We start from the raw sequence: 51,636 nt of genomic DNA on the forward strand, positions 1-51,636 counted from the left end.
TGCGGTTGGATGCCCGGACGGTCGCCCCCGGCAGGGAGCGGCGTCGTGAGGTGGAACGGGAGCGCCACGATGGAGCAACGCCGCAGGTCCGCACGGGTGAAGCTGGCGGTCGCGCTGCTCACCGGGGGCCTCGCCCTCGCCGGGTGCACCGGCGGGAGCCCGTCCGCCCCGCCGCTGTCGTCGTCGGCCCCGGCCCCGTCGTCGGCCGCGCCCGCCGCCCCGGCCACCCCGCTCGGGGCCCCGGCCCAGTTCGTGCCGTGCGACCAGCGCTTCGAGTGCGCGCAGATCACGGTGCCCGTGGACGACACCGTGCCGGCCGGCCCGACGATCACGATCGGCATCGTCCGGCAGCCCGCCGCGGACCAGGCGAACAAGCTCGGCGTGCTGCTGGTCAACCCCGGCGGTCCGGGCGGGTCGGGCATCGAGACCGTCGAGAGCGGCCAGGTCCCGGCGGCAGTGGCGGCGCGCTTCGACGTCATCGGCTTCGATCCCCGCGGGGTCGGACGCAGCGCGGGCCTCGCCTGCCCGGTCGGCCCGGACACCCCGTACTACGGCGACCCCGACCCGGGCGACCCCGCCGACGAGGCGGCCACCGCGCAGGCCGTCGAGCGCTACGACCAGGCGTGCGGCGACGCCTACCGCCAGCTCCTGCCGCACCTCGGCACCCGCGACGTCGCCCGGGACATGGATGCGATCCGCGCCGCGCTGGGCCAGCCGCAGATCTCCTACCTGGGCTACTCCTACGGCACCTCGATCGGCCAGGTCTACGGCGAGATGTTCCCGCAGCGGGTGCGCGCGATGGTGCTCGACGGCGTCGTCGACGTGACCCTGCCCGGGCTCGACCCCAGCCAGGCCGAGAGCTTCGAGAACTCGCTGCGCCAGTTCTCCGCCGACTGCGCCCGCCGTCCCGACTGCGAGGCGGGGCCCGACGCGATCGCGATGCTCGACCGGGTGCGCGCGAAGGTCGAGGCCGCGCCGCTGCCGGTGCCGGGGACCACCCCGCTCTCGCCCGGCCTGCTCGAGCTCGGCGTCGTCCTGCCGCTGTACTCCAAGGGAAACTGGCCGACGCTGGCCAAGGCGCTGCAGGCCGCCGACTCCGGCGACGGCGGGCCGCTGCGGCGGCTGGCGGACCGCTACTTCCAGGGCTCGAACTCCGACACCTACAACGCGGTGACCTGCCTGGACAACTCGTGGCCGCGCCAGCTCGAGGACGTGTACGCCCAGGCCCGGGCCGCCGAGCTGCGCGCGCCGCACTTCAGCGGCAACGTCCTGGTCTCCGGGCTGACCTGCGCCCGCTGGCCGGTGCCACAGGACCCGCTGACGCCGCCGACCGGGGCCGGCCTGCCCCCGACGCTGGTCCTCGGCACCACCAACGACCCGGCCACCCCGTACGCGAACAGCGTGAACCTCGCCCGGCGCCTGCCCGGGTCGGCGTTGCTGACCTACCGCGGCGACGGGCACACCGTGTACGGCAGCGGCGTCGCCTGCGTCGACGACCAGGTCAACCGCTACCTGACGAATCTCACGCTGCCGGGACCGGGCGCGGTCTGTTAGTTAGGCTGGCTCGCGGTGTGCCGGGAAGTCTGGTCGGCGGTCGATGACGCCTGCCAGCTCGAAGGAGCCCCGTGACCAGTACCCCGCGCCGGGACAGGATCCGCCGGACGAAGGTCGGGCGGCTGTTCGTCCCCCCGTCCCCCGGGGAGGCGTCCCGCATCGGGGAGCTGCTGCGCACCGAGACGGTCGGCGGCACCCTGCTCATCGGCGCGGCGGTCATCGCGCTGATCTGGGCGAACTCGCCGTGGCGGGAGGCCTACGCGACGCTCGGCTCGACGACGATCGGCCCGGCGGCGCTGCACCTGGACCTGTCGCTGGCGACCTGGGCGGCCGACGGCCTGCTGGCGATCTTCTTCTTCGTCGCGGGCCTGGAGCTCAAGCGCGAGTTCGTCGCCGGCGACCTGCGGGAGCCCTCGCGGGCGGTGCTGCCGGTCGCGGCCGCGGTCGGCGGCATGGCGGTGCCCGCCCTGCTCTTCGTCCTGATCAACCTGAACCACCCCGAGGGTCTGGTGGGCTGGGCGGTCCCGACGGCGACCGACATCGCCTTCGCGCTCGCGGTGCTCGCCGTGATCGGTCGCGGTCTGCCCACCGCGCTGCGGACGTTCCTGCTGACGCTGGCCGTGGTGGACGACCTGCTCGCCATCACGATCATCGCGATCTTCTACACCGACGACCTCTCGGTCGGCCCGCTGCTGCTCGCACTCGTCCCGATCGCGCTGTTCGGGGTGCTGGTGCAGCGGCGGGTGCGGTCCTGGTGGCTGCTGATGCCGCTCGCGCTGGTGGCGTGGGTGCTGGTCCACGAGTCCGGCGTGCACGCAACCGTCGCGGGCGTGCTGCTCGGCTTCACCGTTCCCGTCGTCCGGCGGGCTCCCGGGGAGGGCCCGGGCCTCTCGGAGCACTTCGAGCACCGGTGGCGCCCGCTCTCAGCCGGCTTCGCGGTCCCCGTGTTCGCGTTCTTCGCGGCCGGGGTGACCGTGTTCGGTCAGGACGACGTCGGGGCCGCGTTCCTCAACCCGATCACCATCGGCGTCGTCGTCGGGCTCGTCGTCGGGAAGACCGTGGGTGTCACCGGCGCCGCGTGGCTCGTGCAGCGGTTCACCCGTGCGCAGCTCGACGAGTCGCTGCGCTGGATCGACGTCGTCGGGCTGGCCCTGCTGGCGGGGATCGGCTTCACGGTCTCCCTGCTCGTCGGGGAGCTGGCGTTCGGGGGCGGCACCGAGGCGGACGACCACGTGAAGGTCGGGATCGTCCTCGCGTCGGTCCTGGCGGCCGTGCTCGCCACGATCGTGCTGCGCGCCGCCGCACGGCACCGCGTTCCAGCGGGTACACCGGAGGCATGACCGCAGCGACGCCGCCGCCCCCGCCCCTCACCGACCCGACCGGGGTCACCGGCTCGACGGAGGTGCTGCCCGCCGTCGTCCAGAAGGTGGTCGCCTTCGCGACGCGCGAGATCCCCGGGATCGCCGGTCTCGGCGGCACCACGGCCCGCGCCGTCGGGGCGGTGCGCCAGACGCTGACCGGGGCGAGCGACAACGTCGCGGGCGTGCGGGTGGAGATGGACGGCGAGCGCGCGACGGTCGGGCTCGACGTGGCCATCGAGTACGGCGCGGGCGCGCGGGAACTCACGCGCGCGCTGCGCCGGCACGTGCCGGAGGCGGTCGACCAGATCGCGGGCGTGCAGGTGACGGAGCTGAACATCGTCATCACCGACGTCGTGCTGCCCGGGGCCGAGGAGGACCCGGTGGCACCGCCGACCGCGGCGGTGTGAGCGACTAGCTCGGCGCGATCTGGCGCAGGAAGCTGATCAGCGACGTACCGGCCGACGCGAGGCCGTCGAGGATCCCGTTCACGGTCCCGGCGGCCGTGCCGGGCGAACTGATGATCCAGAAGACGACGAGGATCGCGACGAGGACGCCCACGACCTTCTGCACGTTCACAGCGTCACCGTACCCTCACGTTCGGTACGTCACACAGGGGTGTGACCGCACCATCACGCGGATGGTGCAGGACATGCCGAACGTCGGGCGACGGGCGGGGGGCGAGTGGCGCACCGCTATCGTCCTTCCATCAGCACCACAGCCGACCCGACCCGTTCGGCGCCCCGAGGTGGCCCGGGCGCGCGGCGTCTCGTCAGCTCCGCCGGCGTCGGCGTGGTCGTGTCGGGGCTGCTGGTCAACGTCTACCTGGCGGTCGTCGCCCGCGGGCTGACGCCCGCGGAGTACGCCACCTTCGGCGCCTTCTGGGCGCTCGCCCTCGTGCTCGGCTTCGGCCCGTTCCTGCCGCTCGAGCAGGAGCTGGCCCGTCGGCTGGCGATGCGGGAATCCCGACGCCGGGTGCTGGTCGCCGGCCTCGGGACGGCCGCGATCCTCGGCGGTCTCGCCCTCGCCGTCCTGGGCGCGGCCTCGCCGCTGGTGTGGAGCTCGCTGGACGGACACGTGGGCGCGTTCGCGGCGCTGATCGCCCTGTGCGTGGTGTCGGCCGGCCAGTTCCTCCTGCGCGGGGTGCTGATCGGCACCGACCGGCTCGTGCGCCACGGGGCGGTCATGGTGCTGGACGCGCTCCTGCGACTGGGGTCCGCCGTGGCCCTGCTCCTGTTCGGCGCCGACCAGGCGGCCCTGTACTGCTGGGCGCTCGTCGCCGCGATCGCGCTGGCGCACCTGCCGCTGGTCCCGGCGGCGTGGGCCCGGGCCGAGCGCGAGTACCCCGACCCCGGCCACACGGAGCACTCCGTCCGCGCCCTCGGTGCCTCGGCGGTGCCGCTGCTGGTCGGGTCGGTGTGCGCGCAGCTGCTGCTCAACGGGCTCCCGGTGGTGGTGGTCGCCCTCGCCGACGGCGGGGCGCAGGCGGCCGCGGGCGTCTTCGTGGCGGCATTCACGATCGCGAAGGCGCCGCTGTCGATGGTGGTGCCCCTGCAGTCCGCGGTCGTCCCGACGCTCACCCGCCTGCTCGCGGCCGGCCGCCGTCGGGAGGTCTTCCGCCTGTTCGCGCGCGGGACGGCGGGGCTGGCCGCGCTGGCCGTCGTCGGGGTGCCGCTCGCGTGGTGGATCGGCCCGCCGATCGTCACCCTGATCTTCGGCTCGGAGTACCGCATCGCCGGCTTCGAGCTCGCCGTGATCGTGGCGGGCGTGCTTGCCCACGTGGCCCTCGTCGTGGTGACGCAGGTCCACGTCGCCCGCAACCGGCACACCGACGTCGCCCTGAGCTGGCTGACCGGGCTCGTCGCGGCCGGCCTGACGTTCTGGCTGGTCCCGGGCGTCGTCGTCGCCGGGGAGATCGCCTTCGGGGTGGGGTCGCTCGTGGGGGCGCTGGCGAGCACGGCACTGTTGGCCCGCGACCGCGAGAGGACGACCACGTGAGCTTCGAGCCGCGACAGGGGGAGGCGGAGCACTACGACGCCGCCTACTACGACGCGAACGGGCAGGCCGGCGACCGGCCGGCGCTGGGGTACTACACCCGGCTCGTCGGGCGGTACTGCGACGGCGGGCCCTACCTCGACTTCGGCTGCGGCACCGGGCACCTGGTCCGCCGGCTGTCGGCCCTCGGCCCGGCGGCGGGCTTCGAGCTCTCCGAGTGGTCCGCGGCGGCGGCGCGGCGCAACGCCCCCGGCGCCACCATCACCACGGCGGCCGAGGACCTTCCCGACGACGGGTTCGGGGCCCTGACCGCGATCCACGTCCTGGAGCACCTCACCGACGAGGTGGTCGACGACGTGCTCGCCACGTGGCGGCGCATCCTGCGCCCGGGCGGGCAGGCGCTGGTCGTCATGCCCGACCCGGCGGGCCGGGGCCGCGCGCTGGCCGGCGCGGACTGGATGGGCTACGCCGACCCCACCCACATCAACCTCAAGCCGCACGCCGAGTGGCGCTCCGTCCTCACCGACCACGGGTTCACCGTCGAGCGCGAGGGCACCGACGGCCTGTGGAACGTGCCGTACTCGCGGCTCCCGAAGCTCCTGGACGCCGCGCGCTACGCGGTCCCGGCGTTCGCGCAGTTCCTGTCGGGCCGGATGGTCCTGCGGCCGGGCAACGGCGAGTCGTCGGTGTTCGTGCTGCGATGCTCCTGAACGACGCGGTCGCCGGCGACGCGCCGACCCTCGCGCTGGACGGTCGAGCGGCTCGTCGCGCCGCTCGTCTGCGGACCGCGGTCGACGTGCTGCTCCCACTGGCCCTGTTCGCGGGCGCTCTCGCGTGGAACCTGTGGTTCGCGGCCGGAGCCTCGGCCCAGGGGGTGATCACGGGCGAGGAAGCGTCGATCGACCACCGTGACCCGCTCGCGCTGAGCCTGGGGTGGCAACCCTCGATCTGGTCGACCAACGCCGGGTCCCAGCTGTACTACCTGGTCGCCTCGCACCTCACGCCCGAGTACGGCCTGTTCTGGGCCCGCCCCGTCAAGGCCGCCACCATGGCCGTCCTCCCCGCCCTGCTGTACCTCGTCGCGCGCCGACGGCTGCGGTGCTCGCCGGTCACGGCGACGGTCGGCGCGGCCGTGGCTGCGCTGCTGCCCGGAGTCACCACGATCGCCTGGGTCGGCACTGAGAACGGCTTCGAGGCGATCTGGGGCGTGCTGGCGCTGTACCTCGCGACGTCCCGCCGCGCGTGGTGGCCGCTCGCACTCCTCCCGGCGGCCTACGCGGTGTCGAACTACACGGCGGGCCTCGCCTGGGCGGCGGTGGTCGCGCTGGTCTGTCTCGTCCGTGTCCGCTCGTTCCGCGACGCGGTGTTCGTCCTGCTCGGTGGCGCGGTCGGGACCGGGCTGGTCCTGGCGCCCCTGCTGTGGTGGCGCAACGGAGGCATCGTCGTCACGGGCGGGGGGCGTTCCGGAGCGGACCTCGACGAGTGGCGGATCCGGCTCGTCGAGACGCTCCATCTGCTCGTCGACGACGGCAGCGGCTACTACTGGTTCTCCGACCAGCCGATGTTGACCTCCCGCGTCGTGGCGGGTGTTCTCGCTGCCTGCGCGCTCGTGGCCGTCCTCCGTCGGTTCCGCCTGGTCTGGCCCTGGTTCACCGTCGCCCTCGCCTCTGCGGGCCTCTACGCGGTCTCCAGCGGAGTGCCGGGTTCGCGACGGATCGCCGCCGTCGCTGTCGTCGCCGGCTTGCTGGTGGCGCCCGCACTCGACGAACTGGTGAGGGTGGTGCGCCGCCCTCGGTGGGTGGCCGTTCCGGTCGCGACCCTGCTCGTCGTCCTCGTGACCGCCGTGGCCGTCGTGCCCTCGGTGCAGGGAGGCCTCAGCACGCGCGCCGAACTCGCGAGCGGGACGCGTCCCCTGCCGATCGACTGGCCCTTCCCGGTCGACCTCGGCGGCACCCAGTCCTCGACCCTCGTCCGGCTCGACGCCGACCTCCGGGCCGGAACCGTGACTCCGGCGGACGTGGGCGACGGCTGGGGAGGCACGCGCACCCTGGCCATGCTGATCGTGCTCGCCGAGCGCAACGGCCGCACCCCTCCGCTGTCCACCGACGATCTCCTCGGCTACTACCGCACGACGGAGGACTGCCGCCTGCTCGACGGCCGACCATCGTGCGGGTAGGGCCTCACGGCGTGATGCCCGACACCACCCGGCTCGTGCGATCGAGCGTGTATCGCTCGCTCGGGTAGGGATTGTCGAAGAGCATGAGGTAGACGTTGTCGTCGGTGTCCGGGAAGTCGCGGAAGCGGGTCGGGAGCTCCGTCACGTCCGCCTCTCGATAGGCGTTGCCGACGATTCCGCCGCTGTTGGTGCGGGCCTGGAAATCGGAGAGGGCCTCGCGGCGCTCCTCGCCGTAACCCAGGAATCCGTCCATCGTCTCGGTGACGCCGTTCTGCTGGACCGGCTGGCGGATGCAGGGGAAGACGAACGAGTTCTCCCAGTTCACGCTGTACGTGCCGGAGCGGTCGAGCGCGGTCGTCATCGGGGCCCAACGCTGTGCGAGGGGAGCGGTGAAAGCCAGCCATCCACCCACGTCAGAGGTCGTGTCGGTCGCGACGATGCGTATGAGGTTGGTGTCGGCCGGCGGGTTGCCGGACTCGGTCATGTTGACGGCCCGCCACGCGGTGTCGTCGCTCTTCTCGTCGACATCGACACCGCCGAGCTCCCGGATCGGGCCGGCCGGGCCGTCCTGCCGTGCGAACTCCAGCCGCAGCGAATTGCCCTCCCCGACCCGACCCGAGACGACTGTGGTGAACGCCAGGTCGCTCGGTGACCCGCCGGGCAGGCGGAACCAGTTGGTGGTGAACGTTCCCGTCCGGGCGTCGGGCGAGCGTCCCTCGGACGGTTCGAGGAAGCTTCCCCACACCGGGAGGCCGCGTGGCAGGTCGACGGGAGGCTGACTGGTGGGCAGGTAGGCGTCGCGGAGGAACGCCTGGTCCGGCGCCTCGTCCTCCACCGGGGCCACCGGATCGCGCGGCGGCAGTGGAATCCGCTGTGGAGTGAGCACATCGATGGCTTGTTCCGCCCCGCAGCGGGTGGCCGAAGGGTCTTGCCACGAGTCGGCTGCCGGTGAGTAGGTCGACGCCGTCCGATCGGCGGCGAGCGCGAAATCAGCGACGAAGCGCGTGGTGGTCGCGAACATCGAGGCCACGCAGAGCAGGGGGATCGCGACGAGCAACGACCATGGCCGCCAACCACGCCACCGCCAGGACGTCACGAGCGCGACCACGACGGCGAGGACGACGAGGATCGCCGCCCAGTACTGCGGCTCGTCGAAGTAGAAGCCCTTTACGGACGGATAGTCGAGCCAGGACGGGAGACCCAACCCCCACATGAAGGCCCAACGGTTCCGGCCGTGGCCCGCCAACGCGATCACTCCCACGGCGGCGACCGCAGCCGCGATGATGGCGGGCATCGGGACGGCGCCACCCCGCGATCGGACCGCGTCCCGCACCAGCCGTGGTCCCGCGACCAGCATCAGGGCCAGGAACGGTGCCCCGACGCCCGCGATCGCACCGAAGTGATGCGAAGGCTTGCTGGGCGTCGGCAGTAACAGGGCGAAGGCGAGGATCACGGTCCAGCCGACGAGCATCAGCCGGGTGGGCACCGGTAGGTCCCGAACTCGGGCGACCACGGCGGTGACCAGGAACCACACGACGCCGAGGAGGCAGAGCAGCACGGCGGTGCGTTTGGCGTAGGCGCCGAATCGGCTCGTCTCGTCGAGCAGGTAGGCGTACCGCCCGAACTCGAGATACCAGGTCTGCGCGCGTTGGATGGGGGCGAAGATCGCCTGCGACCGGACGAAATCCCCGTACGTGCCGTCGGCGAACCCGGCCACGGCGCCGAGGGCTCCGGGCGCGATGACGACGAGCCAGCGAGGTGGGATCTCCCACCAGTGCGCCGAGCGACGTCGGATGACCCGCCATGCCGTGGGAGCAGCGGCGAGGAGAGGGGCAAGGCAGATGAAGCCGGTCGGGGCCGTCATCAGTCCGATGCCGCCGACACCGACCGCGACAGCGAGGACGTCCAGCCGTTCCCGCTCCACCCCCTCGGCGACGAGCGCGAGCGCCACCGCGGCGAAGGCGGCCGTGAACGGCTCGGGCCGGGTGGTGATGCCGTAGGGCAACCACCACGCGAGGAAGGCAGCAGCGAGCGCGACCCGGGTGGCGAAAGCGGCCCAACGGTGCTCCTGCCACGGGTGGGTCAAGCCCGAGCAGCGGGCGACGAAGGCGCGGACGGCGACCCAGGTCAGCAGAGCGAGGAGCAACGACGGAACCCGCAGAGCAACGGGCGCCATACCAACCCGTTGCTCCCACCAGGAGAGGAGATAGTAGGGCCATGAGAACGGGGTGAAGCCCTGGTTGTAGAGCTGGAAGTAGTTCGGCACGTACCCCGAGAAGGGGACGTTCGCCGCCATCTGTGCGTAGTAGCCGTCATCGTCGGACAACGGCGTCAAGTACAACCAGGAGAACAGGACGAGGACGACGACGACGTCGACGACGCGAGGTCGCCACGTGCCGATCCGCTTCAGCACGATGCGATCCAGCCGCGCCCACCAGGGTGTGGGACGGAGCTGAGATTCCGCGGTGCGGCGACGACGGCGACGTCCGAGCACGATCGCGCCGGTCGCGGCGAGGCACCCGACGATCACCGCGATCACCGTCGCGGTGGTCAAGCCCTGCTTGAGGGAGGTCGGGGTGCTCGCGTAGCGGTCGTCAGCCGTGATGCTCACCGAGAGGTCCTCGGGCGATGCTCCGGGCAACTCGCCGAGGGAGGTCGTCAGAGCGTCCACGTCGGGCAGCGCGCTGATGGGCTTCGAGGCTGGTTCGGAGTCCGGGGGCACGTCCCGGACCTCGTCCGGGTCGGGCGTACCCAGCCGTGGCGCGAGCTGGCCGAGCTCGCGTCCGTCGAGGAGGACGCGAACTCCTGCGGCATCGCCCGACACGCGGTAGGAGCACTCCCCGGGAGGGAGCGGTTGAGCGACGACATCGCGAGCACCGGTCCGGATCGTGACGACGTCGCCACGCACCCGCACCGACATGGCCTTGTCGTCGAAGTCGCCCGACGTCGGCGACATCGTCGCCATGACCAACCCGTCCGGAGTCGCCCCTGCCGCTCGCGCCGCGCGGCAGCTGAAGCGGACGTCGAGCGACTCCGGTTGGTACGCCGTGAGCATGAGCATGGTCGACTCGGGACGTTGGACGTCGAGCGGCCACGAGATCTGCGGAACGTTCTGCACCACCGGCGCGAACGGCAGCAACACGCCGCACACCACGGCGACCAGCGCCGACGTCACGGCAACCACCCGGGCCACGAGCAGGCCGTCGAGGCCCCAGTCGTCCGGCCCCCAGCGGTCCGGCCGCTCGTCGTCGGGGGTGAACGCATCGGTGCGCTGCTCGAGCTCCACCGTCTCCCGTGGCGCCGCTCGGGAGACCAGCCGTACCGGCGCGAGGCGGCGCAGGAGGGCGAGCCGTGTGCCTGCCGTGGTGCTATCCGCTCCAGTCCCGTTCGAGTCCGAGCCGTCCTCGTCGGAACGGGTCGTGTCGACACCCCGATCGGTGTCCTCGGCCAAGGCCACGCTCCCGTCCTGCTCGTCGAGCTCCCGGCAGACGCTAACAACCGCGTCAGGCACCTCCGGGTGAGGCGGTCCTCGATCGCGCCGCCGTCCGCGCCACCGGACGGGCGGAGCGCCGAACACCCCCTGGACACGGGCACGCAGCATCGGTCGGGCAGGCTTCGTCCATGACGCTGGCCAGGGGGGCCGCGGCGCCGTCGGCGCCCGCACATGAGAACTCGGAGCGCGGATCGTGGCGCTTGCCGAAGAGCTGCTGGTTCGCCGTGTACGGGGCGTTCCTCGGCGTGGCCTTGTTCGTCCTCGCGTGGCGGACGATGCCCGACGATGCGCTGATCACCTTGTCGTTCGCTCGAAACCTCGCCCAGCACGGCTGCTGGTGTCTCGCCTCGGGGGTCGAGTCGAACACGGCTACGAGTCCGTTGAACGTCTGGCTGCTCGCGGCGGTGGTCTTGACCACCGGCAAGGCATTCTGGGCTGCCGCCGTCGTGCTGTCGCTGTCGCTCGCGCTGCTCGCCCTGTGGTGCCACCGTCTGGGAGGGGCGGCGGCCGCGGTGCTCGGGCCTCTGGCGATCGCGACCGCGCCGGTCTTCGCCTCGGCGGTCGGGATGGAGACCGTGCTGGTTGCCGCGGTCCTGGTAGGTCTCGCGGTCTACGCGCTCGAGGGTCGGCCGGTCGCAACGGGCGTCATGGTGGGAGCCGCCTGGCTCGCGCGTCCTGACATCCTGGTACCGGCCGTCGTCCTCGTTGTCGGAGCGACGGTCGTGCTGCGGACGCCGCGGCTGCTCGCCTCCCTACCGCTGGGAGCGCTCCTGGTCTCCCCATGGGTGCTCTTCTCGTGGTGGCACTTCGGGTCAGCCTGGCCCAACAGCGTCGCGGTGAAGTGGGCCAATGGGACGTGGGGCGGTCGCTCCATCACCGACGTCAGCTTCTTCTGGGAGCAGTGGCCGCTGGTCACCGCCGTGACCGTCGCGACGATGGCCTGCGGAGCGGTCGCCACCGTGCTGGCGGGCGCCCTGCGCGCATGGCCATCACTGCTGACCGGGCTCGCCGGCATCGCCCACCTCGCGGCCCTCGCTACTCAGGAAACCCCGCCCATCTTCTACTACGCGGGCCCGTCGCTGGCCGGGCTGACACTGGCGACGGTGCTGCTGTGCTCCCGGGCGCGGACCGCCGTCGTGGTGGCCTCGCTCCTGGTGGCGGCGTCAGTGGTGGTGCTGATCGCGAACGGCTCCTGGTGGCTGCGTGGGATCGGGCCGATCCGTGAGAACTGGGCGACCAACGAGCAGTACGCGGCGATCGCCCGTGATCTGCCGACGGATGCCGTCGTGCTCGGCGGTGAGATCGGTGGGCTGGCCTTCTACTGCGCGGACCGCTGCCGCGTGGTCGATCCCGTGCTCTCCGACCCGGGCCGCACCGACGTGCTGATCGCCAAGTTCCGCCGTGAGCACCCGAGGCTCTCGGCGCTCAACTACGTGCACTACGACCCACCGCCGATCATCCCAGTGGTTTACCGGGTGCGCGCCGGGGTGGCCGCGCCGGGCCCCGGCCCGTCCTGGCCGATCACCCGCAACCCGGGCTGGTACCAGTGGGCCATACTGGAGAGAGTGGAGAACCCTCTACAGGTGGCGAACTAGCCGAGTGTGCGCGGCACTATCCCGTGGTGCTGAGCACGACGGTGTCGGCGCCGCGGTGCGGTGAGTCGATCGGCCACGTCCGCACGACCCGTCCCCCAGGTGGGCCGGACGACCCGAAGCTCAGTCTCCAGACGGTGGGGATTCTGGGCGCGGTCTCGCGATGTGCCGTGCTCCACCGCATGAGCTCCGCGCGGAGGCCGCCCTCCGCGGCCCGGCTCGCCATCACCTCGTCGGTCTGGGCGGGCTCACTGAGGAAGTCGAGCACGGGGACCGCGCTGTGGAAGGCCAGAGCGCCGAGCTCACCCGGGCCCTCCACCGGTCGGCCGCCGGTGAGCGGTCCGAGTTCGCGGGCGATGGCCGCGTACTGCTCGGTGCTGGCGAAGTTCGCGACGAGCGGGGCCGAGGTCCACGGCAGTGCACCAGAGGTGAGGACGCCCGCGACCGCGAGCGCGACGACGCCGAGGGTCGCGCCCGCGCTGGTCCGGGCGCCGACCGCGCCGGCCGCGATGCCCAGGGCGGCTGCCGAGCAGACGACGACCGGGCCGTAGTACCACCCGGCGCCCTGTGCGTGGATCGCCTCGAGGGCGAGCAGGTGCGCCCAGCCCGCGGCGACCAGGATCAGGACGGCCCGAGCCCAGGCCTCGTCGCGGTGCCGGATCGCCCATGCCGCGCAGCCGATCGCGAGGAGAACCGGGAGCACGCTGCCGAGCGTCGCCGCCGGATAGAGGCGGAGCCACACCTCGACCGCGGGAAGGATGGTCGGGCCGCTGCGGTCACCGGTCCGGACCCACGTGGTGTCCGGGACCGCGTCGCCGAGCGCGTACCAGGAGAAGACGTGCCAGGGCAGTGCGACCAGCGCGGCGACCCCGACGACGACGGCCAGGTCGCGCAGGAACCGACGCGGCCGGCCCGACACGATGACGATTCCGAGGGCCAGCACCGCGGCCGGCACGGCCAGGTCCGGTCGGGTCAGGACGGCGGCGCCGCACAGCAGTCCGGTGAGTACGACCCGACCGGAGGTCGCGGCGACCGCGATGCCGAGCAGGACGACCGCGCCCAGGCAGGCCTCGAGCCCCACCGTCGCGACCAGGACCGGCGAGGTCGCGACGACGGCGACCGCGAGCCAGCCCCCCGACGGGCGGACGCCGAGCCTGCTCGCCAGCATCGTGGCGAGCGCGCCGCAGGTCGCCGTGCACGCGCAGTAGAGCGCGCCCGCGACCGCCACCGGGTGTCCGACGAGCAGGACCCCCGCCGCGAGCAGGACGGCGTTCAGCGGGCTGGTCTGGGTGTTCGCGGGGATGCCGGGGAACGCGCCCCAGGTGCCGGACTCGGCGAGGGTCCTCGCGTAGCTCACCGTGATGAGAGCGTCGTCGCCGAGCGCACGGTGCATCAGCAGGACCGCCACGACACCCAACGCCGCTCCGAGCCCCGCCCCGCCGAGGGCGGCGCCGTGACCGCGGGCCTGCGGATCACCGTGGGAACGGGAGCGCGCGGCGGGCGAGAGCAGCGTCATGGAGTCAGGGTGCCGTGTGCCGGAGCCGGGCCGTCCGGCGGGGCCGCCCGGGCGTGTCGCGCGGCCGTCCGCGTGCGGCCGCGGCGCGCCGTCGCAGCCCGTCACCGGCGAGGTCTCCGGGGACCGCTACCGTGGCACTGCATCGAGAAAACGGGCTGAATCGGACCGGCGTCGTCGTCGACGCACCGCCGGGAGTCGTCCGTCGAGACGAGCAGGGAGGGGCGCGACCATCGCTCGCACGGAGACGCCTGCCGAGAACGACCTGGTCATCGTCCTGACCTACTACTCGCCGTACGTGTCGGGGCTGACCAACGTGGCGCGGGACGTGGCCGAGGGCCTCGCCGCCCGCGGGTGGCGGGTGTGCGTCGTCGCGAGCAAACACGATCCGTCGTTGTCGAACACCGAGGTGATCAACGGCGTCCGCGTCGTCCGCGCGCCGGTTCTCGCGAAGGTCGGCAAGGGCACGATCGGCGTCAACCTGACGCGGCTCGCCCTGCGCGAGATGCGCCGATCGCGGGTCGCGAACCTGCACCTCCCCCTCATCGAGGCCGGCCTGCTCAGCCGCTTCGCGCCGATCCCGGTCGTCTCGACCTACCACTGCGACGTCAGCCTGCCCCCGGGCGTGGTCAACGTCGCCCAGCGCGAGGCGGTCGACCACTCGAACCGCGGCGGCCTCCGGCGTTCGGCGGCGACCGTGGTGACGAGCGAGGACTACGCCCGTGAGAGTCGGCTCTGGCCGGACATCGCGCCGAACATGGTCGCCATCCCGCCGCCCTGCCTCCCGGTCGACGAGGCCGAGCCGACCTACCGCCGTGGCGACGGCTTCCACGTGGGCTTCCTCGGACGGATCGTGGAGGAGAAGGGCGTCGAGTACCTCGTCGACGCCTTCCTCGCCCTGGACGACCCGGACGCGCGCCTGCTCGTCGGGGGGGACCACAGCCGCATCGCCGGGGGGAGCGTCGTCGACCGCGTGCGCGCGCACATCGGGGACGATCCCCGCGTCGAGCTCCTCGGGTTCGTCCCCGACGACCGGATGGGCGAGTTCTACGCGTCGATCGACGCGTTCGCGCTGCCCTCGGTCAACGCCTTCGAGGCCTTCGGCATCGTCCAGGTGGTCGGCATGCTGGCCGGCGTCCCCGCCCTCGTCAGTGACCTGCCCGGGGTCCGGCTGCCGGTGGAGCGCACCGGGTTCGGGCGGATCGTGCCGCCCGCCGACGTCCCGGCTCTCCGCGCCGGGCTCGAGGCCCTCCGCGACACCCCTCCCGACCCCGACGCCGGCCGTGCCGCGGCCGCCGCGAACTTCAGCGTCGACGCCGTGCTCGACGCGTACGAGGCGGTCTTCACCAAGGCCGCAGGCTGACCCCCACCAAACCTCCTGGAGCCACGCCCGTGACCACCGACCGCGACATCGACGACGTCTCCCGCACCTGGACCAAGCTGGGCGGCGAGGACCCGATGTGGGCCGTGCTGACGGACAAGGGCAAGGACCGCAACCGGTGGAGCCCGGACGAGTTCCTCGCCACCGGCGTGTCAGAGGTCGAGGGCGTCCTGGCGCGCCTCGAGGCGCTCGGGCTCCGGCCCGGCCGGGAGCGCGCCCTCGACTTCGGGTGCGGGGCCGGGCGGCTCAGCCACGGTCTCGCTCGAGGAGGGTTCGGCGAGGTCCTCGGGTGCGACATCTCCCCGACCATGCTCGCCAAGGCCCGCGAGATCGTGCCGGACGACGCGTGCCGCTTCGTCCAGGTCGTCGGTACCGACCTCGCCGCGGTGGAGTCCGACTCGGTGGACCTCGTCTACTCCTGCCGCGTGCTGCAGCACATGCCGCCCGCCCTTGCGCACGGCTACATCCGCGAGTTCTGGCGGGTTGCGAAGCCGGGCGGCGTCGTCGTCTTCCAGATGCCCACCCGGCCGTCGGCCTCCCTTGCGGGGCGAGTGTTGTCGGCCCTCCCCGTGCCGATCGCCCGGATGCTCCGCCGCGGGATGGAGATGCACGGGACCCCGGAGCCCGAGGTGCACCGCCTGGTCGAGTCACTGGGTGCGCGCGTCGTCGCTGCCGACCCCGACACCAGTGCCGGACCCCGGTGGGACAGCCGCCTCTACATCACCGCCGGCGCCTGAGCGCAGGTCAGGGTCGGACGACCCGCTCCGGTCCGACGGGCTGGGAGAAGGTCGTGTTCGGGGCGGGGGCCCAGCCCGGGACGACCTCACTCGTGCTCCGCAGGTCGTAGCGTCCGTGCGGCAGGTCGCCGCGCAGCGTGTAGACCTGGATGCCCGGCCGGTCGGGGAAGTGCGCGAGGCGCGCGCTCAACTGCGTGACGACCGACCCGCGATAGCTCGGCACGTACAGCCCGCCCCGTTCGGGCTGGAAGGCGCTGTCCCCGACCCCGTCGAGCGGTTCGTCGCCGCCGGTCACCGCCAGCGTCACGGGCTCGTTCACGCCCAGCGCCTGGACGGGGGTGCGGAGGCAGGGGAAGAGGAACGCGATCGACCAGCCGACCGCCGTCGCCGACCCCGGCCGGACGAGCCGGGCGAGGGGCACCCACCGCTGGACGACCGGAGCCGACACCGCGGTCCATCCCCCGACGCCGTCGGACCGATCGGCCGCGACGAGCCGCACCGCCTCCGCCCCGGCCGGCGGCGCCCACCGGCCGGACAGCGAGACGGAGCGCCACTCGCGGGCGTCGACCGGGGCGCCCTCGCGCCCCTGCCCGACGGCGTCGAACCCCTCGAGCGGGGAGAGGCCCGCCGACGCGTACTCCACCCGCACGTCGTTGTCCTCGCCCGCGCGCCCGGCGAGATAGAAGGAGAGACCCTCGGGGTCGGCAGGCAGCGAGTACCAGGGCGTCGTGATCGTGCCCGAGCCCGCGCCGTCGGGCGGGTCGGCGGCGTCGGGACCGGGGCGGTGGCTCCCCCAGACGGGGACGTCGGCGACCGGTGGCGGGCTCGACGGCGACCAGCCGGCGTTCGCGACGAAGGCGTCCCCCGACGCGGAGCCCTCGCCCGGCGCGGCGAGAGGGAGGGCGCGCGCACTCCCGGGATCGAGCGCCTGGACCTCCTGCTCCGCACCGCAGCGGCGGGCGAGCGGGTCCTCGAGGGCGTCGGCCCAGGGCGAGTAGGTGTCGTGGGTGCGCACGGCGGCCAGTGCGAAGCCACCGACCATGTAGCCGGTGGTCCCGAGGAAGGCGGTGCACACGACGACGGGCACGGCGATCCACGGGGCGAGCGGGACGCGGGCCGGGTCACGTCGTCGGAGGAGGACGGCCGCGACGGCGGTGACCGCGGCGGCCCCGAGGAGCCACCACACCGGCTGACCGAAGGCGACGACGGAGACCTGCGGTGGCGTCCCCGGGTGCGGGATGCCGAGCATCCACGAGTACGGCCAGAGGTTGTCCCCCCGGCCGGCGAGGGCCACGAGGACGGCGAGCAGCAGGAGGGCGGCGACGGCGAGCGGCCCGGTGGGCCGGCGGTCCGCCACGGCCTGCTGCGCGAGCCGGATGCCGTAGACGGTGACCGCGGCGAGCAGGACCGCGCCGATCCCGGCGAGGGCCCCGAAGTGGTGCGTCCACTTGCTCGGGGTGAGCCAGAGCAGCAGCAGGCCGAGCGCGGTGGACACGGCGGTGGTGCGGACACGGTCGGGCCACGCCAGCGCGTGGCCGCGGGTGGCGGCGGCGCCGAGGAGGAAGCCGCCGAGAGCGAGCAGGGTGAGCAGCACCGGGAGCCGCTTCGCGTAGTTGCTCATCGCGCCGGGCGAGTCGAGCAGGTAGTCCCAGCGCACGATCTCCGTGGACCAGCTCTCCGGGTACTGGAGGCCGAGGAAGATCTGCTGGGCGCGGGTGAAGTCGCGCAGCGAGCCGTCCGCGAACGCCAGGAGGCCGACCACCGACCCCGCGGCCACCACCGCGACGAGCGCCGCCCAGCGTGTGGACGGGTACTGCTCGCGCAGCATGCGCCAGAACGCGGGTGCGGTGGCGAGAAGCGGTGCGAGCGCGACGAAGCCCGCGGTCCCGGCCGTGAAGGCGACCCCCGAGGCCAGGACGGCGAGTCCGGCCGGGAGCAGCCGCCCCCGCTCGATCGCCACCGACATCCCGAGCAGGGCCAGGACGGTACCGGCGGCGACCACCGCCTCGGGTCGGACGCCCATGTCGTAGGGCAGCCACCAGCCCAGGAAGCAGACGCCCACCGTGATCCGCAGCGCGCGGGCCGTCCACCCGCCGTCGGGAACGGCCCGCGCGAGGAAGGTGCGCACGGTGAACCAGGTGACGAGCCCGAACAGCAGAGCCGGGATCCGGAGCACCACCGGCGCGGTCCCGAACACGCCCTGCCAGGCCGACAGGGCGTAGTAGATCCAGGTGAACGGCGTGAAGCCCTGGTTGTAGAGCTGGAAGTAGTTGGCGACGTAGCCCGCGTGCGGCACGTTCGAGGCCATCGCCGAGTAGTAGCCGTCGTCGTCGGTCATCGGCGCGAGGAACAGCCACACGAGCATCACGGCCGGGACGACGACGTCGACGAGGGCAGGCCGCCGCCACCGGCGGGGAGCGCGCGGCGCAGCGGCACGGTCGGCGACGGCGAGGGCCACCAGCGACGTGGCGAGGGCCAGCCCGAGCAGCGCCGTGGCGACGACCTTGACCGCGGTCGGGGAGGTCGCTCCCTGGTCGTCGAGAGCGAGGCGGACCTCCACTCCTGCCGGAGCGGGGGCAGCGCTGACGAGAGCGTCGACGTCCGGGAGTGCCTCCCCGGGCAGGGTTCCGACCACGGTGCCGTCGATCCGAAGTTCAAGGACACTCAGGTCCCCGTGGACGGTCACGGTGCAGTCCCCGGCGGGGAGCGGCCCCTCGTACAACGGCGTCCCGCGGGAGGTGACGCCGAGGGTCCCGTCGGTGGCGCGGGCGATCAGCGCGGCCCGCTCGGCGTCCGGGAAGCCTGTCGGAGCGGTGGCCAGGACGGGCCCCGTCGTCGCGGCCCGGGCGTCCCGACACCCGAACGCGGCGTCGAGGACGAGAGGACGCTGGGTGGTCAGTCCGAGTGCGGTCGACTCCGGAACACCAGGCACCGGCGGCCACGAGACGACGGGCCGCTCGACCGCGACGGGGAGCAGGGGCAGGAGGACCGCGCAGATCATCGCGACGATCCCCGCCGCGCCCGCGACGAGGAGGGGGCCGGACGGTCGACGACGGCCCGGCAGCGCCGTCCCGTCCTTCACCTGCGCCGAGGCCTCGTCCTCCGACGTGGTGGTCACGCCGGTCAGTCCCGGCCGGTCCCGAAGAGACGACGCCAGTTGTCGGCGCCGGTCAGGGCCGGAGCGGCGACGCGCCAGCGCTGCGCGACCTCGTCGCCCTCCCGCACGAGCCGCACGAGCACCTTTGCGCCGTCCCGGCCCAGGCGCCTGAGCAGCTCGGGGTTCCGTTCACGCACCCGGACACCGGCCTGACCCGCGTCGGTGACCGCGACCCGATCGAACAGCGCGACGTGCCACCAGTGCGCCTCGCCGGCACCGACGAGGCCCTCGTGGAACGGCACCCGACCCGTCACCTGCTGCATGATCCGCTTCGCCCAGACGGCCTTCATCCGGGTGGGCTTGCCGCCGGCCCGCACCACCGGCATCTGCGCGGCGCCGAGATCGGGTGCGTCGGAGACCGGGTGCATCACGGTCTCCGGGTAGTTCGAGCGCTCCTCCCGGATCCGCGCCGTCGCGCTCACGCCTCCGTCGGCGAGGACGTCCGGCCCGGCGAGGAAGTCCTCGACCGCGCGGATGAGGGTCGCGGCCAGGCCGTAGTTCATCGAGAGCAGGTAGCGGGCCAGGAGCTCGCCCAGCGTGGCGGCGACGTGGCGCACCGGGAACCCGCTGTGCAACGCCGAGGTGATCATGGCGTTGCGCAGGTTGAAGTACCGGTGCCAGTCGTCCCAGTCCTTCCACGGGAAGTCGGCGTGCCACAGGCCCGCACCCGGGAGGGTGACCGTCGGGAAGCCGAAGGCGCGGCCGCGGTAGCTGTACTCGACGTCGTCCCACTGGAAGAACAGCGGCAGCGGGTAGCCCATGGTCCGCGTGACCTCGACCGGGATCAGGCACGACCACCAGCCGGTGTAGCCCGCGTCGACCCGCCGGTCCTGGACGTTCTTCGTGCCGTCCGGGAAGTAGGCGGTCACGTCGGACTCGCCCACCGCGCCGTCGGCGACGTGACCGTTGGTCAGGTCCTCGAGCACGGCGTACTCGGCGCCGGCGAGCACCTGCGTCGGGTGGAGCAGGTTGAGCATCTGCGCGCCGACGATCGTCGGGTGGCTCGTGTACTGCGCGAACGACGCGAGCCGGACGACGACCTCGGGCTCGCACCGCACGTCGTCGTCCATGAACAGGGCGTCGGTCGGGGTGTCACCGGCCGCAGTGACCACCTCGTGCAGCCCGCGGGTGAAACCGCCCGAGCCGCCGAGGTTGGGCTGGCGCAGGTACCGGAGCTGGCCTCCGAGCGCCTCGCGGACCTCGTCGAACGCAGGGCGGGTCTCGACGGGGTCGGTGCCCTGGTCGACGACGACGATCTCGTCGACCAGGCGGACCGCCTCGCGGTCGTCGGCCAGCGCCGCGAGCGTCGCCGCGCAGTCGTCGGCGCGGTTGTGGGTGCAGATGACGATGCTGGTGTGCCGCTGCGTCGCGGGCGCCTCGACCGTCCAGCGGGCGTCGTGCAGCAGGAGCTCGGCGTCGTCGGTGACGATCTCGACCCAGAGCCCGCCGCCGTCGAGGAAGCGGTCCAGGCGCGCCTCGAGCCGGACGTTCTCGGTCTGCGCGTCGTGCACGGCCACGGTGCGCGGGACGCCGTTGGTGTCGGACGCCCGCAGCATCACCCGCCCGGAACCACTGATCCTGCCCTCGAAGCGGACCGAGGTCGCCGTCGTCCAGCGCTGCCAGTAGGAGGCGGGGAAGCGACCGAAGTAGGTGTTGGTGGACACGCGGCCGAACGCGCCGACCTTGACGTGGCGGCGACGGCGCTCCGCGTGCCCGGCGAGGACCTCGACGTACATCTCGTCGGGGATGTCCGCGGTCGGGCCGGTGAACAGACCGCGTTGGACGACGGACCGCCCGGGCGGCGTCGCCGGCCCCGAGGGCCGCCTGGTCTCGGTCTGCACGTCCGTCACACGCCCACCCTCTTCCCGACTGTGCTCCCGAGCAGGGTAGGAGACGACCCGGTCAGGCCCGCCCGCCGGTCGCGGAGGCCTCGCGCGCCGCGGGGGTGTCGACGTGGCGCAACCCCGTGACGACCACGACGACCTGCTCGCTGTCGTGGGTGAACGCCTCGTAGACGAACTCGACGTCGGCCGCGGCGACGAACTCCCGCCAGGCGCGGTGCTCGCCGTCCTGCCAGCCGGGGTGGTTGAGGTACTCGTCGAAGACGATCACCGAGCCCGGGTGCAAGCGCGGCCCCACCAGTCCGAGCGCGGTCGCGGTGGAGGAGTAGAGGTCGGCGTCGAGGTGGAGCAGGTCGACCGGGCCGGGATGGGCGTCGAGGAAGGCCGGCAGGGTCTCGGAGAACCAGCCGACGACGAGCTCGGCGCCCTCGACCTCGGGAATCGAGTCGACCGCGAACGTCCCGGCCCGGAACCCGGCCCGCCAGTCCTCCGGCAGGCCCTCGAAGGAGTCGAAGCCGTAGACCTCGGAGCCGCCCCGGGCCCGTGCGATCTGCCGCAGCGTCGTCCCGCTGTAGACGCCGAACTCCAGCGCCATCCCGCCCGTCGGCGCGAGGGACAGGGCGTGGGCGAGGGTCTCCGGCGGGGTCGGGAAGGTCCCCGCGGACGACATCGACTCGCGGACGAACGCCGCGCTCGACTCGACGGCCTCCCGCTCGCCCGCGGCGAGCAGGTCGCGGCGGTCGCGGACCTCGCGGGCGTGCATCGCCTCGCGGAGGTCCTGCACCTGCGCCGAGAGCTCCTCGAAGCGCCGGTTCTGCTCCCGTCGCAGGTCCGCGATCTCCGGGGTCACGGCGTCGCGGAGCGCCTCGATCAGGCGAACGCGGAGGGCGTGCCGGACGCGTCGGTGCAGGGCGGCCATCCACTCATGTAACCGTGGCCGGTTCGGGACTGTCGACGAGGGTGCGCCGTGCGGATGATCGGGCGGGACGACAGGCCCGCGTGCTCTTGAGACATCCGCCGCACCCTGGTCTCATGCGCGCATGCTGGAGGCCCACCGGGTGTCGTCGCTGCGTTCTCGCTGGGAGGTCCGCGAGGACGACGCGCCCCTGCTCGTGCTCGAGGCCAAGGGCTGGCGCTCCGCGGTGCGGTACACGCTCGACGGGATCGCCTACGAGGTCCAGTCCTCCTGGACCGGCACCCAGTACACGCTGACCACGGACGACGGCGCCGAGGTCGCCCGCGCGGAGCGGATCGGGCGCAAGCGGTGGTCGATCGTGACCCCCGAGGGCACCTTCTTCTTCCGTCGACGGTCGATCTGGAAGGCCGACCAGGAGTGGATCGCCGACCCGGACTCGGAGGAGCCGGTCGGCTCCATCCGCCGAACCGGCACCTGGCGCGGCGACGCCGAGGCGGACCTGCCCGGGATGCCGACGCCGCTCGCGGTCTTCACCCTCGCGGTCGTGCTGCTCATGTGGGAGCAGGCTGCCGCCGCCGGCGCGACCGCCGCGGCGACCTGACCGCCGGCGGCACCACGGCCGCCATCGCGGTCCACCCCACCGCGAGCACCACCATCGTCAGGACCCCGACGGGGTAGTAGATGTGGCTCGTCAGGAACGAGTACGCGCCCCCGACGACGAGGACGGTCCCGACGACGGGGAGGGCCCGGCGGGCCCCGGGCGTCACCAGGATCGCGGCGACGCCGCCGATCACCGTGGCGGCCAGGTAGGCGTAGACGCCGGGGACGACCAGCTGGTCCGCGATCCCGAACAGGGCCGCCACCCACGGACCCGGCCCGAGCGCCATCGTCTCGTGGCCACCACCGATCCCGGCGAGCACGTCGAGCGCGGTGTAGAAGCACGCGTAGACCAGGCCGAGGACGATCACGACCCCCTCGAGCAGCCACCCACGTCCCCACACGACCACCCACGGGCCGAGCGCGAGCAGCGGGAAGAGCACCAGGCCGATCACGTGGAGGTCACGCCACCACGGCGCGGACTCCGGGGTCAGCACGGTGGGGTGCGAGAGCCCCAACGCCGCGAGCAGCAACGGAGGGATCGCGGCGGCAGCCAGGGCGACCGGGCGGGGCATCGTCGGGACCTTCCCCTGCTCGTGACCTCGCCGTGATCACCCGGTCGTGTAGCCCGTTCGGACTAATACCGGAGGCCCTCGGAGCGAAGCCCGCAGTGATGGTCACGCACAGAGGGGCGGGATGACGGACAGTGACAGCTGGACGGACGGAGGGGCCCGGGACCGGGCGCCACACCGTCGCACACGAGTCGTGGTGTCCGTGGTGGGTGCTCTCGTCCTGCTCGCCGGGATTCTCGGCGCCGGGTTGACGGCGGGGTCGGCGCAGGCCGCGGTGGTGACCGGGCGGATCGCCAACACCGCGGGCGGCTGCCTGGAGAACTCGAACAACACGGTGTCCACGAACAACCCGCAGTGGCTCAACGTCTGCGGCACGAACGCCGGCCAGCAGTTCTCGCGGTGGGCCGACGGCAGCCTGCGCGTGCAGAACGGCTGCCTCGACACCGCCGGCGGCGCGACGGCGGCCGGCACGCGCGTGGTGCTCGCCGCGTGCTCCACCTCGACGTCGCAGCGCTGGACCTTCTACGCCGCGGGCTACGTGCAGCACCAGAAGTCCGGGCTGTGCCTCGCGCCGCTCGCCAACCGCATCGCGGCGAAGGTCGTCGTCACGATCGCCGCCTGCGCGAACGTCGCGGCGCACAAGTGGGTCGTCCCCGCCCTCTCGACCCCGACGACCACGACGCCCCCGCCGACGACCACCACGACCCCGCGCCCCACCACGACCGTCCCGCCCACGACGACCACGACGCCGCGCCCGACCACCACCGTCCCGCCGACCACCACGACCACGACCACGACGCTGCCGGGTCAGACTCGCCAGGTGTGGGACTCGAGCTTCACCTCGTCGGGATTCGGGCGGTTCGACGACACCCCGTGGAACAACGTCGGGGCGAGCGCGCCGGTGATCGTCAACTCGCCGGTGACCTCCGGGGCGAAGGCGGCCCGCTTCACGATGCCCGGCGGCGGCACGCGCACCGAGATCGTCCCGACGACGGCGTCCTTCACCGAGGGGCAGGACCGCTACTTCCGCTTCTCCTTCTACCTGCCGGCCGGGTTCCCGACGCAGGTGACGAGCTGGCAGCTGCTGACGCAGTGGAAGAACGACGGGACGGGGTCGCCGCCGCTGGAGATCACGGTCGGGAACGGCAACCTGAACCTCTCCGGGGGCTACGGACACCCGACCGGACCGAAGACGTTCAGCAAGGCGTTCGCGCCGGCCACCACCGGTCAGCGCGTCGACCTCGTCGTCCACGTGTTCTTCTCGCGGGACCCGGGCAAGGGGGTCGTCGACATCTGGCGCAACGGCACCCCGGTGCTGTCCGGGTACAAGCCCGCGGGCGGCACGCTCTACCCGACCTCGTCCGGCACCGGAACGGTGAGCTCCTACTGGAAGATGGGGCTCTACCGCGACTCGGCGATCACCCAGCCCGCGCAGTACACGATCGAGAGCGCGAAGATCGGCAACTCCTACGCCGAGGTGGCCTGACGGCCTCGTGTGCAGTGCAGTAATCCGTGTCCAGACACGGATTACTGCACACGAGGCGCAGCCACATCGCGGCCGATGAACGCGAGCATCCGGGTCTGCACGTCGGCCTCCGGACCGACCTCGACCTTCGGGCCGTACTGCCCCGACGCCCGCAGGATCTCGTCCATCGGCTCCAGGCCCGCCAGCAGCGCGGCGCACCGGTCCGGGTCGAGCCGCTCGTCCTGACCTGTGGCCCGCGCCAGGTCCCAGGTGTGCATGAAGACGTCGCCGGCGAAGAACTGCAGCACCGCCTGCGGCAGCGGGACGGTGCCGATGTGCGGGTTCACGAGCTGCCTGTCCGCGGTCGCCGGATCCTCCAGCAGGGCCTGGACGCCGTTGCTCAGGGTCCGCCACGCCGCGACGGGGTCCTCCTTGACGGGCGGTCCCGACGGCAGGTGCACCCCGGCCCCGCCCTCGAGGAACGGCGGGAACCACTCCACGAGGTGGGCGACGACGTCCCGGGCGGTCCACTCGGGCACCGGCGACTGCCGGTTCCACGTGTCCTCGTCGGGCACGCCCTCGACCACCTGCGTGAACCGGTCCGCGATCTCGCGGTACTCCTGTGCGGCGTCCATGACGGGCTCCCTCTCCTCGGTCGGCACTCGGACGTCGAAGCTGCGAGTCGCCCTTCGACACCCGGCGGCTCACGACTTTCCGTCACCGACTGCCACCCATTCAGGTGACACGAGACCGTAATACTGACCGAGATCCACGCGACACGACCACCAGAAGTCAGTTCTGGGGGGCGACATGGTGGGTCGGAACAGGGTGGTCCTGGCGGCCGTCGGGGCGCTGGCGCTACTGGTCGGGTTGATCGTGGGCGGTACCGCGCCGGCGTCCGCGGCCACCGTCACGGGGCCGATCGCGAACGTCGCCGGCGGGTGCATGGAGAACGCCAACAACGCGACGACCACGAACAACGCGCAGTGGCTCAACTACTGCGGCACGAACGCCGGGCAGCAGTGGTCCCGCTGGTCCGACGGCACCATCCGCGTGCAGGGCCGGTGCATCGACACCCTCGGCGGGGCGACCGGCAACGGCACCCGCGTCGTGCTCGTCGTCTGTTCGACCACCTCCACCTCGCAGAAGTGGACGATCCAGGCCTCCGGCGTCGTCCAGAACCAGAAGTCGCGGACGTGCCTGGGGCCGCAGAACAACCGGATCGCAGCACGCGTGGTGATCACCATCGCGACCTGCGTGAACACGAACGCGCAGAAGTGGCGGGTCCCGGCGCTGTCGACGCCGGGCACGACGACCACGGTCCCGCCGACCACGACGACGACGGTCCCGCCGGTCACGACCACCACGACCGTCCCGCCGGTCACCACCACGACGACCACGGTGCCGCCGGTCACCACCACGACGACGACCGTCCCGCCGGTCACGACGACGACCACGGTCCCGCCGGTCACCACCACCACGACCGCGCCGCCGACGACGACCACCACGACCTCGACCAGCCTGCCGCCGCAGACCACCCAGACCTGGGACTCGAACTTCACCTCGTCGGGCTTCGGGCGATTCGACGACACGCCGTGGAACAACGTCGGCGCGAGCGCACCCGTGATCGTGAACTCGCCGGTGACCTCCGGCGCCAGGGCCGCGCAGTTCACGATGCCCGGCGGCGGCACGCGCACCGAGATCGTCCCGACCACGGCGTCGTTCACCGAAGGTCAGGACCGCTGGTTCAAGTTCTCCTTCTTCCTGCCGACCGACTTCCCCACCCAGGTGAACACCTGGCAGCTGCTGACGCAGTGGAAGAACGACGGCACGGGGTCACCGCCCCTGGAGCTCAGCGTCCGCGACGGCAACCTCAACCTCTCCGGGGGCTGGGGCCACCCGACCGGGCCGAAGCTCTTCGGTCAGGTCCTCGGCCCGGCCGTCACCGGTCAGCGGACGGACCTGGTCGTGCACATCTTCTTCTCGCGCGACCCGGCCAAGGGCGTCGTCGACATCTGGAACAACGGCGCCCCGGTGCTGTCGGGCTACAAGCCGGCCGGCGGCACGCTCTACCCGACCTCCTCCGGGACCGCCTCGGTCGGCAGCTACTGGAAGATGGGGATCTACCGCGACTCGGCGATCACGCTGCCGGCGAGGTACACGATCGAGAGCGCCCGGATCGGCAACACCCGCGCAACGGTCGGGGGCTGATCCGCGCCATCGGCGAGTGCGACGTGAGGCAGGCCGAGCGGGCCCGAGACCTGCGCCATGTCGCACTCGGCGGATGCCGGCCGTCCGCGCTACGCGCGAGTGCGACGTCAGGCAGGCCGAGCGGGCCCGAGACCTGCGCCATGTCGCACTCGCCGACGGCGGCTGACCCCGAACGCCGTCAGGACGCCGGGAGCTTCGACAGCGCCGCCTGCAGCGTGCGCTGGGCGTCGTCGCCGAGCTTCTGCAGGGCGGGGACCAGCAGGAACGTCGCCAGCTTGGCCGCGCCGTGGAAGGTGAACGTGGCGGTGTAGCGGACGGTGGTGACGTCGCCGAGGAAGGAGAGGTCCAACTCGTCCTCGCTGGTCACCGTCTTGTTCCGCCCGACGATGCGCAGGCGCTCGGGCTCGTCGGCCTCGAGGGTGTAGGTCAGCGTCGTCTCCCGCCCGCGGAACTCCGAGACGTTCGTCCACTGCTTCCCGATCCCGACCGCCGTGGACGGGTCGACGGGCTCGCACGTGATCGTCCCGGCGTCCCACTCGGTGGCGTTCGAGAAATCGCGCAGGTAGTCCCGCACGGTCTCGAGCGGGGCGTGCGAGGTCGCGGTCCGCGTCACGGTCGGCATGCCCCCGGCATACCCGGCCGGCGCCACGGCTACCGTGACGTCCATGGCCCAGCCTGACCTGGTGATCGTCGGTTCCGGCTTCTTCGGGCTGACGATCGCCGAACGCGCCGCCACCGAACTCGACAAGCGGGTGCTCGTCGTCGAGCGCCGCTCGCACCTCGGCGGCAACGCCTACTCCGAGCCCGACCCGGAGACCGGGATCGAGGTGCACCGCTACGGCGCGCACCTGTTCCACACGTCGAACAAGCGCGTGTGGGACTACGTCAACCGGTTCACCGACTTCACCGGCTACCAGCACCGGGTCTTCACGATCTTCCGCGACCGCGTCTACCCGATGCCGGTCAACCTGGCGACGATCTGCGAGTTCGCCGGCAGGGCCATGACGCCCGACGAGGCCCGGGCGTGGGTCGCCGAGCACGCCGCCGAGATCGACGTCGACGACGCGCAGAACTTCGAGGAGAAGGGCGTCGCGCTCGTCGGCCGCCCGCTCTACGAGGCGTTCTTCGAGGGCTACACGGCCAAGCAGTGGCAGACCGACCCGAAGAACCTGCCGGCGTCGATCGTCAGCCGGCTCCCGGTGCGCTACACCTTCGACAACCGGTACTTCAACGACACCTACGAGGGCCTGCCGGTCGACGGCTACACGGCGTGGCTCGAGCGCATGGCCGACCACCCGAACATCGAGGTCCGGCTCGACACCGACTGGTTCGACGTCCGCGACGAGCTCGGCTGGGACGGCACCGAGGACGTCCCGACCGTCTACACCGGCCCCCTCGACCGCTACTTCGACTTCTGCGAGGGCGAGCTCGGGTGGCGCACGCTGGACTTCGTGCCCGAGGTCGTCGAGACCACCGGTGACTTCCAGGGCACGCCGGTGATGAACTACGCCGACCGCGACGTGCCGTTCACCCGCATCCACGAGTTCCGCCACTTCCACCCGGAGCGGAAGAACTACCCGAGCGACAGGACGGTCATCGTCCGGGAGTACTCGCGCTTCGCGGAGTCCGGCGACGAGCCGTACTACCCCATCAACACCCCGGACGACCGCGCCAAGCTGGAGCGCTATCGCGAGCTCGCCCGCAAGGAGGCGACGAACCGGAAGGTGCTCTTCGGCGGCCGGCTCGGCACCTACAAGTACCTCGACATGCACATGGCGATCGGCTCGGCGCTGACGATGTTCGACAACCGGATCGCCCCCTGGTTCACCTCCGGGGTCGACTTCGACGGCGCGGACCCGCTCGAGGGCTGATGACCGGCCTCGCGGTCGCCCTCGCGCTCCTGGCCGCGCTGCTGCTCGCGGTCGGGTCCGTCGCCCAGCGCCGGGCCGCCTCGGGAGTTCCCGACGACGAGGCGGGTGGCCTCGGGCTGCTGCGTCGCCTGGTCCGCTCGCCGACGTGGTGGGCGGGCACCGTCGGCGACGGCGGCGGGTTCCTGGTCCAGGCCGCCGCCCTCGGGGTCGGCTCGCTGCTGCTGGTCCAGCCGCTGCTGGTGACGACGCTGCTGTTCGCCCTGCCGCTCGAGGCAGCCACGGGCGGGAGGCGGGTGACCCTCCGGGACGGCGGCTGGGCCCTGGTGCTCGCGGCCGCCCTGGCGCTGTTCCTGGTCGTCGGCGAGCCGACGGCGGGCGAGGACCGGGCGCCGTTCGCGGCCTGGGCACCCACCGGGGGTGCGCTCGTCGTCGTGCTGCTGGGCTGCCTCGTCCTGGCGGCCCGCCGCCGCGGTCTGGTCCGCGCCGCGGCGCTCGCCGTCGCGACCGGCATCGCCTACGGAGTGCTCGCGGCCCTGACGAAGTCCGTGGTCGACCTGCTCGCCGACGGCGTCGTGCCGCTGCTGCTCGGCTGGGAGACGTGGGTGCTCATCGCGGCCGCCGTCGGCGGGACGTACCTGCAGCAGGCGGCGTTCCAGGCCGGCGACCTCGCGACCACCCTGCCCGCGATCACCGTCGGCGAGCCGCTCGTGGCCGCGCTCCTCGGCCTGACCGTCCTGGGTGAGCAGGTCCTGGCCGACGGCGCCGAGTGGGTGCTGATCGGGGCCCTGGTCGCGACGGCGGTCGCGGCCTCCGTCGTCCTCGCACGCACCAGTGCGGTCACCGTCCGGTGACGATTGGTACGTCCGGCTGAGCGCTACGGGACCGGAGTCCTGTTTCCTTCCCCATCCCGGTGACAGCGTGTGAAGCTGTCCGGCGTGGAGGGGATCTCACCGCCTGCGCCCTACCGGTTCGAAGTCGACCGCGGCGTCGGGGCGCTGCGGGACGAGTACGGGCACCTCGCGCCGGACACGGCCACCGAGGCCCGGGTCCGCATCGCCGGCCGCCTGGTCGCCCGCCGTCGGCACGGGTACCTGGGCTTCGCCGACCTGCGCGACGGCACCGGCCGGGTCCAGCTGTTCCTCGACACGGCGGTGCTCGGCGCCGACGCCCACCGGGCGGTCGACGCGCTCGGTCTCGGCGACTGGATCGGCGTCACCGGCACCGTGATGACCACCCGGCACGGTGAGCTGTCCGTGCGCGTCGAGACCTGCGAGCTGCTGGCGCCGGCGCGGCGTCGGCTGCCGCTCGGGTACCGCGGCCTCACCGACGTCCAGACGCGCTACCGCCAGCGCTACGTCGACCTGGCCGTGAACGCCCGCACCCGCGAGATCTTCCGCATCCGGCACGCGGCCGTGCGCGCGATCCGCGAACAGTTCGCGGAGCGGGGCTACACCGAGGTCGAGGGCCCGGTGCTGCAGAACATCCAGGGCGGCGCCTCGGCCCGGCCGTTCGTCACCCACCACAACGCCCTCGACCTGGACATGTACCTGCGGATCGCGCTCGAGCTGCACCTCAAGCGGCTCATCGTGGGCGGCATGGGCCGGGTCTTCGAGATCGGCCGGGTGTTCCGCAACGAGGGCGTCGACACCCGCCACAACCCCGAGTTCACGATGCTCGAGGCCTACCAGGCGTTCGCGGACTACCACGACATGATGGACCTGACGGAGGCCCTCGTCGTCGCCGCGGCCCGGGCCGCGCTGGGCGCCGACTCCGACCTCACCGTCCGCTACGCCGGCCGCACCGTCGACCTGACGCCGCCCTGGCCGCGGAAGCGGTTCGCCGACATGATCGCCGAGCGGACCGGCGAGGTCATGCACCCGACGATGCCCGTGGCGGACGCCCGCGCGGCGCTCGACCGCCTCGGCATCGCCTACGAGCTCGGCTGGGGTCCGGGCCGGCTGATGACCGAGGTCTACGACGAGCGTGTGCAGCACGACGTCGACGGTCCGGTCTTCTGCCTCGACTACCCGCGCGAGGTGTCGCCCCTGGCCCGCGCCCACCGGGACGACCCCGCGTACAGCGAACGCTTCGAGCTGATCGTCGCGGGCTTCGAGCTCTGCAACGCCTACTCCGAGCAGAACGACCCCGCCGCCCAGATGGCCGCCTTCGTCGAGGAGGCCGAGGCCAAGCGCAACGGCGACCCCGAGGCCGGGGACATCGACGAGGACTACGTCCGCGCCCTCGAGTACGGGATGCCGCCGACCGGCGGGCTCGGCATCGGCATCGACCGCCTCGTCATGCTGCTCGCCAGCGTCGACTCGATCCGCGAGGTCGTCCTGTTCCCGACGCTGCGCCCGGAGTTCGCGCCGCCGCCCGGTGCCGGTCCCGGGGGTGCGCACCGCCCGGTGCTGCCGCCGACCGGGCTGCCGGCGGTCACGCTGCCCCCGCCCGTGCCGGCCGTACCGTCGCCCTCCCCGGTCCCGACACCGACGGCGGGCGGCGTCCTCGCCCCGCGGCTGATCGCGGGGCTCACCGCGCTCGCCGGCTTCCTCCACCTGCTCGTGCACCTCCCGGTGATGCACGGCCGCCTGGACGGACGGGTGGCGCTCGACGTCGTCCCGCCGTGGTTCGTCGTCTCCGGCCACGTGCTCTCCGCCGTGATCGGCCTGGTCCTGCTCCTGCTCGCCGACCAGCTCGCCAAGCGCAAGCGCTCGGCCTGGCGCGTGGCGGTCGGCCTGTTCGGCCTGGGGCTCGTCGCGCACCTGGTGAAGGGCCCGCACGAGCTCGGGATGCTGCTCTGCCTGGTGATGCTCGCGCTGCTGGTCGTGTACCGCGGCCGGTTCCGAGCGCCGGCCGACCCGCCGTCGTTGCTGCGGCTGCTGCGCTTCGTGCCGATCTACGTCGTCGCCGTCCTGGTGTTCGGGTTCGTCGGGCTGGCCCTGCAGAGCGGGCGCATGACGCCGGAGCTGACCCTGCTCGGCGGCCTCGAGACGATCGCCGCCGGGCTCGTGGGCCTGGACGGCCCGTACACGTTCTCCCGCCCGCTGTTCGCGGCGTTCTTCCCGGACGCGCTGCTCGCGCTCGGCATCGCGGGCCTCGTCGTCGCGCTGGTGCTGGTCTTCCGGCCGCTCGTGGCGCGCTCGCCGCACACGCCGGACGACTGGGCCCGCGCGGAGGCGATCGTGCGCACCTACGGGTGGGACACGCTCGCCGCGTTCTCCCTGCGCGACGACAAGAGCTTCTTCTTCTCCTCCGACGGCCGGGCCCTGATCGCGTACACCTACCTGCGCGGGTACGCCCTGGCCTCCGGCGACCCGGTGGGCGACCCCGACTCGCTGCCGCGGGTCGTCGACGAGTTCCTCGCGATGTGCGCCCAGCGCGCGTGGACCCCGGCGTTCCTGGCCGCGCGGGAGGACACGGTCGGACGGGACGGCCTGCTCGGCGCCCGCGGGTTCCGCAGCTTCTACCTCGGCGACGAGGCCATCCTCGACTGCACGACGTTCTCGCTGGAGGGACGGAGCCACAAGAGCCTGCGCGCGGCCGTCCGGCGGGTCGCGAAGACCTACCGGTTCCAGCTCGTCACCGAGGCGAACGCCTCGCCGGCCCTGGTGGCCGGGCTGAACGCCATCAGCGACCAGTGGCGCGGCAAGGCCCCGGAGCGCGGCTTCACGATGGCGCTGAGCCAGGACGTCGCGGGGGCGGGCCGCAACCCGGACTTCCTGCTCTGCGTCGCGCTCGACGACGACGGCGTCCCGGGCGGCTTCCTGCGCCTGGTCCCCGCCTACGGCGGGCCGCAGACCGGCACCACGTTCGGCTACACCCTCGACCTCATGCGCCACGATCCCGGCGCGCCCAACGGGATGACCGAGTTCCTCATCGCCCGCACCGCGGAGGCGCTGGGCGAGCGCGGCGTGACCCGGCTGTCGATGAACTTCGCGCTGTGGGGCCGGCTGTTCGCCGACGACGTGCCCTTCACCCCGGTGCAGCGCGTCGCCCGGCGCGCCGTCGGGGTGCTCAACCCGTTCTTCCAGGTCCGGTCGCTGCACGACTTCAACGCCAAGTTCGACCCGCAGTGGCTGCCGCGGGTCCTCGCCTACCGCAACCCGGCGGACCTGCCGCGGGTCGGGCTGCTCTACGCGGGCGCCGAGGGCTTCCTGGCCGTCCCCGGCCTCGGCCCGCTGTTCGTGCCGGCCGCGGTCGGCGGCGCGCCCTCGCCGTCGGCACCCCTGTCGTGAGCACCCGCGCGTTCGTCGCCGCGGGCGGGGTCGCCGCCCTCGTCCTGGTGGGCGTGCTGGCCCTGGTCGCGGGCTGGGCCGGGGGCGGACGCGCCGACTTCGCGTCGCTCGGGGTGGACGCCGTGCCTCCCGCCCTCGCCGCCGACGGGCTGGTCGTGTGCTCGCGGGTCGACCGGCCCGGCCCCGCCGCGGTCCTGGAGGTGGCGGCCGACCCGGCGGGCTGCGCGGCCGGCGCCGTCGCGCGCGTCGGAGTCGAGCGGTTCGCGACGACGGCGGCCCGCGACGCGGCCGCGCGCGCCGAGGAGGTCCGCGTCCGGCCCCGCGGCAGCGCGGTGGTGCACACGTGGGGCGACCTGCTCGTCACGGTGCCCGGCACCGCGGACGACGCCGTCACCGACCGCGTCGGCGACGCCCTGCGCGCGGCGGGTGCGCAGTGAGAGGCGCCCGCCTCGGCGTCCTGGCCCTCGCGATGATCAACGTCGCGGCCATCGTCAGTGCCCGGAACCTGCCGGTCATGGCCGAGTACGGCTGGTCGATGCTGGCGCTGTTCGCCCTCTCGATCCTCGTGTTCCTGGTGCCGATCGCGATGGCGGCCGCCGAGCTCGGCACGGCCTGGCCCCGCGACGGCGGGGTGTACGCGTGGGTCAAGGAGGCCTTCGGCGAGCGCACCGGCTTCCTCGCGGTGTGGTGCGACTACTCCGAGAACGTGGCGTGGTTCCCGACGGTGCTCTCCTTCATCGCCGCGAGCCTCGCCTACGCGATCGACCCGGCGCTCGCGACGGACACCGTCTACCTCGTCGTCATCATGCTCACGGTCTTCTGGGCCACCACCGCGCTGAGCCTGCGCGGGGTCGGGGCGTCGGCCCGCCTCGGGGCCATCGGGACGATCGTCGGCTCGATCGTGCCCGCGGTGCTCGTCGTCGTGCTCGGCGTGGCGTTCCTGGCCGGCGGGCGCCCGTCGGCGATCCCGTTCTCGCCCGAGGCGCTCGTCCCCGACCTGCAGATCGACAACCTGGCGTTCCTCGGCGGCATCGTGCTGCTGTTCACCGGGATGGAGATGGCGGGCTTCCACGCCCGGCACACCGTCGACCCCGGCCGGGTGGTGCCGCGGGCGATCGCGCTGTGCGTCGGGATCACCGTGGTGTTCTCGGTGGTCGGGTCGCTCTTCCTGGCGTTCGTCGTGCCCGCCGCCGAGCTCAGCCTGGTGTCCGGGACGATGGAGCTGTTCTCGCGGGTCCTCGACCTGCTCGGCGTCGGATGGCTCGTCGTCCCGCTCGCCCTGCTCGTCGCGTTCGGCGGCATCGCCCACCTGACGCCGTGGATCCTCGGGCCGGCGACCGGCGTCGCCGCCGTCGCCCGGGAGGGCTCGGCGCCGCGGCGGCTCGGGCGGACGAACGCCCGGGACGTGCCGGTCGCGCTCGTCGTCGCGCAGGGGGTCGCCGGCAGCGTGTTCGCACTGCTGTTCCTGCTGGTCCCGAGCGTGAGCACCTCGTACTGGATGCTGTCGGCGGTCACTGCGCAGATCGTCGTCGTGATGTACGGGCTGATGTTCGCGGCGGTCATCCGGTTGCGCTACACCCGGCCCGACGTCGAGCGGCCCTACCGCATCCCGGGCGGTCTGCCCGGCGTCTGGGCGGCCGGCGGGATCGGGCTGCTCGGCTGCGTCTTCTCGTTCGTCCTGGGCTTCGTCCCGCCGTCGCAGCTCGAGACCGGCGACACCGTCGTCTACGTCGCCCTCCTCGCGGTGGCGGTGGTGGTGCTGTCGTGCCCGCCGTTCGTGGTCGCCGCGCTGGACCGGCGCCGCCCCCGCACCCCTGTCGTGGCCGCCTCGTGACGCGGGCCCCGGAACGCCACCACCGGGCGGTCCCGCGCCGTCGCCCGCTGCTGCGCCGGGCCGCGTGGGGGCTCGCCGCGCTGGCGGCGGTGCTCGTCGTCGTGATCGCCGTGGAGGCCGGCGGCGACCCGGGCGACACCGCGATCACCGACGTGCCGTTCGGCGCGCTGCTGGTCGTCCTGCTCCTGCTCGCCGTGCTCGGCGTGGTGCTCGCGCGCCGCCCCGTCCGGCGCGCGCTCGCCGTCGTCGGCCTCGTCGTCGCCCTGCTCCTGACCGCGGCCGCGGCGCTCAACCTGCACTTCGAGTACTACCTGACGCTCGGGCAGGCGGTCGGGCAGGACCCCTCGGACGAGGAGACGATCGACGAGCTGCTGAGTCGCGACTCCGACCCCGGCCCGGGCGTCGTCGCCCCCGTGACGGTGCCGGCGCGGGTCTCGGGTTTCGCGGCGCGGCCGGCCATGGTCTACGTGCCGCCCGCCTTCTTCGCCCGCCCGCGGCCCGCGCTGCCCGTCGTCGTGCTGCTGCACGGGACGCCGGGGACGCCGCAGGACTGGATCGACGGCGGCCTCGCCGCGCAGACCGCGGACACGTTCGCCGCCGCCCACGGCGGTCGCGCCCCGATCCTCGTCATGCCCGACGTCAACGGGTCCACGGACGCGGACTCGGAGTGCGTGGACGGCCCCGTCGGCCGGGTGGAGACCTACCTGACCCAGGACGTGCCGGCCTACGTCACGGCGACCTTCGCGACCCGGCCGACGGGTGCCGGGTGGGCGGTCGCGGGCCTGTCGGAGGGCGGATCGTGCGCGATCGTGCTCGCGCTGCGCCACCCGACCCTGTTCCACACGTTCGGCGACTTCTCCGGCCTCGCCGGGCCCCGGGCGGGGGACACGAACGCGGACACGGCGTCGGCGGTGACCCAGCTGTTCGGCGGGTCGCAGGCCGCCTTCGCCGCGCACGAGCCCGCGACGATCCTGGCGTCGAAGCGGTTCGGCCAGCTGGGCGGGTGGTTCCAGGTGGGGGACGCCGACCCCGAGCCCGCGGCCGCGCAGGCGGCGCTGGTGCCCGAGGCGCGGCGGGCCGGGATCGCGGTGTGCTCGGTGGTCGTGCCCGGGGGAGGGCACACCTTCGACGTGTTCTCGGCCGCGTTCGCGGACTCCCTGCCCTGGATGGCGGCCCGGCTCGGCATCCCGACACCCGGGGCGGCCTGCCCGCAGCAGTGATCCACCGCGGCGGTGGGTACCTGCCCGCGTGATCACCATGACCGTGTCCGGCGGCCGCCCGGGCTACCTCGCCGAGACGCTCGACTCCTGGTCCGCGGTCCGTGGCCTGTCCGCGCGGCGCTTCCGCTTCGTCGTCGAGCCGGGCCCCGAGCTCGCCCGCTGCCGGGCCGTGCTCGAGAACTTCGCGCGCCGACGGGTCGCGCGGTCCGTCGAGGTCGAGGTGAACCCCGAGCGCCGCGGCGTGCGGGCCAACCCGCACCACGCGCTGTCGGCCGCGTTCGCCACCGGCGCCGGGTCGGTCGTGCTGTGCGAGGAGGACATCGTGGTGGGCGACGACGTCCTGGAGTGCCTGGACGCGGTGCCCGACGAGCCGGACGTCCTCGCCGCGTGCGCCTTCTCCCGGCGGCCCGCGCCGCAGCCGGCGGACGTCCTGGCCGACACGGGCTTCAGCGCGTGGGTGTGGGCCACGTGGGCCGACCGCTGGACCGAGCTGCTGGAGCCGCGGTGGTTCGAGGCCGCCCGCGCGCCGTGGGACGGGGCCGGCGCGGGCTGGGACTTCGGCGTCGAGCGCATCGCGGCCGCCACCGGGATGCGCTTCGTCGGGCCGCTCGCCAGCCGCAGCGACAACATCGGGCGCGACGGCGGTGTCCACGCCCTGCCCGAGGAGTTCGAGTCCAGCCGGGCCGCGACGTTCGCCGCGCACCGCGACCCGGTGGCGTGGCGGCTCCCCGTCCCCGCGCGAGGGGAACCCTCGCGCGGCTAGACCGACCGGATCCTCCCCTCGCGGTCAGAGCGGGCGGCGCGGGTGGACGTCCGCCCGGCCCAGGTGTTGACCCCGATCGCGGCCAGGGCGGCGAGGCTGACCGGCGCGTTGGCGCGCCCGGTCAGCCCGACCAGCGACGTCGTCACGGTGATCGGGGCACCCGCCGCCGACCCGAGCAGGGCGAACACGGCGGCACGCACGGAGGCCGCCCGCGCCCCCGCGACGGCGGCGAGCACCGCGCGGACCTGGTCGGTGTCGGCGCAGCGCAGCCCGGCGGTCCACGGGGCCTCGTCGCCGAGCCCGATGCCGACGTCCGCTGCGCCGAGTCCCTCGGCGTCGTCGGCCGACACCAGGACGACCCCGCGCCCGGCCTCCTGCAGCCGCTGCACCGCGTACCCGGTGGCGGCGTCGTCGACGACCACCACCCGGCCCACGGCGGCGGCCGCCCCGGCGAGCTCGGCGAGCCCCTCCCCGAGGACGACGACGTCGACGCGGTCGGCCTGCCGCAGGGCGGAGTGGCTCATGCTGACGATGCCCGCCTCGGCCACCGCGTGGTGGGCGGCCGCCGCGTACGCCTCGCGACCCCACCGCGCGGCCTTGGGTGTCCCGGCGAGCAGGACCGCCGCCGCGCGCTCGGGCAGCAGGGCCGCCGCGGCGCCGAAGGCGGTGAGCGTCGTGACCCCGGTGGCGTCGCCGACCTTCTCGACCGGCCCGCGCCGCAGCGACCCGGGCCGCTCGTACGCCCGGACCGGCTCCGCCGCGTGCCGCTCGAGCGGGGCGCCCGCGTCCCAGGCCTGCCAGACCCGGCGTCGGGACGCGGCCTCGTCGGCCCGGACGACGCGGTAGCAGGCGTCGACGAGGAGCCCGAGCGGACCGCTGCCCAGCGCCTGCAGCCCGGCGCTGCCCAGCGAGAACCACGACTCGGTCGGGGCGTTGCCGGCGGTCGACTCCGCGGCGCCGCGGGAGGCCGGGACGGCGTCGAGGAGCCCGAGCGTGCCGATCAGCAGCGGCGGGACGCGGCGCGTGAGCGGGAGCAGCCCGAGGAGGCGCTCGACGCCCGCCAGGCCGAGCCCGGCGAGGTCGAACCCGAGCGCGAGGGCCTGCCGCGACCACGGCGTCACGTCCGCGGGATGGGAGCCGTCGGTGTCGGGCGCGGCGTCCGCGTGGCCGTGCCGGCGCTCGACCTCCTCGACGACCGCGACGAGGCGCTCGAGGGCCACGTCCGGCGCGTGGTCGACCACGACCCGGCCGACAACGGCGTTCACCACCGCGCCCTCGACGCCGGGCACCGCGAGCAGTTCCTCCACCAGCGCCTTGCGCGCCCCGGCCTCGCCCGGTGCGTCCAGCCCGCGCACCTCGAGGTGGGTGCGGCCCGCCCGGCCGCTGCTGCGGCGGGCGTGGACGAGGCCGAGCGCCCGGAGCGGCGGGCCGAACACGTCCCCCACGACGCCGGCCGCCGGGCCGAGGAGTCGGGCCCCCGTCGAGGGCACGGCAGGAGCGGATGACATCGGTGCCTCCCGGGGTCGGTGGGTGCTCGCGACCTTCCCGGCAAGGGGCCCGGAGGAAACGGACAATCCGCACCTCGTCGGGGGATTGCGCCACCCGGCCGCGCCCGGCGGGGGCACACGGGTGCACCGGGGGCCGGGCGCTACCGTCGGTGCCATGACGAGCACGCAGGAGGCCGCGGGGACGGGCACGGAGCTCACCGCGCGGGAGCTGGAGTCCGCGCTGCTCCAGCGGATCATCCTGCCGCGCCCGGCCGACCCGACGACGGTGCGCGCGCTCTACCTCGACGAGGGCACGTCGACGTCGCTGCGCTCCGCGGCGCCCACGGCCGAGCGGCCGGGCACGGTCAACGAGGAGCAGGACGAGTTCGTCCTCCACCTCACGACGGCGGGCGGGCGGCGCGCCGAGGTCCTCTCCCGCACGTCGGTGCGGGTGCCCGAGCACACCGAGACGTCGTTCGCGGCGTACTTCAACGCCTTCCCGGCCTCCTACTGGCGCCGCTGGTCGGTGCTCGACGCGGTGCACCTGCGGCTGCGGGTCCGCGGCGCCGGGCGCGTCGACGTGTACCGCTCCACCGCCCGCGGCGTGCCGATCCACGTGCACGGCGAGCCGGTCACCTCCGAGGGCGTGCTCGACGTCCCGGTCGGGCTGCGCCCGTTCGAGGACGGCGGGTGGATCTGGTTCGACCTGTCCAGCGGGGCCGAGCCCCTCGAGCTCCTCGACGGCGGGTGGTACGCCGACCGTGCCGCGCCCGGGCGGGCCGCCGTCACTGTCGGGATGCCGACCTTCAACCGGCCGTCGGACTGCGTGAACACGCTGCGCGCGCTCGGGGAGGACCCGCTGGTGCGCGACGTGCTCACCGCGGTCGTCATCCCCGACCAGGGCACGTCGAAGGTCCGGCAGCAGGAGGGGTTCGACGAGGCCGCGGCGCTGCTCGGCGACCGGCTGCGGATCATCGACCAGCCCAACCTCGGCGGCTCCGGCGGCTACAGCCGGATCATGTACGAGGCGCTCGAGCACACCGACGCCGAGTTCATCCTCTTCATGGACGACGACGTCGTCCTCGAACCCGACTCGGTGCTCCGCGCCCTCGCCTTCGCCCGGTTCGCCCGGACGCCGATGCTGGTCGGCGGCCAGATGCTCTCGCTGCAGGCGCGCTCGCACCTGCACGCGATGGGCGAGGTGGTCGACCGGCACACCTTCTTCTGGCAGCTCGCACCGAACACCGAGGACGACCACGACTTCGCCGTCGACTCCCTGCGCGAGACGCTGTGGATGCACCGGCGCACCGACGTCGACTACAACGCCTGGTGGATGTGCCTGATCCCCCGGGTCGTCGCCGAGCAGGTCGGCCAGCCGCTGCCGCTGTTCATCAAGTGGGACGACTGCGAGTACGGCCTGCGCGCCGGCGCGCACGGCTTCCCGACGGCGACCGTGCCCGGCGTCGCGATCTGGCACATGAGCTTCGTCGAGAAGGACGACAGCTCGGACTGGCAGGCCTACTTCCACGCGCGGAACCGGCTCGTCGTCGCGGCACTGCACGGGCCCGACGACCCGAGGGCGATGCTGCTGGACTCGCTGAAGCGCACCCTGCGCCACCTGTTCCTGCTGGAGTACTCGGCGATCGCGCTGCACCAGATGGCGATGCGCGACTTCCTCTCCGGGCCCAAGGCGCTGTTCGGCTCGCTCCCGACGGCGCTCGGCGAGGTGCGCGCCGAGCGCAGCCGCCACGTCGACGGCACCGTGCACCCCAGTGCCCGCGACCTGCCCGAACCGCCCATCGGCGCCCTCGCCGCGCAGCTCTGGCCGGAACCCCCGCAGGGCAGGGTCGCGCAGGTGAAGGCCCTCGTCGGGGCGCTGCGCCACCAGCTGCGCCCGACCGCCCCCGGCGCGGCGGAGCGCCCGCAGCGCAACGTGCCCGCCGAGCACGGGACGTGGTTCCTGCTGTCCCGGCTCGACGGCGCCACCGTGTCCACCTCGGACGGCACCGGGGTCACCTTCCGCCGGCGCGACCGCGAGGAGTTCTGGCGGCTCCTGCGGACGTCGCTGGGCCTGCACCGCCAGGTCCAGCGGTCGTGGCCCGCCCTGCGCCGCCGCTACCGGGACGGCATGGGCGAGCTCGTCAGCCGCGAGGCCTGGGAGGCCCAGGTCTTCTCCCGCTACCGCTGATCAGGCCGCGGCCCGGTCGGCGGCGTCGGCGACCGCGTCGAGCACGAGGTCGCGCAGCAGGACGTCGGCGGTGTCGAACCCCCGCACGCGGGTCCGCGCGACGTCGATGCCGAGCGACGGCCCGAGCACGGTCGTCCCGTGCTCGGTGAGGGCCGCCCGGGCGTCGTCGACGGCGTGCCGGCCCCGGGTGCGTCCGCCGTAGCCGGCGAGCGCGACGGTGGTGCCGCGCCAGTCGCGGTCGGTCAGGTCGGCCAGCACCGTGCGCGGCGCGGCGCGCAGGTACTCCGGGACGATCACCACGGCGGCCGGACCGGCGACCGGGCGGGTGCGGAGACCTTCCCGGAGCCAGGCGGCGAGGACGTCGGCGAACCCCGCGCGGGAGACGCGGGGACGGATCAGGGCGACGGACGTGACCATGGTTCCCTCCCTCGTCGGCGCTGCGCACACCGTCGTCGAGGGAGCGGGCACGGCTCAACCGATTTCGCTCGGAGCGTCGGGGACGGTGCCCGTCCGTCGGACCGGACGCGGTGTCACACTCACCGCCATGCCGCAGCAGGGGACCGAGGAGCAGTCGTCGTCGGAGCAGTCGTCGTCCGACCAGGAGACCAGCGGGAAGCATCGCTCGTCCTCCGACGAGGCGAACTCGTCCGAGCAGACGACGGAGCAGCAGCAGTCGACCGGCGGGCAGTCGTCCGAGCAGCAGTCCTCGGACGGTGAGACGACGCAGAAGCAGGAGGCTGCCCCGTCTGAGGCGCCGACCGAGAAGCAACAGCAGGCCCCGTCCGAGGCGCCGACCGAGAAGCAGCAGCAGGCCCCCTCGGAGGCGCCCACCCAGCAGCAGCGGACCCAGGGCGGCCGCGGCGGCGCGGACACCTCGTGGGCGGACCGCGAGGAGAGCAGGCCGAAGCGCTCGGTCGACCTCGGTGAGCTCGCGTGGCGCACCGGCAACGTGATCGCCACCGTCGTCCGGACCCTGGCGCTGCTGTTCGCGCTGGTGCTGATCGTGAACGTGGTCCTGCTGCTCGTCGGGGTCAACCCGGCGAACGGGGTCGCGCAGTTCGTCGCGGGCGTGGCCGACGTCGTGATCCTCGGGTTCCGCGACCTGTTCCTGCCCGCCGACCCGACCGTGGCGCTGATCGTCAACTCGCTGGTCGCCGCGGTGTTCTGGGTGTTCCTCGGCGAGCTGGCATCGCGGCTGATCCGGTTCGTCGCGGCGCGGGTCAAGTAGGGCCACTCCCGCCGAGTGCTCCCCGAGGCAGCGTCCGCCGCCGCGAGGGCTGCGTGGCGTCGCACTCGGCGGGGGAGCGGGCTCAGCTCGTGACGGCCGCGCTCCCCGCCGCCGCGCTCCCGGGGACGCCGCGCACGGGGATCAGGGCCAGGAGACCGAGCAGCAGCACGATCCCGATCCCGAGGATCCCCCACCGCTGCTCGCCGAACAGCGTGATGAACAGCCCGAACAGGGCCGGGGCCAGGAAGCTGACCGCCCGGCCCGTGGTCGCGTAGAGCCCGAAGATCTCGCCCTCCCGGCCCGGCGGCACGAGCCGGGCGAGGTAGCTGCGCGAGCACGCTTGGGCCGGGCCGACGAACAGGCACAGGAAGAGCCCGCCGATCCAGAACGCGGTCTTGCCCGACGCCGGGAGCAGGCCCGCCGCCACGACGACGAGCGCCGCGAGCGACACGAGGATCACCGGCTTCGGGCCGATCCGGTCGTCGAGCCGCCCCCCGATGACCGCGCCGACCGCGGAGACCACGTTCGCCGCGATCGCGAAGAAGATGACCTCCGACTGGGAGAGCCCGAACGTCCCGGCGGCGAGCACACCGCCGAAGGTGAACACGGCCGTCAGCCCGTCCCGGTAGATCGCGCTCGCCACCAGGAACCCGAGCAGGTGGCGGTCGGTGCGGTAGAGCCGGACCAGGCGCTGCACCAGCAGCTTGTAGGAGCCGATCCAGTTCACCGCCGCGGCCTCGGCGTCGCCGGGCGGGGCGGGGTAGGGGAAGCGCATGAACAGCACCGGGATCGCGAACAGCGCGAACCACACGGCGCTGACGAGCGCGATCACCCGCGGGCCCATGTCGGGGGAGTCGAAGGTGATGACGCCGATCGGCTCGATGAACAGCACGAGGCACGCGAGCAGCAGGACGATCCCGCCGAGGTAGCCCGCCGACCACCCGACCCCCGACACCCACCCGGTCCGTCCGGGCGGCGCCAGCCGGTAGATCATCGCGTTGTACTCGACCTGGGCCAGCTCGTAGGCGAACGTCCCGACGCCCAGCAGGATCAGCCCGAGCAGCAGGTACGACGGCGAGCCCTGCACCAGGAACATCAGCGCGCACGCCGCGACGATCACCGCCGTGAGCACCCCGAGACGGCGCTGCCGGCCCTGCTCGGCCCCCGAGGCGTCGCTGCGCTGGCCGTAGACCGGGGCCGTGAGGGCGACCAGCAGCCCGGCGATCGCGATCGTGTTCGCCAGGGCCGCCGAGCCGCTGGCTTCGTCGGCGGCGACACCGCTGGTCAGGTAGACGGTGAAGACGAACGTCGTGATGACGGCGTTGAACGCGGCCGAGCCCCAGTCCCACGCCGCCCACCGGACGAGCGCGCCGGTCGTTCGCGGGGTGGAGGCGGGGGTGAGCGGCGTGGCCGACCCGGTGGACACACCGCGGACGCTATCGGACCTTGCCGGCCGCGCCGTCGCCCTCGCGGGAGTTCACCGTCCCGTCGACCTCCCGGCGCGCCGGATGGTCCGTTCGGCGCAGTCGACGATGTGTACGAGAAAGGTGCCCGTCGCGGAGCGTGAGACGCCGGTGAGCGTCACGCGGGTGACGGGGCCGCGGCGGTCCGGCCGTGGTCACGCACCGCGGACGACGGCCCGGACCCGGTTCACCATCGTCCGTTCCCGGACGGGTGGTGGGCCCCTTCGACCCGCTCCGGACACGTTTCACACACAGGTGATCACATGCGGTGGCGCGGCCGTCGGGGTCGCCGGAGCAGAACCGAGAGGACATCACCGTGGGAGTTTTCCGCAAGGCCGTGCTGGCGACGTCGCTGATCGGCGCCGGCCTCGCGAGCACGTCGGGCGCCGCGTTCGCGCACGAGAGCGACTGGGACGGCGGGACGGTGCAGAAGGGGCTGATCAACTCCAGCGACTTCGCGCCGAACACCCCGATCAACCTCTGCAACAACGACGTGCCGGTGAACGTCCTCGGGGTCCAGGTCCCGGTCCAGGACAACGCGGGCAGCATCCCCCTGCTCAGCGACGCGAAGCAGGGCAACTCGGCGGGCATCGCCAAGTCCTGCTCGAACCCGGTCTCGGCCGACAACTAGGGGCCTCGGGTCGTCCCCGCGGGCGGCCCGACAGCGACGCGCCCGTCACGCCGGCTCCCCCCACCGGCGTGGCGGGCGCGTCCGTGTGTCCGGACACGGTTACGCTCGGTGCGCAGCGTGGGGCGAACGAGCGAAGGGGACCACACCGGTGCTGAAGGGATTCAAGGACTTCCTGCTCCGCGGCAACGTCGTCGACCTCGCGGTCGCGGTCGTCATCGGGGCGGCGTTCACCGCGGTGGTCACCGCCTTCACGAACGCGTTCCTCAAGCCGCTGATCCAGGTGTTCTCCGGCGGCGGCGAGCTGGCCGGGACCTTCGTCGTGAACGGCGTCGTCTTCGACTACGCGTCGTTCGTCAACGCGCTCATCACCTTCGTCATCACCGCGGCGGTCGTCTACTTCCTCGTCGTCCTGCCGCTGAAGGTGATCGCGGAGCGGCGCAAGCGGGGCGAGGAGGCCGGCCCGGCCGAGCCGACCGACGTCGAGCTCCTCACCGAGATCCGCGACCTCCTGCGCGAGCAGGCCCGGCCCGGCCGCCGCGACGACGGCGGTACCGCCGGCCGCATCCCGCACCAGGACCGGTAGCCGCCTACTGGCTGGCCCAGTACGAGAACGCCCGGTAGTCCGGGTACGGCGCGAGGAACGGCTGCCGGGGTCCGAGCGCGATCTCGAGCTCCGGGCCGGTCACCGCCTCCGCCGGGATCGTGAACGACGACTGCGCCCACGCGTGCTCGGCGCCCGCCGGCAGCCCCGGGACCTCGGTGGCGAACTCCCAGTCGCCCACGCCGCGCCCGCCGGCCGCCACCGACACCACGCCCGCGGAGGTGTTGCGGTCCACCACCGGCTCCCGGGCGTCGACGCGCGCGGTCAGCGTGACCGGCTGTCCCGGCGTCAGCCCGCGCAGCGTGAAGTGCTCCCCGCCGACCACGTGCCGGCCGCTGTCGACGATCACCCGCCCCCCGAGCTCCTGGTTGCGGATCTCGGCCTTCGGCACCACCCCGACGATCGCGCGGTCGACGCCGTAGCCGTGCGCGGCCTCGTCGTCGAGATCGCCGACGTTCACGTGGTCGACGATCCGGCCGGGCACCGGGAGGTCGGGCAGGTCGCCGCTTCCGACGTGCGACCAGTCGGCCCGCCAGACGCTGATCACCGGGCAGTCGCCCGTCGTCTGGCAGATGCCACCGAACGGGGCGCTGTCGCGCACCGGGCTCTTCAGGGCGAACGACGTGATCGGCTCGGCGCCGAGGATGCGGGCCTTCGGCAGCTCGCCGATGCCGACCAGCCCGGTGTCGTCGAAGATCGAGAAGAAGCTCGGCCGTTGCTCCGGCGGCAGGTGCGCCAGCCGCTCGTACATCGCGCCCGGGCCCTCCAGCGCGGGCAGCGCGAAGCCGGGCGTGGTCAGGCCGACGAGGTCGAGCACCCGGCGGTCGGAGAACCACGCGACGGCGCCGACGTCGTTGACCGCCACGACCGAACCCGGCGGCGTGTTGCCCTCGAGCCACTGCGCCACCGACACCGCGGACTCGCGGATGCCCGCGGCCTGCTCGCCCTGGCGCAGCGCCCAGGTCGGCGTGGACACGACGGTGAACGCGACGAGGACGGCGACCAGCCCCGCCGTCAGGACCCGGCCGCTGCGGGCGTCGGCGGCCGCCCGCCCGACCGCCCGCACGCCGAGGACGGCCAGCAGGACGACGACGGGCAGGAGGGGCTGCAGGTAGCGGCCGTCGTGCCACAGGGCGGTCTGCAGGGTGGCGACGGCGAGCAGCACACCGGCGAGCCCGAGCGCCAGCACCCCGGCCACGACCCGGCGTCGGGACGCCACCGCCGCGAGGCCGATCGCGGCCAGGACGACGATGCCCGGCCCGGCCACCTGCGTCGTCGTGACCCCGCCGACGAGCTCCAGCATGGTCCGCGCGGTGGTGACGATCCGGTCGGCCACCTCCAGCGGCGACCCGAGCGGGAGGCTGAGGAACGACTTGGCCTGGACTCCGGAGTTCTCCGCGGTTCCCGTCAGGAGCCGGTAGAGCCCGAACTGCGCGAGCGCCGCCAGCAGGGGCAGCGCCAGCAGGAGGACGGTCCCGACGGGCGGTCGGCGCCGGTGCCGCGCGAGCGTCACCACCGCGCCCGCGAGGACCGCGACGACCAGGACGAGGCCCTCGGGGCGGGTGAGGACCAGGGGGATCGCGACGAGCGGCGTCACGCGGAACCACCCGCCCGGCTGCTCGCGCACGAACGCGAGCAGCAGGCCCGCGACGAGCACCGCCACGAGCGCGACCTCCATGCCGCTCGTGACGCCCCAGAGCAACGGGCCGCACAGCGCCGTCAGGACCGCCGCGACGAGACCGACCCGCCGGGACGCCAGCTCGCGGCCGAGCAGCGCGACCAGGACCACGGTCGCGACGAAGCAGAGCACCCCGAGCGCGATCGCCGCGTAGAGCAGCAGGCCCGACGGCACGACGACCGAGGCCGCCCCGAGGAGGAGGACGTAGAGCAGGCTGCTCGCGCCGGTCGTCCGCGGGGCGTCGGCCTGGTAGCGCAGGAACTCGCCGAGGCCGATCTGGCGGGCGTACTGCAGGTGGATGTAGACGTCGTCCAGCGGCGGGACGATGCGGCCCTGGTTGTGGGCGGCGTTCACGACGAGCACGGCGAGCGCCGCCAGGAGGGCCAGCAGCCCGACCCCCACGAGCGCGGGGTCACCGAGCCGGCGCCTCCAGTGGGGCTGGACGTGGTCCCCGTGTGGGTGATCCACCGCGTCGGTCGGGCGCGTCGGGTCTGTCTCGACGGCCGGATCCGAGATCGTCGGGCCCCTGCTCACGAACCTGTTCCTCCTCGTCACGCGCCCCTGACGCGGCGATCCCGCCACGGTAGGGGAACCCCCCGACACCCTCGGCGGCCGGGGCGGGAGGAGCACCGTGCGTGACCAGGGGTGATCGAGCCGGGTGCCCTCCACCGGGGAGGTGGGGGAGCCGCTCGGACGGGTCGCGATCGCGGGTGGAGCAGGTGGACGCCGTCACGGACGGTGCCGTCGTCACCCGTCTTCACGACCGCGACCGGACGGCCGTCGCTCGATCCACTGAATGGCCTATCAGGAAACGGACGAGCCGTGCCGTTCCCCATGTCGAGCGCCGCGGTCCTCGATCGGGGCGCTCGGTTCGGGTGACACGGTCGGGGAGGCACCACGATGGGAACGCTGACGTCGCTCACGACGCGGGCGCCGGGTCGTGCAGGTGCCGTGGCGGGAGCGCCGGCGGCGGAGCCGTCCCGTCTCGCGGGGATGCGCACGACGCCGCTCGTGGCGGTCCCCTCGACCCCGGACGTCGGTGGGAGCGCACCCCTGACGTCGGGTGGGCGCAGTGCCTCCCCGGTCGGGTTCCGGACGCCGGGCGGGGGGAGCGGGACCGTCCTCCCGCTCCCCCGGACGCGGGGCACGGCACCGACACCGGCCGTCACGCCGATCCGCCCGTCCGCGCCCGAGGAGGCGCCCGCACGGTCGGCAGGCGTCCGCGCCGACATCCCGCAGCTCACCGGGCTCCGCTTCGTCGCCGCGGTCTGGGTGCTGCTGCTGCACGCCTCGTACATCCCGGGCGACGTGTTCGCCCGGTGGACCGCCCCGATCGCCCCGCTGGTGGCGGCCGGCCCGCTCGGGGTGGACCTGTTCTTCGTGCTCTCGGGGCTGGTGCTCACCCGCTCCTACCTCGCCCGGATGGGAACCCGGCCGTCGGTCGGTGGGACGGCCCGGTTCCTGCGGGCGCGCGTCGCCCGGGTGTGGCCGCTCTACGCGGTCGTCACGGTGGCGTTCGGGGCGTGGTGCGCCGCGCGGCTGGTGTTCGGCGGCGACGGGATCGTGACGTGGCAGTCGCCGCAGCCCTCGCTCGGGCCGCTCGGGTGGATCCGACAGCTGACGATGACCCAGATGTGGACCTCCTCGGGCATCGAGGGCGTCTCGTTCGTCCTGCCGGCGTGGTCGGTGAGCGCGGAGTGGCTGGCCTACCTGTGCTTCCCGCTGCTGGTGCTGGGCGCGTGGCGGGTGCGCTCGTGGCCGCTGCCGGTGCTGGCGGTCCTGGCCGTGGTCGCCGCCTCCCCGGTCGCCGTCGTGCCGCTGGTGACGGCGGGCGCGGGCGAGTCCGGGGCGTGGGTGTGGCTGCTGCGTATCGGCGGCGGGTTCACGGCCGGGATGCTGACGTGGCTCGTGGTCGACCGGCTGCCGCGGACACCGCGGGTGGAGCTCTGGGCGGGCCGCGTGGTGATGGTGGTGGTCGCCGAGACGGCGCTGGTCGCCTACTGGGCGGCGTCCGCGCCCGCGTCGGCGGCGATCCCGGCGGCCGACCGGCTGTGGCTCGCGGTGCCGCTCTTCCCGGTGCTGCTCGGCGCGCTCTGCGTGGCGCGGGGCCGGCTCGTGGACTGGCTGTCCTCGCCGCGCCTGCAGCACGGCGGCCGCATCTCCTACGCGATCTACCTGGTGCACTTCCCGCTGATCGAGATCACGGTCGTGGCCATGACGCGCTTCCCGGCGCTGGCGCCGAACTCCTCGCTCGCCGCGCTGGCGATCCCGCACGTGCTCGTCGCCTCGGTGCTCCTGGCCCACCTGGCGTACCGGTGGATCGAGGAGCCCGCCCGTCGTCGTCTGATGCGTTCCTGACGGCGGGCTCCTCGCGTCACGGTGCGTCGCCGACGGCCACGTCGGGTGACTTCGGGTCTGGGACTCCACCGCGGATCCGATTCCGGTGGAATCGGTTCTCGGGCATGGTCGCGAGCGTCGGGTGACGATCTGTCACCGACCGCCACGTCGGGTGACCTCGGGTCTGGGACTCCGCTGCGGATCCGATTCCGGTGGAATCGGTTCTCGGGCACGGTCGCGGGCGTCGGTGACGATGTGTTACCGACGGCCACGTCGGGTGACCGCGGCAGCGGTTCTCGCAGCACCTATACCGGCAGGCGGCGGAAGATCGGGCGCGGGATGTGGCGGAGCACGCTCATCACGTACCGGAACTGCGGCGGCGCCCAGACGAGCTCGCGGCGCTTCGCGACGGCACCCACGGTGATCTCGGCGACCTGCTCCGGCGTCGTCGCGAGCGGCGCGGAGTCCATACCGGCCGTCATCTTGGTCTTCACGAAGCCGGGCCGGACGATCGTCACGCCGATCGCGTCGCTGCGCAGCGCCTCGGTGAGCCCGGTGTAGAAGGCGTCCATGCCGGCCTTCGTCGAGCCGTAGACGAAGTTCGAGCGGCGGGCGCGCTCCCCGGCCACCGACGACAGCGCGACGATGTGTCCGTGCCCCTGGCGCCGGAACTCCGCAGCGAGGGCGACGCCGACCGAGACGGTCGCGACGTAGTTCACCTCGGCCAGCTCCACGGCGACGTCGATGTCCTGCCAGGCCTTCTCCTGGTCGCCCAGCAGCCCGAACGCGACCACGGCGACGTCGATGTCCCCGCCCGCGAACGCCTTCCGGACGGCCTCGGTGTGCACCGCGGCGTCCTTCGCGTCGAACTCCACGGTCTCGACGGTGCCGCCGGCCCGCTCGAGGCGGGCGGCCGCGTCGGCGAGGCGCGGCGACTGGCGGGCGGCGAGCACGATCCGCACCGGCCCGTCGGCCAGGTAGCGCTCGGCGATCGCGAGCCCGATCTCGGAGGTGCCCCCGAGCAGGAGCAGGGACGACGGGTGGCCGACGGCGTCGATCACGGGGAGTTCTCCTAGTTCGTCAGGGCGAGCCGGCGCGACATGTCGGAGGCGAACACGCCGTCCGGGTCGGCCGCGTCGCGCACCTTGCGCCACTCGTCCAGCCGCGGGTACATCGCGGCGAACGTGGCGGCGTCGGTGCGGGAGTCCTTGGCGGTGTAGAGGCGGCCGCCCATCGCGAGCACCCGGCGGTCCAGGTCGCGGCAGAAGCGGCCGAGACCGTCGACGATCGGGAAGTCGACGCAGATGTTCCAGCCCGGCATCGGGAACGACAGCGGGGCGCGGTTCCCCTCGCCGAACTTCTTGAAGACGTTGAGGAACGACACGTGCCCGGACGCCGCGATGTCGGCGATGATCGACCGGAACTCGGCCTCGGCGGCCAGCGGGACGATGAACTGGTACTGCAGGAAGCCCTTCGAGCCGTAGGCCCGGTTCCAGTCCCCGAACAGGTCCAGCGGGTGGTAGAAGGCCGTGAGATTCTGGATCTGGCCCCGCGCGTTCTTCGTCTTCCGGTAGTACAGCTCGCCGATCACGGAGAACGAGAGCTTGTTGGCCAGGCCGTTCGGGAAGACGTCCGGCAGGTCCAGCAGCGTGGGCGCGTCGAACTTCAGCGGGTCGCGGCGCAGCTTCTCGGGCAGCTCGTCGAGCCGGGCGAGCGACCCGCGGCCCAGCGCCGCCCGGCCGAGCTTCTCGCCGGTGGAGATCGAGTCGAACCAGGCCGACGAGTAGTCGTACGCCTCGTCGGAGCCGTCCGAGAACCGCTCGATCGTCTCGTCGAGGTTCGCGGTGCGCTCGGTGTCGGCGACGAAGTAGGCCGTCTCGGTCTTCGTCATGCGGATCGTCGCGCGCAGGATGATCCCGGTCAGGCCGATGCCGCCGACCGTCGCCCAGAACAGCTCCGACTCCGGGCCCTCGGGCTCGAGGCGACGGACCTCGCCGGAGCCCGTGAGCAGGTCCATCGACACCACGTGGTTGCCGAAGCTGCCGTTGCTGTGGTGGTTCTTGCCGTGGATGTCGCTCGCGATCGCGCCGCCGATCGTCACCTGACGCGTGCCCGGCAGCACCGGGACCCACAGCCCGAACGGCAGGGCGATCCGCATGAGCCGGTCCAGCGACACGCCCGCGTCGAGATCGACCAGGCCGGTCTCCGCGTCGATCGCGTGCACCCGGCTCCGGGCGGTCATGTCCACGACCAGCCCGCCCGCGTTGACCGCCGGGTCGCCGTAGGAGCGCCCCAGCCCGCGCGGGATCACGCCGCGCGGACCCGCCGTCGTGACGGCCTCGGCCAGCAGGTCGTCGGAGACGACGTCCTCGCCGGACAGCACGGTCGCGCGGCTCGGGGCCGTACGCGCCCAGCCGACCAGGGTCTTCACGGAGCGTGGCATCGACGTCGAGGCTAGCGCGGGCTCAGCTGACGACGCCGAGCGCCCTGCGGCTCGCGTCGCAGGTCGCGACCAGGTCGGCGAGCGGGACGGCCAGCTCCTCGGCCAGGGCGGCGACCGTGAAGAACGCCGGCGTGGGCACCCGGCCGCTCTCGATCTTGCGCAGCGTCTCCGGGCTCATCCCGACGGCGGCCGCGACCTCGGTCATCGGCCGGTCGCCCCGGGCGTCGCGCAGGGCCAGGCCCAGCAGTCGCCCACGTTCGTGGTCCTCCGGGGTCAGCGGCACACGCACCATGGCCGTGATAGTAATACCGGGATAGTTATCCCGAGGAGTGGTGATGATCGAGATCAAGACCCCGGCCGAGATCGACCGGATGCGCGCGGCGGGACGCATCACGGCGCAGGCGCTGCAGGCCGCGAAGGAGGCCGCCCGGCCCGGGATGGCCCTCGACGAGCTCGACGCCGTCGCCGCGAAGGTCATCGCCGACGCCGGGGCGGACCCGGTCTTCCTCGGCTACCAGCCGCACGGCGCGCCGACGCCCTACCCGGGGGTGGCCTGTATCAGCGTCAACGACGCGATCGTGCACGGCATCCCCGGCCGCTACCGGCTGCGCGCGGGCGACCTGGTCAGCGTCGACTGCGGCGCGAAGCTCGACGGCTGGTGCGGCGACGCCGCGATCAGCTTCACCGTCGGCGAGGCGTCCCCGGAGGACGCCGACCTCATCGCGACGACGACCCGCGCCCTCGAGGCCGGCATCGCCGCCGCGGTGCCCGGCGCCCGGCTCGGGGACGTCGCGCACGCCATCGGCAGCGTCGTCCGGAGCTCGCGCTACGGGCTGATGGCCGACCACGGCGGGCACGGGATCGGGCGGGAGATGCACGAGGCGCCGCACGTGCCCAACGAGGGCCGCCCGCGCCGGGGCGTCCGCCTGCAGCCCGGCCTGGTGCTCGCGCTCGAGCCGATGCTCATCGCGGGCGGCCGCGACGACTACGTCACCGACCCCGACGGCTGGACCCTGCGCAGCGCGGACGGCACCCGCGCCGCGCACGTCGAGCACACGGTCGCGGTCACCGAGGACGGGCCGCGGGTCCTGACGACCCT

General features: G+C 73.5%; 41 protein-coding genes. 25 read left to right on the plus strand and 16 right to left on the minus strand.

What is annotated here, in order from left to right; all coding sequences use genetic code 11:
• Window positions 1-96: 96 nt before the first annotated feature.
• The 3 genes from WCD74_RS21600 (at window position 97) to WCD74_RS21610 (ending at window position 3,322) form a co-directional block, all read left to right on the plus strand.
• Window positions 97-1,554, plus strand: coding sequence for an alpha/beta hydrolase (locus WCD74_RS21600; protein WP_337696944.1), 1,458 nt, complete (start codon window positions 97-99; stop codon window positions 1,552-1,554).
• 71 nt (window positions 1,555-1,625) lie between these two features.
• Window positions 1,626-2,894 (plus strand): Na+/H+ antiporter NhaA, encoded by a 1,269-nt coding sequence (gene nhaA, locus WCD74_RS21605; RefSeq protein WP_337696945.1) that lies wholly within the window; start codon window positions 1,626-1,628, stop codon window positions 2,892-2,894.
• Window positions 2,891-3,322, plus strand: coding sequence for an Asp23/Gls24 family envelope stress response protein (locus WCD74_RS21610; protein WP_337696946.1), 432 nt, complete (start codon window positions 2,891-2,893; stop codon window positions 3,320-3,322). Before nhaA ends, WCD74_RS21610 begins: the two co-directional genes overlap by 4 nt.
• 4 nt (window positions 3,323-3,326) lie before the next feature.
• On the opposite strand, the gene WCD74_RS21615 is transcribed toward WCD74_RS21610, so the two are convergent.
• Window positions 3,327-3,491, minus strand: coding sequence for a hypothetical protein (locus tag WCD74_RS21615; protein WP_337696947.1), 165 nt, complete (start codon window positions 3,489-3,491; stop codon window positions 3,327-3,329).
• Between the two features lie 219 nt (window positions 3,492-3,710).
• On the opposite strand from WCD74_RS21615, the gene WCD74_RS21620 reads away from it, so the two are divergent.
• The 3 genes from WCD74_RS21620 to WCD74_RS21630 are packed head-to-tail and all read left to right on the plus strand — an operon-like array spanning window position 3,711 to window position 7,083.
• Window positions 3,711-4,910: a lipopolysaccharide biosynthesis protein gene (locus WCD74_RS21620; RefSeq protein ID WP_337696948.1), complete on the plus strand. Its 1,200-nt coding sequence runs from the start codon at window positions 3,711-3,713 to the stop codon at window positions 4,908-4,910.
• The gene (locus WCD74_RS21625) at window positions 4,907-5,617 is read left to right on the plus strand and encodes a class I SAM-dependent methyltransferase (RefSeq protein ID WP_337696949.1); all 711 of its coding nucleotides are present in this window, start codon (window positions 4,907-4,909) and stop codon (window positions 5,615-5,617) included. Before WCD74_RS21620 ends, WCD74_RS21625 begins: the two co-directional genes overlap by 4 nt.
• Entirely contained in the window at window positions 5,608-7,083 is a 1,476-nt protein-coding gene (locus tag WCD74_RS21630; protein ID WP_337696950.1) for a hypothetical protein, read from the plus strand. Before WCD74_RS21625 ends, WCD74_RS21630 begins: the two co-directional genes overlap by 10 nt.
• 4 nt (window positions 7,084-7,087) lie before the next feature.
• On the opposite strand, the gene WCD74_RS21635 is transcribed toward WCD74_RS21630, so the two are convergent.
• Window positions 7,088-10,540: an arabinosyltransferase domain-containing protein gene (locus WCD74_RS21635; protein WP_337696951.1), complete on the minus strand. Its 3,453-nt coding sequence runs from the start codon at window positions 10,538-10,540 to the stop codon at window positions 7,088-7,090.
• Window positions 10,541-10,704: 164 nt separating this feature from the next.
• On the opposite strand from WCD74_RS21635, the gene WCD74_RS21640 reads away from it, so the two are divergent.
• Window positions 10,705-12,171 carry a hypothetical protein gene (locus WCD74_RS21640; RefSeq protein ID WP_337696952.1) on the plus strand — a complete coding sequence of 489 codons (1,467 nt, stop codon included), beginning with the start codon at window positions 10,705-10,707 and terminating at the stop codon, window positions 12,169-12,171.
• A 16-nt stretch (window positions 12,172-12,187) separates the two neighbouring features.
• On the opposite strand, the gene WCD74_RS21645 is transcribed toward WCD74_RS21640, so the two are convergent.
• A complete protein-coding gene (locus WCD74_RS21645; protein ID WP_337696953.1) occupies window positions 12,188-13,684 on the minus strand; it encodes a glycosyltransferase family protein in 1,497 nt (498 codons plus the stop codon).
• 295 nt (window positions 13,685-13,979) lie between these two features.
• Here WCD74_RS21645 and WCD74_RS21650 point away from each other — a divergent pair, with 295 nt between their 5' ends.
• Window positions 13,980-15,044 (plus strand): glycosyltransferase family 4 protein, encoded by a 1,065-nt coding sequence (locus WCD74_RS21650; protein ID WP_337696954.1) that lies wholly within the window; start codon window positions 13,980-13,982, stop codon window positions 15,042-15,044.
• Between the two features lie 29 nt (window positions 15,045-15,073).
• A complete protein-coding gene (locus WCD74_RS21655) occupies window positions 15,074-15,799 on the plus strand; it encodes a class I SAM-dependent methyltransferase (RefSeq protein ID WP_337696955.1) in 726 nt (241 codons plus the stop codon).
• A gap of 7 nt (window positions 15,800-15,806) precedes the next feature.
• Here WCD74_RS21655 and WCD74_RS21660 read toward each other — a convergent pair whose 3' ends face one another.
• From WCD74_RS21660 to WCD74_RS21670, 3 genes are read right to left on the minus strand one after another with little or no spacing between them, the layout of a single operon-like run.
• Window positions 15,807-18,917 carry an arabinosyltransferase domain-containing protein gene (locus WCD74_RS21660; protein WP_337696956.1) on the minus strand — a complete coding sequence of 1,037 codons (3,111 nt, stop codon included), beginning with the start codon at window positions 18,915-18,917 and terminating at the stop codon, window positions 15,807-15,809.
• 5 nt (window positions 18,918-18,922) lie between these two features.
• Window positions 18,923-20,806, minus strand: coding sequence for a glycosyltransferase (locus WCD74_RS21665; RefSeq protein ID WP_337696958.1), 1,884 nt, complete (start codon window positions 20,804-20,806; stop codon window positions 18,923-18,925).
• 52 nt (window positions 20,807-20,858) lie between these two features.
• The gene (locus WCD74_RS21670; protein ID WP_337696959.1) at window positions 20,859-21,716 is read right to left on the minus strand and encodes a class I SAM-dependent methyltransferase; all 858 of its coding nucleotides are present in this window, start codon (window positions 21,714-21,716) and stop codon (window positions 20,859-20,861) included.
• A 121-nt stretch (window positions 21,717-21,837) separates the two neighbouring features.
• Between WCD74_RS21670 and WCD74_RS21675 the strand changes: the two genes are divergently transcribed.
• Entirely contained in the window at window positions 21,838-22,314 is a 477-nt protein-coding gene (locus WCD74_RS21675; RefSeq protein ID WP_337696961.1) for a hypothetical protein, read from the plus strand.
• Here the strand turns inward: WCD74_RS21675 and WCD74_RS21680 are convergent.
• Window positions 22,265-22,885: a hypothetical protein gene (locus WCD74_RS21680; protein ID WP_337696962.1), complete on the minus strand. Its 621-nt coding sequence runs from the start codon at window positions 22,883-22,885 to the stop codon at window positions 22,265-22,267. The two genes, WCD74_RS21675 and WCD74_RS21680, sit on opposite strands and share 50 nt — an antisense overlap.
• 202 nt (window positions 22,886-23,087) lie before the next feature.
• Between WCD74_RS21680 and WCD74_RS21685 the strand changes: the two genes are divergently transcribed.
• Entirely contained in the window at window positions 23,088-24,368 is a 1,281-nt protein-coding gene (locus WCD74_RS21685; protein ID WP_337696964.1) for a heparin lyase I family protein, read from the plus strand.
• Between the two features lie 41 nt (window positions 24,369-24,409).
• Here WCD74_RS21685 and WCD74_RS21690 read toward each other — a convergent pair whose 3' ends face one another.
• A complete protein-coding gene (locus WCD74_RS21690) occupies window positions 24,410-24,982 on the minus strand; it encodes a TIGR03086 family metal-binding protein (protein WP_337696965.1) in 573 nt (190 codons plus the stop codon).
• Window positions 24,983-25,175: 193 nt separating this feature from the next.
• On the opposite strand from WCD74_RS21690, the gene WCD74_RS21695 reads away from it, so the two are divergent.
• A complete protein-coding gene (locus WCD74_RS21695; protein WP_337696966.1) occupies window positions 25,176-26,558 on the plus strand; it encodes a heparin lyase I family protein in 1,383 nt (460 codons plus the stop codon).
• Window positions 26,559-26,736: 178 nt separating this feature from the next.
• Here WCD74_RS21695 and WCD74_RS21700 read toward each other — a convergent pair whose 3' ends face one another.
• A complete protein-coding gene (locus tag WCD74_RS21700; RefSeq protein WP_337696967.1) occupies window positions 26,737-27,225 on the minus strand; it encodes an SRPBCC family protein in 489 nt (162 codons plus the stop codon).
• Between WCD74_RS21700 and glf the strand changes: the two genes are divergently transcribed.
• The 7 genes from glf (at window position 27,224) to WCD74_RS21735 (ending at window position 36,481) form a co-directional block, all read left to right on the plus strand.
• Window positions 27,224-28,429: a UDP-galactopyranose mutase gene (gene glf, locus WCD74_RS21705; protein ID WP_337696968.1), complete on the plus strand. Its 1,206-nt coding sequence runs from the start codon at window positions 27,224-27,226 to the stop codon at window positions 28,427-28,429. The genes WCD74_RS21700 and glf overlap by 2 nt on opposite strands.
• Entirely contained in the window at window positions 28,429-29,280 is an 852-nt protein-coding gene (locus tag WCD74_RS21710) for a DMT family transporter (protein WP_337696969.1), read from the plus strand. Before glf ends, WCD74_RS21710 begins: the two co-directional genes overlap by 1 nt.
• Before the next feature lie 84 nt (window positions 29,281-29,364).
• On the plus strand, window positions 29,365-32,664 hold the full coding sequence (gene lysS, locus WCD74_RS21715) for a lysine--tRNA ligase (RefSeq protein ID WP_337696970.1): 3,300 nt from the start codon (window positions 29,365-29,367) through the stop codon (window positions 32,662-32,664).
• A complete protein-coding gene (locus WCD74_RS21720; RefSeq protein ID WP_337696971.1) occupies window positions 32,661-33,101 on the plus strand; it encodes a hypothetical protein in 441 nt (146 codons plus the stop codon). Before lysS ends, WCD74_RS21720 begins: the two co-directional genes overlap by 4 nt.
• Window positions 33,098-34,498, plus strand: a complete 1,401-nt coding sequence (locus WCD74_RS21725) for an amino acid permease (protein ID WP_337696972.1) — start codon at window positions 33,098-33,100, stop codon at window positions 34,496-34,498. Before WCD74_RS21720 ends, WCD74_RS21725 begins: the two co-directional genes overlap by 4 nt.
• Window positions 34,495-35,718 (plus strand): alpha/beta hydrolase, encoded by a 1,224-nt coding sequence (locus WCD74_RS21730; RefSeq protein WP_337696973.1) that lies wholly within the window; start codon window positions 34,495-34,497, stop codon window positions 35,716-35,718. Before WCD74_RS21725 ends, WCD74_RS21730 begins: the two co-directional genes overlap by 4 nt.
• A 28-nt stretch (window positions 35,719-35,746) precedes the next feature.
• Window positions 35,747-36,481 carry a hypothetical protein gene (locus tag WCD74_RS21735; protein ID WP_337696974.1) on the plus strand — a complete coding sequence of 245 codons (735 nt, stop codon included), beginning with the start codon at window positions 35,747-35,749 and terminating at the stop codon, window positions 36,479-36,481.
• On the opposite strand, the gene WCD74_RS21740 is transcribed toward WCD74_RS21735, so the two are convergent.
• Window positions 36,478-37,971: a hypothetical protein gene (locus WCD74_RS21740; protein WP_337696975.1), complete on the minus strand. Its 1,494-nt coding sequence runs from the start codon at window positions 37,969-37,971 to the stop codon at window positions 36,478-36,480. The two genes, WCD74_RS21735 and WCD74_RS21740, sit on opposite strands and share 4 nt — an antisense overlap.
• Window positions 37,972-38,143: 172 nt before the next feature.
• Here WCD74_RS21740 and WCD74_RS21745 point away from each other — a divergent pair, with 172 nt between their 5' ends.
• Window positions 38,144-40,156: a glycosyltransferase gene (locus tag WCD74_RS21745; RefSeq protein WP_337696976.1), complete on the plus strand. Its 2,013-nt coding sequence runs from the start codon at window positions 38,144-38,146 to the stop codon at window positions 40,154-40,156.
• On the opposite strand, the gene WCD74_RS21750 is transcribed toward WCD74_RS21745, so the two are convergent.
• Window positions 40,157-40,573: a hypothetical protein gene (locus WCD74_RS21750; protein WP_337696977.1), complete on the minus strand. Its 417-nt coding sequence runs from the start codon at window positions 40,571-40,573 to the stop codon at window positions 40,157-40,159.
• Window positions 40,574-40,700: 127 nt separating this feature from the next.
• On the opposite strand from WCD74_RS21750, the gene WCD74_RS21755 reads away from it, so the two are divergent.
• Entirely contained in the window at window positions 40,701-41,384 is a 684-nt protein-coding gene (locus WCD74_RS21755) for a hypothetical protein (protein WP_337696978.1), read from the plus strand.
• Window positions 41,385-41,466: 82 nt separating this feature from the next.
• On the opposite strand, the gene WCD74_RS21760 is transcribed toward WCD74_RS21755, so the two are convergent.
• Window positions 41,467-42,810: an MFS transporter gene (locus tag WCD74_RS21760; RefSeq protein ID WP_337696979.1), complete on the minus strand. Its 1,344-nt coding sequence runs from the start codon at window positions 42,808-42,810 to the stop codon at window positions 41,467-41,469.
• Between the two features lie 353 nt (window positions 42,811-43,163).
• Here WCD74_RS21760 and WCD74_RS21765 point away from each other — a divergent pair, with 353 nt between their 5' ends.
• Together WCD74_RS21765 and mscL are read left to right on the plus strand one after the other, a co-directional pair.
• Window positions 43,164-43,478 (plus strand): hypothetical protein, encoded by a 315-nt coding sequence (locus WCD74_RS21765; RefSeq protein ID WP_337696980.1) that lies wholly within the window; start codon window positions 43,164-43,166, stop codon window positions 43,476-43,478.
• Between the two features lie 148 nt (window positions 43,479-43,626).
• Complete coding sequence (gene mscL / locus WCD74_RS21770; RefSeq protein WP_337696981.1) at window positions 43,627-44,061, plus strand: large conductance mechanosensitive channel protein MscL; 435 nt, start codon at window positions 43,627-43,629, stop codon at window positions 44,059-44,061.
• A 4-nt stretch (window positions 44,062-44,065) separates the two neighbouring features.
• Here mscL and WCD74_RS21775 read toward each other — a convergent pair whose 3' ends face one another.
• Window positions 44,066-46,159 carry a DUF8728 domain-containing protein gene (locus tag WCD74_RS21775; protein ID WP_337696982.1) on the minus strand — a complete coding sequence of 698 codons (2,094 nt, stop codon included), beginning with the start codon at window positions 46,157-46,159 and terminating at the stop codon, window positions 44,066-44,068.
• 549 nt (window positions 46,160-46,708) lie between these two features.
• Between WCD74_RS21775 and WCD74_RS21780 the strand changes: the two genes are divergently transcribed.
• A complete protein-coding gene (locus tag WCD74_RS21780) occupies window positions 46,709-48,115 on the plus strand; it encodes an acyltransferase family protein (protein WP_337696983.1) in 1,407 nt (468 codons plus the stop codon).
• A 284-nt stretch (window positions 48,116-48,399) separates the two neighbouring features.
• Here WCD74_RS21780 and dprE2 read toward each other — a convergent pair whose 3' ends face one another.
• The 3 genes from dprE2 to WCD74_RS21795 are packed head-to-tail and all read right to left on the minus strand — an operon-like array spanning window position 48,400 to window position 50,829.
• On the minus strand, window positions 48,400-49,155 hold the full coding sequence (dprE2, locus tag WCD74_RS21785) for a decaprenylphospho-beta-D-erythro-pentofuranosid-2-ulose 2-reductase (RefSeq protein WP_337696984.1): 756 nt from the start codon (window positions 49,153-49,155) through the stop codon (window positions 48,400-48,402).
• Window positions 49,156-49,166: 11 nt separating this feature from the next.
• On the minus strand, window positions 49,167-50,537 hold the full coding sequence (gene dprE1, locus WCD74_RS21790) for a decaprenylphosphoryl-beta-D-ribose oxidase (protein WP_337696985.1): 1,371 nt from the start codon (window positions 50,535-50,537) through the stop codon (window positions 49,167-49,169).
• Window positions 50,538-50,559: 22 nt separating this feature from the next.
• Window positions 50,560-50,829, minus strand: coding sequence for a helix-turn-helix domain-containing protein (locus tag WCD74_RS21795; protein WP_337696986.1), 270 nt, complete (start codon window positions 50,827-50,829; stop codon window positions 50,560-50,562).
• A 43-nt stretch (window positions 50,830-50,872) separates the two neighbouring features.
• Between WCD74_RS21795 and map the strand changes: the two genes are divergently transcribed.
• On the plus strand, window positions 50,873-51,636 hold a 764-nt coding region (gene map, locus WCD74_RS21800), incomplete at its 3' end, for a type I methionyl aminopeptidase (protein ID WP_337696987.1).

Source organism: Actinomycetospora aurantiaca (assembly GCF_037401875.1).
Lineage (GTDB): Bacteria > Actinomycetota > Actinomycetes > Mycobacteriales > Pseudonocardiaceae > Actinomycetospora > Actinomycetospora aurantiaca.

Excerpts from the sequence above, each read along its gene's own strand:
- WCD74_RS21675 (WP_337696961.1), top strand. The coding sequence starts at position 21,838 with ATGCTGGAGGCCCACCGGGTGTCGTCGCTGCGTTCTCGCTGGGAGGTC.
- WCD74_RS21710 (WP_337696969.1), top strand. The coding sequence starts at position 28,429 with ATGACCGGCCTCGCGGTCGCCCTCGCGCTCCTGGCCGCGCTGCTGCTC.
- WCD74_RS21645 (WP_337696953.1), bottom strand. The coding sequence starts at position 13,684 with ATGACGCTGCTCTCGCCCGCCGCGCGCTCCCGTTCCCACGGTGATCCG.
- WCD74_RS21640 (WP_337696952.1), top strand. The coding sequence starts at position 10,705 with ATGACGCTGGCCAGGGGGGCCGCGGCGCCGTCGGCGCCCGCACATGAG.
- WCD74_RS21670 (WP_337696959.1), bottom strand. The coding sequence starts at position 21,716 with ATGGCCGCCCTGCACCGACGCGTCCGGCACGCCCTCCGCGTTCGCCTG.
- WCD74_RS21630 (WP_337696950.1), top strand. The coding sequence starts at position 5,608 with ATGCTCCTGAACGACGCGGTCGCCGGCGACGCGCCGACCCTCGCGCTG.
- WCD74_RS21795 (WP_337696986.1), bottom strand. The coding sequence starts at position 50,829 with ATGGTGCGTGTGCCGCTGACCCCGGAGGACCACGAACGTGGGCGACTG.
- WCD74_RS21680 (WP_337696962.1), bottom strand. The coding sequence starts at position 22,885 with ATGCCCCGCCCGGTCGCCCTGGCTGCCGCCGCGATCCCTCCGTTGCTG.
- WCD74_RS21690 (WP_337696965.1), bottom strand. The coding sequence starts at position 24,982 with ATGGACGCCGCACAGGAGTACCGCGAGATCGCGGACCGGTTCACGCAG.
- dprE1 (WP_337696985.1), bottom strand. The coding sequence starts at position 50,537 with ATGCCACGCTCCGTGAAGACCCTGGTCGGCTGGGCGCGTACGGCCCCG.
- glf (WP_337696968.1), top strand. The coding sequence starts at position 27,224 with ATGGCCCAGCCTGACCTGGTGATCGTCGGTTCCGGCTTCTTCGGGCTG.
- WCD74_RS21700 (WP_337696967.1), bottom strand. The coding sequence starts at position 27,225 with ATGGACGTCACGGTAGCCGTGGCGCCGGCCGGGTATGCCGGGGGCATG.
- WCD74_RS21755 (WP_337696978.1), top strand. The coding sequence starts at position 40,701 with ATGCCGCAGCAGGGGACCGAGGAGCAGTCGTCGTCGGAGCAGTCGTCG.
- WCD74_RS21745 (WP_337696976.1), top strand. The coding sequence starts at position 38,144 with ATGACGAGCACGCAGGAGGCCGCGGGGACGGGCACGGAGCTCACCGCG.
- WCD74_RS21610 (WP_337696946.1), top strand. The coding sequence starts at position 2,891 with ATGACCGCAGCGACGCCGCCGCCCCCGCCCCTCACCGACCCGACCGGG.
- WCD74_RS21750 (WP_337696977.1), bottom strand. The coding sequence starts at position 40,573 with ATGGTCACGTCCGTCGCCCTGATCCGTCCCCGCGTCTCCCGCGCGGGG.